At 35.6% G+C, this 44273-nt stretch carries 35 protein-coding genes (1 of these 35 only partly in view); 17 read left to right on the top strand and 18 right to left on the bottom strand.

Annotated elements, in window-relative coordinates; genetic code table 11:
* The 5 genes from FQU23_RS05085 to FQU23_RS05105 all read right to left on the bottom strand — a co-directional run.
* A protein-coding gene (locus FQU23_RS05085; RefSeq protein WP_147672870.1) for a galactose oxidase crosses the window boundary here: on the bottom strand, positions 1-756 show its 5' portion. It extends 420 nt beyond the left edge of the window; only the first 756 of its 1176 coding nucleotides appear in the window; it begins with the start codon at positions 754-756; its stop codon lies off the left edge, out of view.
* Between the two features lie 33 nt (positions 757-789).
* On the bottom strand, positions 790-1710 hold the full coding sequence (locus FQU23_RS05090) for a dihydrodipicolinate synthase family protein (RefSeq protein WP_147672871.1): 921 nt from the start codon (positions 1708-1710) through the stop codon (positions 790-792).
* A 394-nt stretch (positions 1711-2104) separates the two neighbouring features.
* The gene (locus FQU23_RS05095) at positions 2105-3337 is read right to left on the bottom strand and encodes an ROK family protein (RefSeq protein WP_147672872.1); all 1233 of its coding nucleotides are present in this window, start codon (positions 3335-3337) and stop codon (positions 2105-2107) included.
* A gap of 217 nt (positions 3338-3554) precedes the next feature.
* Entirely contained in the window at positions 3555-5129 is a 1575-nt protein-coding gene (locus FQU23_RS05100; protein ID WP_147672873.1) for a RagB/SusD family nutrient uptake outer membrane protein, read from the bottom strand.
* A gap of 4 nt (positions 5130-5133) precedes the next feature.
* Positions 5134-8568, bottom strand: a complete 3435-nt coding sequence (locus tag FQU23_RS05105) for a SusC/RagA family TonB-linked outer membrane protein (protein WP_147672875.1) — start codon at positions 8566-8568, stop codon at positions 5134-5136.
* Between the two features lie 777 nt (positions 8569-9345).
* Here FQU23_RS05105 and FQU23_RS05110 point away from each other — a divergent pair.
* Complete coding sequence (locus FQU23_RS05110) at positions 9346-10047, top strand: porin family protein (RefSeq protein ID WP_165425727.1); 702 nt, start codon at positions 9346-9348, stop codon at positions 10045-10047.
* On the opposite strand, the gene FQU23_RS05115 is transcribed toward FQU23_RS05110, so the two are convergent.
* Positions 10042-10647: a hypothetical protein gene (locus tag FQU23_RS05115; protein WP_147672879.1), complete on the bottom strand. Its 606-nt coding sequence runs from the start codon at positions 10645-10647 to the stop codon at positions 10042-10044. The two genes, FQU23_RS05110 and FQU23_RS05115, sit on opposite strands and share 6 nt — an antisense overlap.
* A 256-nt stretch (positions 10648-10903) precedes the next feature.
* On the opposite strand from FQU23_RS05115, the gene FQU23_RS05120 reads away from it, so the two are divergent.
* The 6 genes from FQU23_RS05120 (at position 10904) to FQU23_RS05145 (ending at position 20208) form a co-directional block, all read left to right on the top strand.
* Positions 10904-13348, top strand: coding sequence for a bifunctional UDP-N-acetylmuramoyl-tripeptide:D-alanyl-D-alanine ligase/alanine racemase (locus FQU23_RS05120; RefSeq protein WP_147672880.1), 2445 nt, complete (start codon positions 10904-10906; stop codon positions 13346-13348).
* A 96-nt stretch (positions 13349-13444) separates the two neighbouring features.
* Entirely contained in the window at positions 13445-13867 is a 423-nt protein-coding gene (gene mscL / locus FQU23_RS05125; protein WP_147672882.1) for a large conductance mechanosensitive channel protein MscL, read from the top strand.
* Between the two features lie 167 nt (positions 13868-14034).
* On the top strand, positions 14035-15024 hold the full coding sequence (locus tag FQU23_RS05130; RefSeq protein WP_147672883.1) for an aspartate-semialdehyde dehydrogenase: 990 nt from the start codon (positions 14035-14037) through the stop codon (positions 15022-15024).
* 159 nt (positions 15025-15183) lie between these two features.
* Positions 15184-15534, top strand: a complete 351-nt coding sequence (locus tag FQU23_RS05135; protein ID WP_147672885.1) for a hypothetical protein — start codon at positions 15184-15186, stop codon at positions 15532-15534.
* A 223-nt stretch (positions 15535-15757) separates the two neighbouring features.
* Positions 15758-17995 (top strand): TonB-dependent receptor, encoded by a 2238-nt coding sequence (locus FQU23_RS05140; protein WP_147672887.1) that lies wholly within the window; start codon positions 15758-15760, stop codon positions 17993-17995.
* A 122-nt stretch (positions 17996-18117) separates the two neighbouring features.
* The gene (locus FQU23_RS05145) at positions 18118-20208 is read left to right on the top strand and encodes a prolyl oligopeptidase family serine peptidase (RefSeq protein ID WP_245181071.1); all 2091 of its coding nucleotides are present in this window, start codon (positions 18118-18120) and stop codon (positions 20206-20208) included.
* Positions 20209-20490: 282 nt separating this feature from the next.
* On the opposite strand, the gene FQU23_RS05150 is transcribed toward FQU23_RS05145, so the two are convergent.
* Positions 20491-22059: a murein L,D-transpeptidase gene (locus tag FQU23_RS05150; RefSeq protein ID WP_147672889.1), complete on the bottom strand. Its 1569-nt coding sequence runs from the start codon at positions 22057-22059 to the stop codon at positions 20491-20493.
* A 129-nt stretch (positions 22060-22188) separates the two neighbouring features.
* On the bottom strand, positions 22189-23793 hold the full coding sequence (locus tag FQU23_RS16350; RefSeq protein WP_147672890.1) for a murein L,D-transpeptidase: 1605 nt from the start codon (positions 23791-23793) through the stop codon (positions 22189-22191).
* 162 nt (positions 23794-23955) lie between these two features.
* Between FQU23_RS16350 and FQU23_RS05160 the strand changes: the two genes are divergently transcribed.
* The 7 genes from FQU23_RS05160 (at position 23956) to FQU23_RS05190 (ending at position 28477) form a co-directional block, all read left to right on the top strand.
* Positions 23956-24465 carry a nuclear transport factor 2 family protein gene (locus tag FQU23_RS05160; protein WP_147672891.1) on the top strand — a complete coding sequence of 170 codons (510 nt, stop codon included), beginning with the start codon at positions 23956-23958 and terminating at the stop codon, positions 24463-24465.
* Positions 24466-24586: 121 nt separating this feature from the next.
* A complete protein-coding gene (gene trmB, locus FQU23_RS05165) occupies positions 24587-25264 on the top strand; it encodes a tRNA (guanosine(46)-N7)-methyltransferase TrmB (RefSeq protein WP_147672892.1) in 678 nt (225 codons plus the stop codon).
* Between the two features lie 53 nt (positions 25265-25317).
* Positions 25318-25953: a LysE family transporter gene (locus FQU23_RS05170; RefSeq protein ID WP_147672893.1), complete on the top strand. Its 636-nt coding sequence runs from the start codon at positions 25318-25320 to the stop codon at positions 25951-25953.
* Between the two features lie 47 nt (positions 25954-26000).
* The gene (locus FQU23_RS05175) at positions 26001-26327 is read left to right on the top strand and encodes an MGMT family protein (protein ID WP_147672894.1); all 327 of its coding nucleotides are present in this window, start codon (positions 26001-26003) and stop codon (positions 26325-26327) included.
* Positions 26328-26532: 205 nt separating this feature from the next.
* The gene (locus tag FQU23_RS05180; protein ID WP_165425728.1) at positions 26533-27669 is read left to right on the top strand and encodes an Mrp/NBP35 family ATP-binding protein; all 1137 of its coding nucleotides are present in this window, start codon (positions 26533-26535) and stop codon (positions 27667-27669) included.
* Positions 27670-27713: 44 nt separating this feature from the next.
* A complete protein-coding gene (locus FQU23_RS05185) occupies positions 27714-27953 on the top strand; it encodes a NifU family protein (protein ID WP_147672896.1) in 240 nt (79 codons plus the stop codon).
* Between the two features lie 206 nt (positions 27954-28159).
* Entirely contained in the window at positions 28160-28477 is a 318-nt protein-coding gene (locus FQU23_RS05190) for a 2Fe-2S iron-sulfur cluster-binding protein (protein ID WP_147672897.1), read from the top strand.
* A gap of 33 nt (positions 28478-28510) precedes the next feature.
* On the opposite strand, the gene FQU23_RS05195 is transcribed toward FQU23_RS05190, so the two are convergent.
* The 6 genes from FQU23_RS05195 to FQU23_RS05220 all read right to left on the bottom strand — a co-directional run bounded on the left by FQU23_RS05195 (position 28511) and on the right by FQU23_RS05220 (position 33560).
* Positions 28511-29278 (bottom strand): SGNH/GDSL hydrolase family protein, encoded by a 768-nt coding sequence (locus tag FQU23_RS05195; RefSeq protein ID WP_147672898.1) that lies wholly within the window; start codon positions 29276-29278, stop codon positions 28511-28513.
* A gap of 69 nt (positions 29279-29347) precedes the next feature.
* The gene (locus FQU23_RS05200) at positions 29348-30130 is read right to left on the bottom strand and encodes a DUF3050 domain-containing protein (protein ID WP_147672899.1); all 783 of its coding nucleotides are present in this window, start codon (positions 30128-30130) and stop codon (positions 29348-29350) included.
* A gap of 94 nt (positions 30131-30224) precedes the next feature.
* Positions 30225-31403 carry an acyl-CoA dehydrogenase family protein gene (locus FQU23_RS05205; RefSeq protein ID WP_147672900.1) on the bottom strand — a complete coding sequence of 393 codons (1179 nt, stop codon included), beginning with the start codon at positions 31401-31403 and terminating at the stop codon, positions 30225-30227.
* Between the two features lie 291 nt (positions 31404-31694).
* A complete protein-coding gene (locus tag FQU23_RS05210) occupies positions 31695-32402 on the bottom strand; it encodes a tRNA1(Val) (adenine(37)-N6)-methyltransferase (protein WP_147672901.1) in 708 nt (235 codons plus the stop codon).
* A gap of 58 nt (positions 32403-32460) precedes the next feature.
* Positions 32461-32985 (bottom strand): ribosome maturation factor RimM, encoded by a 525-nt coding sequence (rimM, locus tag FQU23_RS05215; protein WP_132109977.1) that lies wholly within the window; start codon positions 32983-32985, stop codon positions 32461-32463.
* Positions 32986-32999: 14 nt separating this feature from the next.
* Positions 33000-33560: a 30S ribosomal protein S16 gene (locus tag FQU23_RS05220; RefSeq protein WP_132109979.1), complete on the bottom strand. Its 561-nt coding sequence runs from the start codon at positions 33558-33560 to the stop codon at positions 33000-33002.
* Positions 33561-33760: 200 nt separating this feature from the next.
* On the opposite strand from FQU23_RS05220, the gene FQU23_RS05225 reads away from it, so the two are divergent.
* Both FQU23_RS05225 and FQU23_RS05230 read left to right on the top strand, forming a co-directional pair.
* Positions 33761-34240, top strand: a complete 480-nt coding sequence (locus tag FQU23_RS05225) for a DUF6252 family protein (RefSeq protein ID WP_147672902.1) — start codon at positions 33761-33763, stop codon at positions 34238-34240.
* Between the two features lie 197 nt (positions 34241-34437).
* Positions 34438-34800, top strand: a complete 363-nt coding sequence (locus tag FQU23_RS05230) for an RNA recognition motif domain-containing protein (RefSeq protein WP_035668600.1) — start codon at positions 34438-34440, stop codon at positions 34798-34800.
* A 364-nt stretch (positions 34801-35164) separates the two neighbouring features.
* Here FQU23_RS05230 and leuB read toward each other — a convergent pair whose 3' ends face one another.
* From leuB to leuC, 4 genes are all read right to left on the bottom strand, one after another.
* Complete coding sequence (gene leuB / locus FQU23_RS05235; protein ID WP_147672903.1) at positions 35165-36226, bottom strand: 3-isopropylmalate dehydrogenase; 1062 nt, start codon at positions 36224-36226, stop codon at positions 35165-35167.
* A gap of 89 nt (positions 36227-36315) precedes the next feature.
* A complete protein-coding gene (locus tag FQU23_RS05240) occupies positions 36316-37911 on the bottom strand; it encodes an alpha-isopropylmalate synthase regulatory domain-containing protein (protein WP_245181067.1) in 1596 nt (531 codons plus the stop codon).
* A gap of 128 nt (positions 37912-38039) precedes the next feature.
* Entirely contained in the window at positions 38040-38636 is a 597-nt protein-coding gene (gene leuD, locus FQU23_RS05245) for a 3-isopropylmalate dehydratase small subunit (RefSeq protein ID WP_147672904.1), read from the bottom strand.
* A gap of 174 nt (positions 38637-38810) precedes the next feature.
* Positions 38811-40205: a 3-isopropylmalate dehydratase large subunit gene (gene leuC / locus FQU23_RS05250; protein WP_147672905.1), complete on the bottom strand. Its 1395-nt coding sequence runs from the start codon at positions 40203-40205 to the stop codon at positions 38811-38813.
* Between the two features lie 928 nt (positions 40206-41133).
* Between leuC and FQU23_RS05255 the strand changes: the two genes are divergently transcribed.
* A partial coding sequence (locus tag FQU23_RS05255) for an Ig-like domain-containing protein (protein ID WP_245181068.1) occupies positions 41134-44273 on the top strand: 3140 nt, incomplete at its 3' end.

Here is a 44273-nt window from a genome sequence, read left to right on the forward strand (position 1 = left end):
TTTTAGATCGAAAACAAAAGTAGTATTGTGTAGATCACTTATTCCTGAAGCTGTTTTTGTTCGTCCACCTACAACATAGATGTTAGTTCCGTTTTTTCCTTTTTGAGTAATGGCAACTGCATTGGCTAAAGCCAAAGGTAGTTTTGGTAAGGTTTTCCAATGAGAATTTTCCTCATTCAAATCTAGACTTGCAAAGATATCAGATGATTGTGTTGCCTGATCTCCTCCAACTGCATAGACAACATTACCAATGTTAGTAAGCGCTATGTTTGTGATTGCCAAAGGGAAATCCGCTAGTGATTTTGTCTCCACTTCTTTTTTGTCTGCATTCCATTTTAGTAAAAACGATTTATTAGAAAGTCCATTTTCATTTTCTCCACCCACATATACCACGCCTAAGTCAGTAGAAGTGGTTCCACAGTAAGCGATTGGTTCTGCTAGCTCACTTTTTACTGCTGCAATCCAAGTAAATTTGTCTTTGCATTTTTCAAGTACATGAATCGTTTTCGAATAACTTTTCTTCCCTCCTTCCCAAGGCATTTTATCAGGAAAATTGGCACCACCAGTGACAATTAAAACATCATTGCTAACTCCGTTAATTGCACCTGCGAAGCCTATTGAAAGACTACCATCCGTATTGTGCAATTGGGCAGCTGTTGTCCAATCTACCTGTTTTACGGCTGTTTTTTGAGAAAATGCGTCAGTTGTTGACATAAGTAGGGAGATAAAAATTAGAGAAAAAATGGATTTATTCATCGTTATTATTTTAAAATAAAACGTGCGATTAGATTATTTTGATTTGAATTCGTCAAAATTTAAACTAGCTACATCTTTTTTGAACAATTCAAATTGTTCAGCGCTCATGTTTTTAACCGGCAATCTGAATTCGCCTAGATTGTGTCCAACCAATTTCATATAGGCTTTACCAACTGAGATTCCGCCATATTTTCCTAACAAGCGAATCATATCAATTGATTTTTGTTGTAAAACACGTGCTTTAACCAAATCATTAGCATTGAAAGCATCGATCAGATCGTAATACAATGGAGCGGCATAATTAAATGTGCTTCCTACAGCGCCTTTAGCACCTAATACTAAAGCTGAAAGCATATTTTCATCACGTCCCCATAACATATCGTATTTGCCATTTTCATAGCTCATACAACTTTGGAAATCCATGAAATCTTCATGCGTGTATTTTACTCCAGCAAAATTGGGAAGTTTCCCGTCTAATGTTCTCACTAAATCGAACATTGGTAAGTTTACTCCGGTAAGTACTGGAATATGGTAGTAATAAAAAGGCATGTTAGGAACTTCTTTTCCTACTTCAATACATACTTGTGCTAGCATGTCAACGTTTGCTGGTTTAAAATAAAACGGTCCAGTCAAAGAAACTGCGTATAAACCTATTTCGTATGCATGTTTGGCTAATTCGATACAATCAGCATGACAAGTACCTGCTAAAAAAGCCATTACTTTAAAGTCGGGATCCTGATTACTACAATCAGCCCAAGCTTGAGCAACTGCTTTCTTTTCGGCCATAGTTGTAGAAACTCCCTCTCCTGTTGAACCATTTATAAATGCGCCCGTTACTCCGTTTTGTTTTAGAAAAGAATAATAACCAGGAATTAAACTAACATCTAATTTTCCGTTGCTGTCAAATGGTGTAAATGGAGCTGAGATAAGACCTTGTAAGTGTTGAATTTTCATAATATGTTTTTTTATTTTCTTTAGTATTAAGTGCAGTCCAAAAAAGTAAAATTTTAGACTGTAGAATATGTAAATAGGCAGATAAAAGAATACCGAGATATTTTTATTATCGCAACAATATGTATTGGCTATAACTGATTTATAATCTAACCACTGTTAATTTTTAGTGTCGAATTATAAATCTATTTCTTAGACAGTGTTTTTTAGAAACCCAATTGCATTTAATCGAACTCTTTTCTGCCTAAACTAATGCAGATGTTTTTTTTGTAACGAAATAGGTGTTCTAAAGCTTTATAAATGATGTGTTTACTATCAAAAAGTAAACTTACAAAATATTTTAATAAAAGAAGTGTATTTATTAAAATAATTTAATAACAAAAAGAAGAAAATAAGTTTAATTGTTAATTAATGTGGAAAGCATTCTTTCTTTCACCACACAACAGGCACCAATTACGCCTGCTCGATGACCTAAATTTGATTTCTTTAGCTTGACATCTCTGTTTACTAATCCTAAAGAATATTTCTTCAAAGCAGATTGAATAGGTAGTAAGACGTATCCTCCTAACAGTGAGAAATCTCCACCGACAACTAATAATTCTGGATTGAAAATATTGAGAATCATGGACAAATAACGGCCCATTTTTTCACTTTGTTTAGAAATTAAATCGACACATAAGCTGTCTTCTAGGTTCAATGCGCCCATAATTATAGCATGATGTTGTAAATCATTTGAATTTTCATCAAGTACTATTTGAGAATGCCTTCCTGCTGCAATAGCCTCTTTAAATTGATTAACTAAAGCCCAACCTGATATTTCAGTTTCGAGACAGCCTATTTTTCCGCACTGGCACAAAAGACCATTGTCAAAAATGTTACTGTGACCAAATTCTCCTGAATATCCTGATTTTCCATAGTAGAGTTGGCCGTTAGTTATAATTCCTATTGCCACACCCCAACCGTAGTTTACATAAATTACGTCTTGTTCTTCATCAACAACGCCTTCGCGATATTCACCAAAAGCCATTGCTCTCGTATCATTTTCTAAGCGAACAGGTATTCCTAGCTGCTCTGAAATGATTTCGCTTAAAGGCTGGTTTTCACTGAAAAAGAAGTTGTAGCTGAATCCTTCCATCGAATTAATTCGACCCGATAAGTTGATACAAGCTCCAACAATCATTTTTTTATTTACTGAGCTGTCTTCTATAAAGGAGTTGATCAGGCTGCATAACTCTAAAAGGGATTCTTGTGTGTTTTCGAGAACAAAGGAAGTTCCTAATTCGATACTTACAAATTCATTTTTTATATTTTGCAATCCAATAGACATGTTGCTTCGGCCCACTTCTATTCCTAGAAAGTAAGCGCAAGTTGGATTGATGCTATATAGAGAGGGGCGTCTGCCGCCACTATTGGTAATTTTCCCCATATCTACGACATAGCCTTCAAGCAGTAACTCATTGACTGCCTTAGTAACCGTAGGGACACTTGATTGCAGTTCAGATCCTAACTCGGCAATGGTTGCATTTCCGTAAGATAGTAGACGCTTCACTATTGATTGTCTCAACATGTGCCACTTTTGTCCCGAAAGACTGTTGTCAGTACTCACGTCTAAAATATCCTTTAAGCTCATTTTTAATCGTTTTTAAAATAATTTGAGGTGCGTGATCACAAACTTACTATATTTTTTTTAAAACTTATATAGAGTTTGTACAACTATTCTTATTTGTCGATAATCCACTTTTCTTTATAATTAGATTCAGTTTCCGCAGAGAAGAAATATAGAAAAGCAAGCTAAAAAAAAAATCCGGCAAATTAATATTATTTGCCGGATTTGAAATTAATTAAATCTAAGTTCCACTGTAACCAGGATTTTGCTGTCCTTTTAAGGTTTCGTCACTGTTTAATGTGCTTAGGTCTATTGGCCATAGTATTTTATGGTTTTGACCAGTAATATTATCAAGTACACCCACTAGGTTAAGGTCTTTTCTAAATACTAAAGGAGTTCCAGAAGCATCTTGCATACGGCGTAAATCGTGCCATATTTTTGCTTCAGCAACAAACTCTTTTTGTCTTTCAGCAAAAATAGCCAATTCGTTTTGTTCGAATGTGCCATTCACATAAACTGGCGCAACACTTCCTGCATAAGCTCTAGTTCTTATGGTGTTGATCTCAGCAGATGGATCTTGGTTTTGTTTGTTTTTAATTTCGGCTAACATTAAATAAGCGTCAGCTACTCTATATATTGGGAAATCATCTGAGAAAGAACGTGCTCCGTCAACGATTGTCCCAATAAACTTGCGAAGGTTTGTAGCATGAATTGCTCCTTTATTAAAGTTTAAGAAAGTTACGTTTGCTCTTGTATCAGCAGACTCGTATTGTGTGTACAAGTCGTATTTGTACTCGTAACGAATAATAGTTCCACCGCCATTTACTTTTAATGGATCAGAAGCTGGAATTGCTACTCCTTTATCATCAACGTAGCCTGCTAGAGGATCTGTAATGGCATAAATAAATTGGCTAAAGCTGTTTGTAGCTTCTCCTTGACCATAACGCAATGCAAAAATAATTTCACTGTTTCCTTTTATAGATGCCGATGCAGCTGAGTTGAATACATTTGCAAAATTAGATTGCAAGCTGTATTTTGGTATAACTGCTTCGATTGCCGTTCTAGCCATAATTAAATCTGCTGTTGTCGTTGTTGGAGCTGTCCCATCAATTTTGACTTTCGCTGACCATAAATACACTTCGCCTTTTAACATTTGTGACGCTGCTAAGGACCACTGTGCTTTTTGCATTTTAGTAGTGTAGTTGTCTGCAAAACTAGCAACTGACTTATTGACGTCTTCTTTGATGAAATCTAAAGTTTCTTTCTCAGTTGCAGTACGTGGTAAATAAGCATCTTGAGCTGTAGTTGGCGTACTGATAACTACTTTAGGTTCTTTTGCTAATGGCACACGACCGTAAGTACGGTACAATTGGAAATAATAAAAAGCTCTTAAACCATAAGCTTGACCTAAGTAATAGCTTTTGTCTGTAGCAACTAAATAGTCTGCTTTTTCCACTTGGTAAATAAAATTATTCACTTGAAAAATTGCAGCATAGATGCCCGCCCAACTTGAAATTCCAGGAGAAGATTCTCTAATGTCTTGACGAACAATAGAACCTGCGTTTAATGAGGCTGTTCCTGTAAAACTGGTTCCATCTCTTAATGTTCCTCCTCTAAGTTCTCCTAAATTAAACATGGTGAACTGATAGTTTCTTAACTGATTGTGCAAGCCAACCATCGCTCCATCTACTTGTGAAGGAGTTTTCCAAAAGCTTCCACTGGCGTAATAATCCTCAGGAGCTAAATCTAAATTATCGCAAGCATTAAACGTCATTGATAACGTCAATAATGCAATTCCTAATAGTATCTTTTTCATAATTTTATAATATAAATTGAACACCAAATATTACTGTTCGTGGTAGTGGATAACCCCCAGCAACAGATGTTCCGTTGTTTGTTGTTTCTGGCGAGAATAATGTTGATTTACTTAAATAACCTAGATTTTGACCAGTTAAAGTAAATCTAATTCCTTCCATCTTTATTTTATTCAAAAGTTCAGAAGGTAGTGCATAAGACAAACTCACATCACGGAAAGCTAAATAATCGGCTTTGTTGTAAAACATGCTTGAAGTACGGAAGGTGTTGTTCTTGTACAATTGGTCAGCCCAGTAATAAGTTGGGTATTTTGCATTTGGATTCTCTGGAGTCCAAGTGTTTTTTACATCTTGTGTGGTATTGAAAGTTCCTTGTGCATTACTTAAGAACCACGTTTTAGGACCGTCGTATTGAACAAAACCTAAAGCATAGTCAAAACGGCTGCTCAATGTGAATGCTTTGTATTTTACATTAAAACCAAAACCACCAGTCACTCTTGGTACGGTGCGTCCCATGTACTCCCTGTCATAGCTATTGATAGTACCATCTCCGTTTACATCTTTCCATTTCACATCTCCTAATGCAATAGGAAAATGCAATGCTTTTTGAGCTGGAGTCATCCCATTAAAAACGCTTGGGTGAACCAAAACTCGCGCACCAATTAAATCTCTTAGTGTTAATGCATAATCATCTAATTCTGCTTGAGTTCTGATAATTCCTTCTGCAACATAAGCATAAGCTACGTTTGGATCTTGACCTTCTTGGAATCCACCAACCCACACAAGGTTTCCGTTTTTATCATAAACTTGACTTCCGCCAATTCTATTGTTTTCTAAACCATTGCTAGGTAATTTTAATATTTTGTTAGCATTGGTAGCGAAGTTAGCATTAATGTCTAATGTCCAATCGTCTGTTTTTACTGCACGATAGTTCAAGTCTAACTCAACTCCTTTATTTTGCAAACTACCTAAGTTTGTTGTAATGGTGGTAAAGCCAGAAGTAGCGGGAAGGTTAAAAGTTGATATTTTATCATTGGTCTCTCTGTTATAATACGCAACAGATAGATCTAATTTGCTAAATAAACGAGTTTCCATACCAAATTCATAAGTAGCAGAACGTTCCCATTTTAAGTCTGGAAATGGAAGTCCAGATGCTTGATATCCTACAATTCCATCGTATTTACCACCTCCATAAGATCCTTGTAATTGGTAAGCGCCTATACCGCTAACATTACCGTTTTGTCCGTAACTAGCTCTTAATTTTAAGGTGTTTACTACATCTGAAATTCCACTAAAGAATTCCTCCTTATGTAAATTCCATCCCACAGAGACTCCAGGGAAATTTCCCCAACGGTTGTCTAATAATCTAGAATAACCATCACGTCTTACCGTTAATGTCATCAAGTATTTATCGTCATAATCATAATTAACACGTGAGAAGAAGGATAAAATTCGTTGACGTTGGTGGTACGTATCGATATTTCTTTTGTCTTTATCAGAACTAGTATATTGCAAGTCCATAAAGTCATCAGATGGAGCGCCTGAACCAGAGGCAGATAGGCCGTTTTGGTAGATGTCATAATACTCCGTCCCTACCATAGCGCTTACATTGTGCTTGCTTAAGAAGGTAGTGTTGTAGTTTAAAGCTCCATTGTAGGTTTGGCTAAAGTCCCTAGAGTAGAACGCACTTGAAGATCTAGTCTTATTAATATTACCTGGACTTGATAAGAAATCTTTATTAAAGGATTCGTTATAAGCCATGTCATAAAACCAGTTTGCACTAGTTCTAAAACTTAAATTTTTTAAAATAGCAAAGTTAAAAGCTTGCGACAATGTGAATTTATCTGAATTGTTTTTACGAATAAATTTGTCATCATTCACTAATGGGTTTCCGTCGGTGTAATCTCTACCTACTAATAACTCTCCATTTGCATTTGTCCCCCTCATTGTTGGAGGGGCTCCTAGTGAACGAGTTAGATAATTCCCTTCACCATTTGTTTGGGTATCTCTCCATTTAGCATCAGCAAAGTTCAAGCTCGAGGTAGAGGTTAGCCAAGGTTTGATTTTGTACTCCCCGTTAAAAACAAAAGTAATTCTTTTGTAAAAAGTGTTTACTGGCAAACCTTCTTCGTCAAAGGAACCTATACTGGCATAGTAATTTCCTTTGTCGTTACCTCCCGTCATATTAATGCTATAATCTTTAGTTAAGCCTTGAGGTCTAAGAGCGTAGTCTTTATAATTGAAATCCTTGAAGATAATTTCTTTATTGGTTCCGTTAATATCATATGCTCCAGCAGCATTTGTTTTTAAAGGATCCGTCATGGACTGCCATCCTTGAGATAGTAGCTCCTCGTTGATAGAGTTTCTAAACATTGGGCTCCATACCGCAGATGAGGTTTTGTTTCCGTCTAGAATGTTTCCGGCTCCATCTTTATAAAGGTTTCCAGTTCCAAAAGGTCCAGTCGAGTTTAATTGGCTCAATCGACTCGCATCATACTGGCCTGAAGTTTCGATGGCTTTTCTAGAGTAATATAAATAGTCTCTGGCATCCAAAAAGTCAAAAGGAACGTTTAAAGTATTGATCCCTATTTTTGAATTAATTGTAATGTTAGAAGATCCGCTTTTTCCTTTTTTAGTAGTAATCAAAATTACCCCATTATTTGCTCTTGCACCATAAATAGCTGTGGCAGAAGCATCTTTTAGAACTTCTATAGAAGCGATGTCATCTTGACTGATGTCACTAAAGCCATCTCTTACAAATCCATCAACCATAACTAGTGGTGATCCTGAACCGTCATAATTTGTTCCTCCACGTAAAACAATGGCTGGCACCGCTCCTGGTCTACCGGAAGACTGCTGCACTCTTAAACCTGGAATCGTTCCTGCTAATGCCGAAGCTGGATTAGAACGTGTACCTGTTTCTAGAATTTTACTATCTAATTTAGATACAGAACCAGTTATTTTTGATTTCTTTTGAGTTCCATAACCTACAATAACTACTTCATCTAAGTTTTCTCCAGTTGCTTTTAATATAATGGTGAGTGGTGATTTTCCAATGCTTACTTCTTGTTGTTCCATTCCAAGGTAGGAAATGATAAGTTTAGTAACATTGTCCGGAACTTCAATGCTGAAATTACCGTCAAAATCAGTTTGTGTCGAAGCTGTAGTTCCTTTAGCGATAATATTTGCTCCAGGAATTGGCATTCCATCAGAATCTGTCACTTTTCCAGTAATTTTCTTCTGAATTACATTAAGGATAAGTACTTCTGTTCCTTTATTAACTGTGGTGTTACTTTCGAAAAAAACTACTTTATCTGAAGTAGCTGCCGTTGAAAGCTGTACCGTCAAGGCAGTCAGCAAAACTGTGGCTAGTTTTGTTGTCCCTCTGGCTGGGGAATCATGCCATAAATTTCTTGGCTTGTTTTTGGAAAAGATTTTCATGATTTTTTTTGGTTTGTTAATAATAATTTGTTTTTGCAGTGTCATTCATTTGGCTTCCAGTACTTATTCTTTTTTTATGGAATTAAGCTGCTTACAATTGGTATTTTTAAGGATGACAAATAAATATTTTATATTAATGAGATGACCTCTTTTTGTATTATCAATTTAGATCGTGAACGATTTAAGCTATAGTCGACGTTGTAAATATTTTCAGTTACTAGATCTTCGGTGTTCTGAGTCTAGTCTTTTACTTTGTATCTTTTTTGAATACTTGAAATAATTCGGGGCCGATTATTCTTTATTTAAGTTGCTTTTTTATGCTTTTATTAGCAATTAATTAATATAAAAATTATATAACTGTAACAAATATATAAAACATTTTAATATAGCGGTTATTATTATTAAAATATTTTACTAACTAAAAGTGAATTTTTTTAGAGGTAGGAGTTTTTTAGCTTTATGAGTGGGATAGCGCGAAGAAATAAATTCTGTAAGAACTAAATCGATTTTAGAATTATAAATAAAAACTTACATGAACAATTTAAGATATTTAGCAATCAAGATTCTGTAAACTAAATGTAGCAATTTAATTTTTCTTTGAGAGAGTGTTCTATCGTATTTATCTATCTAATTAGAAACATGCTTTCAAATTGTTTTTTAAAACGAAAGCGTATTAACAAACTATCAAAATCCTATATTTGTATAATAATAGAGAATTATCCAACCCAAGAATCCTTGTAGACTACTATGATACAATCATTAAATCAAAATAATACTATGCGAATCATTTTTAGTCTGTTTTTAGTACTGTCTGTTTCTACTATTTTTTCGCAAGAAATAGAGACGGTTCAGGATAGTGCGATAGTAAAAGTCGATTCCTTATATAGAGAAGATCAGTTTTATCTGGGCTTAACTTACAATACGTTACAGCAGAAACCACAAGGGGTTTCTCAAAATAAGTTTTCAGTAGGATTGTCTGCTGGTTTCTTGAGAGATATGCCAATAAATAAAGACAGAACACATGCAATTGCAACAGGCTTGGGTTTCACTTTTAATAATTATGTGCAAAACCTGGCGATAACTGGAACTGGGGAAATGCCCTTTTATACTGTTCTAGACGACAAAACAGTATTTAACAAAAATAAATTCACACAATTATTAGTCGATTTGCCTATTGAGTTTAGATGGCGAACATCGACTTATGAGAGTTACAAGTTTTGGCGAATATATGGCGGAGTGAAATTCAGTTATGTTTTATATAATAGATCGCTATATACTGACGATCAAAGTAAAGTAGTAATTACTAATAACATTGATTTTAATAAACTACTCTATGGTATTTATCTATCGGCAGGTTACAATACGGTAAATGTGTATGCTTATTATGGATTGAATCCTATTTTTAAATCCGCTGAAGTTGGTGGCGAGAACATAAAAATGAAGGCATTCAATGTTGGGATTATCTTTTATGTCCTATAACCACAAGTACAAGAATAGTATTTGCGGAACAATACCAATCAAAAGTCCGATATTTAATTCCCTAGCAGTATGTGCCTTCATCACTAAGCGAGAGGAGGCTACAAAACCATTCATAACAGTAAGAAATGCAATGGCAAAAAGATTTTGGGTTTGAAAATGCATGCTTAATCCTAAAACAAAGATCGTCAATGCGCTAATTCCCATCATATGTAAGCTTGCTTTTGTCTTAACAAACAATAATAACAGCGCCATTAAAGTGCTGAATAATGCTCCCAATAGAAAAAAGTGTAGCTCTGGGTAACGTTCTATCGTAATACTTTTTCGAACCAAAAGAATGATCAAAAAAGTTTGAATAACAAGCGGAATTTTACGTTCAGATAGCAAGGGCGCCATTATAGAGCCAATTTTCCCTGTTGCTCTTAATAGAAAGAAAAACAGCAGTGGAATAAGCAGGGTGAAAATGCTTACATGAAGTAGCACCAAATATTTTTCTGAATTTAAAAAATACGAATGATTCGAAAACAAGAAAAATAGCGTAGCATAAACCGGAATAAATATCGGATGGAAGATATAAGAAAATAAGGGAAGTAATTTTTTCAAGTGGACTGCGATTAATTATCCAAACAAATATAATAAATAAACTAAAAAATTTCCCCAAAAAGAATCCTGATTTGCACAAAACATAAAACTGCTTCTCCCTTTTTAATGCTATTATGTTGCCGTATTTTTGTTAAGAAGTATTATTTTTGAGAAAGTTCCAAATTGAAATCATGTTTCAGTGCAGTTATTTCAGTAAGAGTACGCTGGTTGTAACGTATAGGAACAATTAAATAGTCGTTAATCGCATTACATAAAAATGAGCATACTTATACAAAACATAATTCCTATTCTTAAGGCAAAGGCGATTGGTAATACAGCAACCGCGGTGATTGACACAGTTTCTATAGACAGTCGATCGTTGCAAAACAGTGCAAACACTTTGTTTTTTGCCCTAGTTGGTCCTAATAATGATGCGCATACCTATATTGAGGATTTGATCGCAACGGGAGTGCAAAACTTTGTGGTTTTACATATTCCAGAAGCTTGTGCTGATAAAGCAAATTTCCTAATTGTCGAAAACACATTAGACGCTTTACAGCAATTTGCCGCCTATTATCGCAGTCATTTCGATTTTCCTGTTATAGGTTTAACAGGAAGCAATGGCAAAACGATAGTAAAGGAATGGCTCAATTTTCTACTAAGTCCCGACTTTAATGTTATTCGCAGTCCGAAGAGTTATAATTCTCAGGTGGGCGTTCCGTTGTCCATTTTTGCCATTAATGAAAAGCACAATCTAGGAGTTTTTGAGGCTGGGATTTCTACCGTTGCCGAAATGGAGAAACTAGAAAAAGTCATAAAGCCAACTATTGGAATTCTTACTAATATAGGTTCTTCCCACGATGAAGGTTTTCTGGATTTAGAAGAAAAAGTAAAAGAAAAATTGGTCCTTTTTAAAGAGGTCGAAATTCTAATTTATCAAAAAAGTGATATTGTAGACAAATTTATACTTCCTCATATAAAAACATTTAGCTGGAGTTTTAGTAAAGAGGAAGCCGATGTTTTTATTTATAAAAAAGAGTTTGAGGATCAAAATACGCTAATACATTACAAATACAAAGGAGATTCCTTTAAGTTGAAGATCCCGTTTCACGATCAGGCATCAATAGAAAATGCAATTTCCTGTTTAATGCTTTTGTTGCATTTTGACTATGATATCGTAACGATTCAGTCTAGAATGGTATTACTATTCCCCGTAGAAATGCGATTAAAAGTAAAAACTGGAATCAATAATTGTAGTCTTATCGATGATAGCTACAGTTCTGATTTTCAGTCTTTAAAAATAGCCTTGGATTTTCTCGAAAGTCAAAATCAATTCCAAAAGAAGACAGTGATTCTTTCTGATATTTTTCAGAGCGGCTTGGCCAATGAAGAGTTGTATTCACGAGTTTCACAATTGATTGTTTCTAATAATATCAATCGGGTAATAGGCATCGGAGAAACCATCGCGGCCTTCAAAGACAAGTTTACTAACTGTATCACCTTCAAAAACACAGCCGAATTCATCGCTAATTTTGATGATTTGGATTTTGAAAATGAAACCATTTTGATAAAAGGTGCTCGTTCTTTTCAATTTGAAGAAATCGTCTATCTGCTCGAAGAAAAAACTCATGAAACCGTTCTGGAAATTAACCTTAACGCTATTAGCTACAACCTGAATTTCTTTAAATCTAAACTAAAGCCAAAGGTGAAAATCATGGTGATGGTAAAAGCATTCGGTTATGGAAATGGAGGTTTGGAGATTGCTAAATTATTAGAACACCACAAAGTAGATTATCTAGGGGTGGCTTTCGCCGATGAAGGAATTTCGCTGAAAAGCGGAGGCATTCAATTGCCGATTATGGTTCTTAATCCTGAGAATACGAGTTTTGCAGCTATTATTCAGAATCAATTAGAGCCCGAAATTTATTGTCTAAAAGGACTTTATGCTTTTTTGAAAATTGCAAAAGAAAAGAACCTATATCAATTTCCTATACATATAAAACTGGATACAGGAATGCACCGTCTTGGTTTTGAAAAAGATTCTATTGAGGAGTTGATTGCAACTTTAAAAGGGAATGAAACGGTCAAAGTACAAAGTATACTGTCGCACTTGGCTACAAGTGATGATTTAAAACACCGTGATTTTACACTTTCTCAAATTAATTTGTTTGATTCGATGTCAACTAAAATAATGGAGGAATTAGGTATAAACCCTATTCGACATATTTTGAACACTTCTGGAATAAGCAATTATCCAGACTCTCAATTTAACATGGTGCGCTTGGGAATTGGACTTTATGGCGTGTCGAATGATCCCGCGGAGCAAAAGTATTTGGAAAACGTGGGTACTTTGAAGTCTGTTATTTCGCAAATTAGAACGATTAAAGCGGGGGAAAGCGTGGGTTACGGACGGAAATTCATGGCTGAGAAGACTACAAAAATTGCAACAATCCCCATTGGTTACGCAGATGGAATATCTAGAGGTTGGGGAAATGGTGTTGGATTTGTAAATATAAAAGACAAAAAAGCGAAGATTTTAGGGAGCATCTGTATGGATATGTTAATGGTGGATGTCACCGAAATTAATTGTACCGAAGGAGATTCTGTAATTATTTTTGGCGAAAGCCCAACAGTTTCACATATCGCAAAAAAGCTAAATACGATTCCGTATGAAGTGTTAACAAGTATCTCTCAACGGGTGAAGCGTGTTTTTTATCGATAATTTCTTAATAAATGTCGGTAAAATGTTAAATCGTATTGATTTTTTGTTAATTTGGCTATTAATAAACATTTTTAATTTTAATAAAAAACAACAATTATGGGATTCTTTAGCGATTTTAAAGCCTCTTTGATGAAGGGCGATGTATTGAGTTTAGCAACTGCGGTTGTTATTGGTGCTGCATTTGGTAAAATTGTAAGCTCTGCTGTAGATGATGTCATTATGCCAATAGTTGGTTTAATTACTGGTGGAATAGATTTTACACAAAAATTTATTACGCTTGACGGAAACAGCTACGCTGATTTAGCAGCTGCTCAGACTGCAGGCGCTGCTGTAATTACTTATGGTAATTTAGTGCAAGCGACTATCAATTTTGTTATCATTGCTTTCTTTGTATTTGTAATATTAAGAGCAGCCGAAAAAGCAAGAAAGAAAGAAGAAGTAGCTATTGTAGCAGCAGCTCCAGCAGGACCTACACAAGAGGAATTGCTAATTCAAATTAGAGATTTATTGAAAAAATAAGAATACCCTTACACTATATGTTTAACTTAACCATCCGCGAATGCGGGTGGTTTTTCTTTATTGTTATAATTGTAACAATTTGTTATTTATTGTGAATCGCCTTGTTATGATTTGAATATTACTTACTTTTGCTGTTCAAATTAAGAATTCTATAATAAATATATACTATGAGAATAGCAGTTGTTGGTGCTACCGGAATGGTTGGCGAAGTAATGTTAAAAGTGTTAGCAGAGAGAAATTTCCCTGTAACTGAATTAATTCCTGTTGCTTCTGAAAGATCAGTGGGAAAAATAATTGAGTTTAAAGGAAAGAGTTATCCTGTTGTAGGAATGCAAACCGCAGTAGACATGAAGGCAGATATTGCTTTGTTTTCTGCAGGTGGCGAAACCTCTTTAGAATGGGCACCAAAATTTGCTGCTGCTGGAACAACTGTTATCGATAACTCATCAGCGTGGAGAATGGATCCTTCAAAAAAATTGATCGTTCCTGAAATCAATGCGACTTCTTTGACAAAAGAAGATAAAATTATAGCAAATCCTAACTGTTCGACAATCCAAATGGTTTTAGTTTTAGCACCATTACATAAAAAATACAATATCAAGCGTGTGATCGTTTCTACTTACCAGTCCATTACTGGAACAGGAGTAAAAGCAGTAGAGCAATTGGAAAATGAGTATGCAGGAGTGCAAGGTGAAATGGCGTATAAATACCCAATTCATAGAAATGCAATTCCACAATGTGACTCATTCGAAGAAAATGGATACACTAAGGAAGAGATGAAACTGGTTCGTGAGACTCAAAAAATATTAGACGATAAAACAATTGCTGTTACGGCCACTGCAGTTCGTGTGCCAATTGTAGGTGGACATAGTGAAGCGGTAAATGTTGAGTTTTCAAATGATTTTGTGGTCTCCGACATTCAAAATATATTGCATCATACAGACGGAGTTGTAGTGCAGGACAACAATGATACTTATACCTACCCGATGCCAATGTATGCGCAAGGAAAAGATGATGTTTTTGTAGGTAGAATTCGTCGTGACGAAAGTCAAGCAAACACGTTGAATATGTGGATTGTTGCCGACAATTTAAGAAAAGGAGCTGCCACAAATACAATTCAAATTGCCGAATACTTAGTAGCTTCAAAACTGGTCTAAGCATATTGTCACAAAGTCGAAAGTCTTAAAGTCGAAATACTAGCGGCTGTTCATTTTAGCATCGGCTAATTGAAAAATTTAAACCATCTGTTGCAACAATTCATTAGTTTTGTTAAAACAGCTGGTTTTCTTTTTTATGTTTTGTTACATTTGCATCGAATGAAAAAGAAGCAGCTTATAATTAGTCTCTCTTTGGCCGTGACGGTATTGTTTTCAATACTGTTTCAGTCGTTTCATAGCTACGAGCATTTTGAAAAGCAATTTTCTGAAAAAGAGTGTAACCATAAGTACAGTCAAGGTACGCCCGAAATAACACATCAACATCATAATTTAGATGATTGTAAAGTGTGTCATTTTACTTTTGGGAATTATGTAACTCCTGAAATCTTTGCTTGTAAACTCATTTCAAATTACAAACACGCCCCTTATTTTTATAAAACTGCAAAAGCAATTGTGTCTTTTTCAGGTAGTTTGTATTCGCATAGAGGTCCTCCTATTTTAACGGCTTAAAATCACTCTTTGTTTTTAAGAAGAATAAAATCAAATTCACTGTTTTGATTTTAAACAATTACAAATTAAACATTCTCCTATAGTTTAATACTATACTTTGTGCCCAAAAAAATAATTCAAGCTACAACTACAATAGAGGCTTTGATGTTTTTTTTGGATAACATTGTTCGTATAACATTGTTTTTGAGAGGATGAATCTCTAAATATCCATACAATCATTTTAATGAAAAAATATATAATCGCCCTAATTTTAGGGTTTTCAGCAATGCTGCAAGCGCAAAATACAGTCTCGGGAATAATAACAGACAGGACAAATCAGCCCGTAAGGGGAGCGTCTGTCTATGCCCCTGAATTGCATAAGGGTACTACAACGGATGCCAACGGAAAATACAGTTTGACGAACCTTCCTAATGGAAAAGTAAAGTTGATCTTCAGTTATATAGGTTTCATAACTGAAAATCGAAAAATTGAAGGAATCCAAAAAGAAAACACCTTAGACGTACAACTGGAGGAAACTGTTTTTCAAATGGATGAAGTAATTGTTTCTACTGCTTTCAATAAAATACAATCACAAAATGTAATGAAGGTAGAGCATGAAACCATTAAGGAATTACAGCAAAAGGGAACAGCGACTTTAATAGAAGGGCTTGCAACTATCGCGGGTGTTTCTCAAGTTTCGACAGGAACATCCATAGGGAAACCAGTCATTCGTGGTTTAAGTGGCAACCGCGTTTTAGTCTATTCACAAGGAGTTCGTATAGAAAATCAGCAGTTTGGTGATGAGCATGGTTTAGGTTTGAATGACTCAGGAATTGAAAGTGTTGAGGTTATTAAAGGACCAGCTTCATTGCTTTATGGTTCAGATGCCTTAGGCGGTGTTTTGTATTTTAATCCGGAGAAATTTGCTGATGCGCATACTTTTCAAGCTAATTTCAGTCAAAAATTGTTTTCTAATACTCTAGGTAGTAATTCGTCATTGGGCTTAAAAACCTCTACTGAGCACTGGAAATTCCTTACTCGTGGTAGTTATAATACCCATTCTGATTATCGAATTTCTGGTGGTGATCGCGTAACGAATACGCGTTACAATGAGACAGATTTTAAAACCGGAGTTGGCTACAGCAATTCGAAGTTTTCAACTGTTTTGAGATATAATTATAACAATTTAGATCTGGGAATTCCAGAAGAAGGAATAACCGAACAAACAACAACTAAAAGTACTGAGTTCCCAAGACAAGGCGTTTTTAATCATTTGTTAAGTCTTAACTCTATTTTTTATTTAAAGAGTTCGAAAATAGATGTTGATTTAGGGTATATTTCTAATAATCGAAAGGAGTTTGAAGAAAGTAATAATCCTTCTTTAGATATGGATTTAAACACGTTCAACTATAATGCAAAATACTATTTACCACAATTTGGAAGGTTTGAAACTATTTTGGGAGTGCAAGGAATGCATCAAACCAATACCAATTCAGGGGATGAATATTTAATTCCTGATGCTACTACAAATGATTTTGGTGTTTTTGGAATGGTTAATTACGAATGGAAATCTAATGTAATTCAGGCTGGTTTACGTTTTGATAGTCGTAATATCAATTCGTTAGCTCACGAGGCAGATGATCATGATGGACACGAGCATCACGGTGGAGAATTTGACGCACTAAACAGATCATTCAATAGTTTTAATGCTTCATTAGGTTATAAAACAAATCTAGCTGAACCGCTGACTATGCGTGTCAACGTTGCTACTGGTTTTAGAGCTCCAAATTTAGCAGAGTTAACTTCTAATGGGGTACATCATGGAACCAATCGATATGAGATAGGTACAGCTAATTTAAAAACAGAACAGAACATTCAAACCGATTTAAATTTGGAATACAGCAACAGTCATTTTGAGTTTTTTGTTAATGGTTTTTACAACCACATCAACGATTATATTTATACTTCTCCTACGGGGGAACAAATCGATGCTAACGACGTTTTTGAATACATTCAAGATGATGCCAGATTATATGGTGGTGAGATAGGATTGCATTTTCACCCACATCCATTAGACTGGTTGCATTACGAAACTAGTTTTGAATCGGTTACTGGTAAGAAGCAGTCTCGAACTGGCGGGAGTGACTATTTGCCTTTAATTCCGGCAAACAACTGGAATAACACCATTAGAACTGAGTTTGATATTAAAAACTGGCTCGCAGACGGTTTTGCTTCAATAAGCGTAAACACTACTCTGAATCAAAATAAAGTGAGTGGTTTTGAAACAAGCTCAAATGGGTATACTTTGGTTAATCTTGGTTTTGGCGGAACAGTAAAACTGGGAGAAATAGTTTTTGATGTGAACCTGAACGGAAATAACTTGTTTGACAAAAGCTATATCGCACACCTTTCGAGACTAAAAACAGACGGAATTCCTAACATAGGCCGAAATATTGTCCTTGGACTTAATTTTAATTTATAAATTTTATCAGTCTTTGTGTCTCGGCAAGAGCTCTTCTTTAAGAAGAGCTTGGAGATGCAGACTATTTCCCTATTTTTGTATTAACCTTAAAATTATTTTTAATGAAAAAACTAATTCTTGCTATGGCAATTACTTCAACAGTAAGTTCATTTGGGCAAAACCCCATTTCCTATCCTCAAACTAAAAAAGGAGAAACAGTGGATGTGTACTTTGATACAAAAGTGAATGATCCATACCGTTGGCTAGAAGACGATAGATCTGCTGAAACAGCGACTTGGGTAAAAGCGGAAAACGAAGTGACTTACGGCTATTTAAACCAAATTCCTTATAGAGATGCGATAAAAAACCGCATGGAGAAATTATGGAATTATGAAAAAATAGGCGCTCCATCTAAGGAGGGAAAATATACCTATTATTCTAAAAACAATGGTTTACAAAACCAATCAGTAGTGTATCGAAAAGACGCTGCTGGTAAGGAAGAAGTTTTCTTAGATCCAAATACTTTTTCTAAAGACGGAACAACTTCTTTAGGTGGATTGGATTTTTCTAAAGACGGTTCAAAAGTGGCTTATGCTATTTCAGAGGGTGGAAGTGATTGGAGAAAAGTAATCATTATGGATGCTTTATCTAAAAAAATAATCGAAGACACTTTAATTGATGTAAAATTCAGCGGATTATCTTGGAGAGGAAATGAAGGTTTCTATTATTCAAGTTATGAAAAACCAAAAGGAAGTGAATTATCTGCAAAAACGGACCAGCATAAGCTATATTTCCACAAACTGGGAACTTCTCAAAAAGAAGATAAAGTAATCTTTGGTGCAGACCAAAAAAGAAGATATGTGGGTGGTTACGTAACTGAGGATGATAACTATTTAGTGATTACTGCGGCTACTTCAACTTACGGGAACGAGTTGTATATTAAAGATCTAAAGAAACCTAATAGTGCAATTGTTACAATCGTAGATAATTTCAATAGCGATAATAATATTATTGATAGTGAAGGAACGAAGTTGTTTATACAAACGGACTTAAATGCGCCTAACAAACGTATCGTTACGGTAGATTTGAATAATCCAAAGCCAGCGAACTGGAAAGATTTTATCGCTGAAACAGAAAATGTATTGTCTCCATCAACGGGTGGTGGCTATATTTTTGCAAATTACATGAAAGATGCGGTTTCAGTAGTGAAACAGTACGATTATAATGGAAAAATGCTTCGTGAAATTAAATTACCTGGACTGGGAACAGCTGGTGGTTTTGGAGGAAAGAAAAAAGATAAGACCTTGTATTATTCTTTTACCAATTATATTACGCCAGGGACTATTTATTCATTCGAACCAAAAGCAGGAAAGTCTACGGTTTACCAACAACCAAAAGTAGATTTCAAAAGTGCTGAATATGAATCAAAACAAGTGTTTTATACGTCGAAAGACGGAACTAAAGTGCCGATGATGATTACTCACAAAAAAGGAGTGAAGTTAGACGGGAAAAACCCAACAATTCTTTACGCTTACGGAGGTTTTAATGTGAGTTTAACACCGAGTTTTAGTATTGCTAATGCAGTTTGGATGGAAAACGGAGGTGTATATGCCGTTCCTAACTTGCGTGGTGGTGGTGAATACGGTAAAAAATGGCATGATGCAGGAACTAAAATGCAAAAGCAAAATGTATTTGATGATTTCATCGCCGCTGCAGAGTATTTGATTGCTCAAAAGTATACTTCTTCTGATTTTCTTGCCATTCGCGGTGGTTCAAATGGAGGTTTGTTAGTAGGTGCTACCATGACTCAACGTCCAGAGCTGATGAAAGTGGCTTTGCCGGCAGTGGGTGTAATGGATATGTTGCGTTATCACACTTTTACTGCAGGAGCAGGATGGGCTTATGATTATGGAACGGCTCAGGACAACAAAGAAATGTTCGAATATTTAAAAGGATACTCGCCAGTGCACAATGTTAAAAAAGGAACGAAATATCCAGCAACAATGGTAACTACTGGTGATCATGACGATAGAGTAGTACCAGCGCACAGTTTTAAATTTGCAGCTGAATTGCAGGAAAAACAAGCGGGTACTAATCCTGTTTTAATTCGTATCGACGTAAAAGCAGGTCACGGTGCAGGAAAATCTGTAGCGGCGACTATTCAGGAAAACGTGGATATTCAAGCTTTTACTTTGTATAATATGGGTGTAAAAAGTTTGCCAGAAGTGAAGTAATTTAGATTTAATAAAAAACGACTTCTTTATTTTAACCAAAACGCCAATCGGGAGATTGGCGTTTTGTATTTGCAATAGTGGAGAGTACAACTTTAGACATGTTTTTATCAATTATTATTTTAAGATAAATCTTCTTTATAGGTTTCATAATCGAAGTGACGATAGTCGAAAAAACTTTGAACGCTTCGTAATTAATGGTATAAAACTTTATTTTTTTTCGAAAAACTATTTATTGCTAACGATTAATAATTAGAAAGTTTGCTGGTTATGAAGAGTTAAAAATTATTTTACAAATAATAAAGAAGCTAATTGATCGTCTCTTTTATAAACATCCTCATAAAAATGTATTTCTCCTTGATCATCGACCCAAGCGGTAAAGTAACCAATGTAAACCGGGATTTTATTTTTAAGTGTGTACCATTTTTCTTCTCCTTTGTTCATAGCTTCTCTAACCCTTTGTTCGTCCCAATTTCTGTCATTCTTCATTATTAGAGTTGCCAATTCTACTGGTTTTTCTACTCGAATGCAACCGTGACTAAAGGCTCTGTCTTCTCTATTGAATAGACTTTTTGCTGGAGTGTCGTGTAAATAAATCGCATTTGAATTTGGGAATAAAAACTTGATCAAACCCAATGAATTTGTGGGTCCTGGTCTTTGTCGCACATAATCATCGTGCCATTCCATGTCGTGTTCTTCTAAATAATTTGGATTTTTTGCTATACTGGGAAGGATTTCGTTTTCTAAGATACTCTTTGGGATATTCCAGTAGGGGCTAAACACAATGTATTTCATTGGTGCGCTGAAAATCACGGTTTTATTCATGACTTTTCCCACTACCACATTCGACCTAAGTTCTGGTTTTCCGTCTCTGAAAAACGTTAATTGATAAGCGGGAATGTTAATAGCAATTAGTTCTTTTGCTTTGGTAATATCATTGGAAACCCATCGGCAGCGTTCCATATTGACAATAAGAGTTTTTATGCGTTCCCCAACAGTGACGTTCATGTCTGAGATATGTTTTGGTAGAATGTCGGTACTAGGATTTGTGCCACTTCTTTTTTGGTATTTTAAAACGCCTTTCGCCAGATCCTTATCATAGATTGCACTTTTAGAATCCTTAGACAAATCGCCCGAGATGAATAAGCGTTCTCTAATTTGGACAATTGTAGCCGAGCTGTCACCAAGTTTGTAGGACTTAACTTTAGGATCAATATTGATCGTTTTCCAGCCTCCTTTTTTTTCTATTTGACGGTATTCTTTTAGTACTTTTTTTAGTAAAAAATATTGGCTAAGTACCCCTGTTTCTCGTTTATTTATTAAGGATGGGTTGACTAAAAGCGAATCGAGATAATTAACATACGATTGCTTATTTCGCGGAAGATACCATTCCATTTCGGTCGATTTTTTTGGGTCTAAACCGTGATAAACCTTGTCTGCATAAAAAAAATAAAGTGCTGAATGTAGCAATTCGGTTTGAATTTTTGGTCTCTGATTTAGGTCAAGATATTCATAAAGGCGATCTAGTTTTTCTTTGTAAGGAACAGTATCTTGAATGCCTTCTTCGGCAAGGTTGTTCAGTTTGTTGTGCAGTACATTACCAAACTCGTTTACTCTGTGATTTTCATACCATATGTAGTGAAATTTACGTTGGCGGTACAGTTGTTCCACTTCCGATTGGTATTTTGCTAGCTTTGGATGTTCAGCGAAAAAAGTTTGTACTAGCGTACTATCAAAAGTCGTATTGATTATATCTGGAATGACTTCTGGCGAAATGTCTTTCTTCTTGCACGATACATTTGTAAGCAAAAACAGAAAACAAAAAAATGTAATCGATTTGGACAACTTTTTCATAGTAGTAGGATTGTGCTTTTAATTGATTACTAATGCTAAAATACATTAAATATTAATACTATAAAATTCCTTAGGCTTCTTAATTGATTATTAATGGAAAGGAATAAATTTGTGATCTTTTCTGTAATTTTATTTCGAATCATCAGAAAATAATAGCTCCGCTAAGCGGTCATCTCTTTGGTAGATATCATTATAAAAATTAATGTCGCCATCATCATCAACCCAGGCAGTGAAATAGCCAATATATACAGGAATCTTGTTTTTCAGCATGTGGATGGTTTGTTTCTCTCCTTTCATGGCGGCATTGATATTGGCGACAGGCCAATTTGGATCATCCTCTAGTATTAATATTGCGAGTTCTTTCGCCTTTTCCATATTGATACAACCATGGCTAAAAGCACGATAATCAAATTCAAACAAGCTTTTAAAAGGGGTGTCGTGTAAATAAATATCATTCGAATTTGGGAACATGAATTTAACCAGCCCCATTGGGTTTTTTAGGCCAGGCCTTTGTATAACATTTCCATTGTTCCATTCCATGTCATGAGATTCAAGATAATTTGGATCTTGAAAAATAGCCTGCTTAATTTCATCATCGATGATGCTACGGGGAACGTTCCAGTAGGGGCTAAAAACAATGGAACTGATTTCACCACTAAAAACCACAGTTTCGGTCATGTTTTTCCCCACTAAAAGATTCGACTCAAGTTCGGTTTTGCCGTTCCTATTATAGTAGAGTTTAAAGGCGGGTATGTTTATAAATATATATTCAGGGACTGCAGGGAGCTTCGGGTCAATCCATCGACAGCGTTCCATATTTACCTTAATGGTATTTATGTGTTTTTCTATTGGCGTGTTCATTCTTTCCAGCTGCCATTTAGAAAGTATTGTATTGGCTTTGTAACCATTTCTTTTTTTGAATTTCATGATGCCCGCCATTAATTCCTGGTCATAAATATTGCTTTTAGAATCCTGTTTTAGATCTCCCATTACTGCAAGGCGATGCCTGATTTGGCCAATGGTTTTTGAGCTATCGTTGTGGTTGTAGTATTCTCTTGTAGGATCGATTTCGATAATTCCCCAATCACCACTTTGCGCTATGGCTCTATATTTTTTTAAGACTTCGCGAAGTTTGTAATATTGACCAAATAGTTGTTTTTCGTTCTTTTGTACTAATTGCGGTTCTGTTAAAAGAGAATCTAAAAGTCTTTCATAAGAAATATTTTTTCTAAGCAAAAACCATCCTATTTCATTGGTTTTAGCAACGTCTATTCCGTAGAAGACTTTCTTGGCATAAAAAACATATAGCGTGCTCAGTAGGATGTCTGTGTCAGTTTTAGAAAATGTATTCTTTCTTTCGAATATTCCATCGATTAAGGGGGAATACGAAATACTGTACTTCAAGCCTTCTTCCTCTAAGGCATTTGCTTTAGAATACAAAAGTTCTGCAAATCCAATAAGTCCTTTTTCATTATACCAAATTGAATTGTAGTCTTTGTATTTATATAATGCCTTAACCTCAGATTGGTAGTTTTTTAAATCGGGATATTTCGAGAAAAAAACATTAATAGCTGCTATGTCAATGGGAATTATTGATTTTCGGATAGGAGTTTTTTGAAAAATTTGGGCAGTAGAAAATGCTTTTGCAGTAATAGTATCATTTCCGTAATTATTGTAAGCGAAAATGGAACAACTACATAAAACAGCGGCAAGGGATAAAAAAGAGTTTTTCACGGCACAATCATTTCTATAAAGATAAAAAATTCCGTTCTTTTTAGAAAATTATTGGAGATGTAGTAGTATATATTGGTTTGTTTTTGAGTTGTTTAATTCGGTTGTTCAGTTTTTTCTTCGAAAGAGTAAAAGATTTTATATTTTTATCGAAAAAGGAATCTTATGAAAAAATTACTCCTTGTCCTCATTCTAGCTGTCGTTTCCTGTAAATCGATTAAAGAAACGATTGCTTCAGATGAAACGCCAATTAATACACTAATGGATTCTTGGCATAAAGCCGCAGCGGAAGCGCAGTTTGATTCTTATTTTAACATGATGACGGACGATGCCATTTTTATTGGTACTGATGCAACTGAAAATTGGAAAAAAACCGCTTTTCAGGCTTATGCTAAACCTCATTTTGATAAAGGGAAAGCATGGAGTTTTACAGCTTTAGAACGTCATGTATATTTCGATAAAACTAAAAAAACCGCATGGTTTGATGAACTTCTTAATACACAAATGAAGGTTTGTAGAGGTTCTGGAGTGTTAGTAAAGATAGATGGCGAATGGAAAATTAAGCACTATGTTTTATCAATGACGATTCCTAATGATAATGTGAAAGCAGTAATCGAAATCAAGGCTCCCATAGAGGACCGGTTAATTTTAGGTTATAAGAAGTCAATTAAATAGCCAAATTTTTAGGTAAAAGAACGGTTTTATCGAAGGTACACTTGGTTTGGAATTAATTTTTCTTTGGTTGCGTCTTCGGTCTTATATATTTCCTTAATTTTGCAAAAATATTTGAAAAATCGTGGGAAGCAAAAATAAATTAAAGAGGTTCAGGGAAAACGAAACATTTACCAATGTTTTTCAACCAACAAGAGAAGAAGTAGTGGGTGATTTATTTCCTTTAAAAGGGAAGTGGAACAGCGATTTCTTTAAGAATGACAATCCAGTAGTCTTGGAGTTAGGTTGTGGTAAAGGGGAATATTCTGTTGGACTTGCTGAAAGATATCCTAATAAAAATTTCATCGGAATAGATATTAAAGGGGCTCGTTTTTGGCGAGGTGCTAAGACTGCCGTGGAATCAGGATTGCACAATGTTGCTTTTATTCGAACTCAAATCGAATTAATCAATCATATTTTTGCCGAAAATGAAGTGGATGAAATCTGGATTACTTTTCCAGATCCTCAAATAAAATACAAGCGTACAAAGCACAGAATGACGAATTCGGAGTTTTTACAATTGTATAAAAAAATCCTTAAAAAAGACGGTGTTGTCAATTTGAAAACCGACAGTGAATTCATGCATGGGTACACACTAGGTTTACTTCACGGTGAAGGCCATGAAGTTTTATATGCAAACCACAATGTATATGTTAACGAAGGAAGCCCAGAGGAAGTGACTGCTTTTCAGACGTTCTACGAGAAGCAATATTTGGAAGTTAACAAAGCAATTACGTATATTAGATTCAAAATTAAAGAATAATTGTTTTTTTAAGTTTGAATTGATTGTCTTTTGTGAATGCTGACGCACTGATTATGAATCTAATTATTTCTTTACTTTCCGGTTTTATAACTGCTTTAATAGGGATTACTCCGCCAGGATTACTCAACATGACAGCAGCCAAAGTGAACTTAAAAGAAGGGAGGAGAAATGCTTTTTGGTTTGTTTTTGGTGCGATAATAATTATTTTTTGCCAAGTCTATTTGGCGATACTTTTTGCTCGAGTAATCGATATCAGGCCAGATATTGTCGTTTTATTGCGGGAAATAGGCTTCGCTTTATTTGGGGCTTTGACGGTTTATTTTTTGTGGATTGCTAAAGATCCAAAAATTAAGAAAACCAAAGTTAAAAAAATCAGCAAAAAGAAACGTTTTTTCCTGGGAATGCTGCTCTCGTCCCTTAATTTCTTCCCAATTCCTTACTACGTTTTTGTAAGTATAACATTATCTTCTTATCAAATTTTTTCTTTTAATTCGAGCTCGATTCTTAGTTTTGTTATTGGATCGGTTTTAGGATCCACGCTTGTGTTTTACTTTTATATTGCCTTTTTTCAAAAAATAGAAAACAAAGCCGATTATCTTTTGAAGAATATGAACCGCATCATTGGTAGTATTACAGGGTTAATTTCGATTGTTACGCTATTTAATATTATTAAGTATTATTTGCGATAGTTTGTCGGGTAGTTGTTGGATTGCTTTTCCATTTTTAAATTAAAATGATGTCAAATGAGAATTTTTTCGAAAGGGTTTATGCGGTCGCAAGACAAATTCCTTACGGGAGAGTAACTTCTTATGGCGCTATTGCAAAAGCTTTAGGCGCAGCACGCTCAGCGAGAATGGTCGGTTGGGCAATGAATGCATCTCACAGTATGGATGACGTTCCTGCACATCGTGTAGTAAACAGAAAAGGATTGCTAACTGGAAAATTCCATTTTGACGGTACTAATCTCATGCAGCAATTATTAGAAAGTGAAGGTATAGTTGTAGTGGATAATCAGATTATTGATTTCGATAAAATTTTTTGGGAGCCAGAAGTGGAGAGTTAATTTTCTATTAGCTAGATGCTTTCAAAATTGATGCTCTTTTAAATAGAATAACAATGATTAATTTCGATATCAATAAATCCAATCCAATTCCTTTAGAATAAGAACTTTTCATAGTATCTTTACTCCCGAAACTTCTGGCCTGAAATCAGTCTAAATAAAAATAAGGTTTCAACTGTAAATATCAATCGAAAACAGGATAATTATAATGAAATTAGATAGAAAAGAAATTCTTAAAGCTTTAGAAACAATTACTATTGCTGGAGAAGGAAAGAATATGGTGGAAAGCGGAGCGGTTGCAAATGTAGTCACTTTTGGAGATGAGGTTGTAGTTGATTTAGTATTGCATACACCAGCGATGCACATCAAGAAACGAGCAGAAGACGATATCAAGAAAACGATTCACGATTTAGTTTCTCCAGAAGCTAAAGTTAAAGTAAATACTAAAGTGGAAGCTGCTGCAGCTGAAAATCCAAATCAAATTAAAGGAAAAGCTATTCCTGGAATAAAAAATATAATCGCTGTTGCCTCTGGTAAAGGGGGAGTAGGGAAATCTACAGTTACTGCAAATCTAGCGGTAACATTGGCTAAGATGGGATTCAGTGTTGGTATTTTAGACGCAGATATCTACGGTCCTTCAATGCCAATTATGTTTGATGTCGAAAATGAAAAACCTATTTCTGTAGTTATTGACGGTAAATCTAAAATGAAACCGGTGGAGAGCTATGAAGTGAAAATACTATCGATTGGTTTCTTTACTGCGCCAAGTCAGGCTGTAATCTGGAGAGGACCAATGGCTTCAAAAGCATTGAACCAAATGATTTTTGATGCTGATTGGGGTGAACTAGATTTTATGTTAATCGATTTGCCTCCAGGAACTGGAGATATTCACCTTTCTATCGTTCAATCATTGCCAATAACGGGAGTTGTAGTAGTAAGTACGCCGCAAGCCGTAGCGTTAGCTGATGCCAAGAAAGGAGTTTCTATGTTCATGTCAGAGGCTATAAATGTTCCTGTTTTAGGAATAATCGAAAACATGGCTTACTTTACACCTGAAGAATTACCTGAGAACAAGTATTACCTTTTCGGAAAAGAAGGAGCTAAAAACTTAGCGGCAGACTTAGATGTGCCATTCTTAGGTGAAATTCCAATTGTGCAATCAATTCGTGAAGCAGGAGATTACGGACGTCCAGCAGCTATGCAAACCGCATCTGCAGTGGAGAACGTTTTTGATGAAGTTACCCGCAATGTTGTACAGGAAACGGTAAAACGAAATGAAAATTTACCTGCTTCAGAGGTTGTTAAGATCACTACAATGGCAGGCTGTTCAGCAGTTAAAAAATAACATTAGATTAAATATACTGCTTTTTATATTTTAAATAAAGTAAAATGACAATAGAAGAATTAACAACAGAAGTTCAAAAAGCACTTGAGGAAATCAGACCTTTTTTGAAATCAGACGGTGGAGATATTACTTTAATTTCAATTGAAGATGGGAAGCATGTCAAAGTGAGGCTGGAGGGCGCTTGCACCAGTTGTAGTGTGAACCAAATGACATTGAGAGCTGGAGTGGAAACGACTATTAAAAAGTTTGCTCCACAAATAGAAACTGTTGTGAACATCTTGTAAATACTTTTGGTGTGCCTTTTATAAGATAAATTGAGGATTGTTTTTTTAAACATTTAGCCAATGGCTGTGCTCTTTTTAATTTTAAAACGCAGTCAATTAAAAATCAATATCAAAAGGCAATTTCAAAAAAACATTAATTGTAAATAAAGTATCTCAAAGATTACAACGGTAGGTTGTACTATGTGTACTGAAAACTGAAAACTGAAATGGACGTATTAATAAAAATTAAGGACAGAGGAGGAGTAGTACATGAACTGCAAGCTCCCACAGATATGGCCATGAACATCATGGAGCTGTGTAAAGCGTATGAACTTCCTGTGGAAGGAACATGCGGAGGAATGGCAATGTGTGCTTCTTGTCAATGTTATGTTCTTAATGATGTTTCGTTACCTGAAATGGGAGACGATGAAGAGGCGATGCTCTCAGAGGCATTTTATGTTAAACCAAATAGTCGTTTGGGATGCCAAATTCCAATTACTGAAAGTTTAGAAGGATTAGAGTTAGAACTGGCTCCAGAAAATTAAATACAAAGCGTCACAATTAAATGTGGCGCTTTTTTATTTATTAAGCGATGCAGCAGCTTTGGGAGCGATTCTCTCCACAAATAAGCGATAGGCCTCTTCAGAAGGATGCAAGCCATCATTTGCTACTAAACTCTTATTTGTAAGTCCTTTTCGTGTGATATCGGTGATATTTATAAATCGAATATTTCGTGCTTCGCAGTAGTTTTTGGCGAAAGTATTATAGTTATCGATTTCTGCTGAAATAGTAGCGGGAGAACTGGAACCTTGGCTAAACGGAGTATAGGCATAATCCGGAATCGAAACTACGATGAGGTTTGTTTTATTTCCTTCTGCAAGTGCAATACTTTTATTGACTAATTCAGGGAATTCTTTTTCGAATAAAGAAAAAGGTTTATGTTGGTATTGATTGTTAACCCCAATTAATAGGGTAACTAAATCATAGTCTGGCATTAAATTCTGACTGATAATCGCCGAAATTAAATCACTAGTCGTCCATCCTGTTTGTGCAATAATTTTTAGAGAGAAACTATTTTTTGTATTTGTGTTTTCTAATCTTTGTTGTAACTGCACTGGAAACCGACAGCTTTCGCAAACACTTTGTCCAATAGTATAGCTGTCGCCAAGCGCTAAATAACGTATTGGGTTGTCTCTGGTTTGTACCATCGGAATTGATTCGGGAGCAGAATCGGTAGTACTTTGCTGGCTAGTTGGTGGAACTCCAGTTGCAGTAACTGGACTTTCGGTACTACAACTAACAATAAACACTACTAAAATAGCAACTATTGTGATTTGGTTTTTCATATCGGTACAATATTGGTAATCAATTGTAATAGTACGTACGAAAATCCAGTAGCAGTGGATTGAAAAGTATTACGCCATCTCGATTTTCATCGTAATGGTTTCTTCGATAGCATCCCAAAGACCAATTCTTTTGTCTAAAGCCATCACTGAAATTTCTTCGACCTCTGTCCATTTTTGAGCATCCTCGCCACATAGCTCAGTAATCATCTTCATGGCCATTGGTCCGTGCTCATCAGCATCTAATTCGATATGTCTTTCGAAGTAATAAATTAATTTACTTAAATCAGTATCTGGAAAATTAGCTTCGAAATTTTTTAGAATTGCTGTAAACATACTCGGAATTAGGTCTTCTCTTCCAAAGGTGAATGCAGCTGCAATTTCATGTGGTTTCCCTTGTTCGATAACTCTAAAAGTAAAATCTAGAAATGCTTTAATGTTGGGATGTAAATTGCTGGTCTTGATAGCAACAAAGATATTTTGTAACGAATTTATTTCGGCGATGAAATTTTCAATCTCTAGGGTGCTTGCGCCACAGTCTTTCATGGCTTCGATGTACATTTCGTAGTGACTTTGTCTGCGTCCATCAAGTGTTAAATCAGATTCTTCTGCTAATACAATTTCGTTGATTAAGTACCTTGTTTCTGGATTTGCAGTGGCAAACCAAGGAGTGGTAGTGCAGGTTAGCTTAGATTGTAATGCTTTTAGTAAAGACATAAAATCCCAAACCGCAAATACATGGTTTTCTAAGAAAGATTGTAAATCTTCGATAGTTTTTACTTTTGCATATAAGGGATGTTGCAACAAGATCTTTTTTTGTGGGTTGATCGCGTTGTTTATGTTTTGAATGTTCATCAGATTTGTTTTTTTGTTGTAAATATAAAAAAGCTTCTTGTTTCCAAGAAGCTTTTGCGATCAATTTTATAGATACTTTAATAGTCGTTTAATTCTATTTAAAAGCAGGGATTCCTGTAATATCCATTCCTGTAATTAATAAATGGATGTCGTGGGTTCCTTCATAAGTGATTACGGACTCTAAATTCATCATATGACGCATGATAGAGTAATCACCGATTATTCCCATTGCTCCTAATATTTGTCTCGCCTCACGAGCGATGTTAATAGCCATGTCTACATTGTTTCTTTTGGCCATAGAAATCTGAGCAGTTGTTGCTCTTCCTTCGTTTCTCAATACACCTAGTCTCCAAGTTAGTAATTGTGCTTTAGTGATCTCTGTGATCATTTCGGCTAATTTCTTTTGTTGTAATTGTGTTCCAGCAATTGGTTTGTCAAACTGAATTCGTTCTTTGGCATAGCGAAGTGCAGTGTCATAACAGTCCATTGCAGCTCCTATTGCTCCCCATGCAATTCCATAACGTGCCGAATCTAAGCATCCAAGTGGGGCTCCAAGACCAGATTTGTTAGGTAATAAATTTTCTTTTGGGACTTTCACATTGTCAAAGATTAATTCTCCTGTTGATGAAGCACGCAGTGACCATTTGTTATGTGTTTCTGGAGTGGTGAAACCTTCCATTCCGCGTTCTACTATAAGTCCGTGAATTCTTCCGTCTTCATTTTTTGCCCACACCACCGCGATATCTGCAAAAGGAGCATTTGAGATCCACATTTTGGCACCATTCAGTAGATAATGGTCACCCATATCTTTAAAGTTGGTAATCATGCTTCCAGGGTCAGAGCCATAGTTAGGTTCTGTCAGTCCAAAGCATCCAATGAATTCGCCCGTTGCAAGTTTTGGTAAATATTTCATGCGTTGTTCTTCATTTCCATATTTCCAAATAGGGTACATAACCAAAGAAGATTGAACAGAAGAAGTAGAACGTACGCCAGAATCTCCGCGCTCAATTTCTTGCATGATTAAGCCGTATGAGATTTGGTCTAATCCGGCTCCACCATATTCTTCTGGAATATATGGGCCAAAACCACCAATTTCAGCCAAACCTTTAATGATTTGTTTCGGGAATTCGGCTCTTTGAGCATATTCTTCTATGATAGGAGAGACTTCACGTTTTACCCACGCACGAGCAGAATCGCGAACTAATTTATGTTCGTCTGTTAGTAAATCATCTAGGTTGTAGTAGTCTGGTGATTGAAATAAATCTGGTTTCATATTGAGTCTTTTTATAATAGTATCGCAGTAGGAAATAATTTTTATTCTTCTAGAAGAATAAAATTAAGGTTAATTGCTTGATTGGTTGTTTTTACATCACAAATTTAAACAAAGAAATATAACAAAACCAACAGTAAATGTTATAATTTAAAATATTTGTAGAAATAGTGAGTGCGATTCGTATTTGGTGCGATAAGTAATTTGAGCTTCAATTTGATTTTGAAGAAAGAAATTCTGCGAAGAGGATAAGTATTCCAATGTGCAGTCTTCTTATCGAAAAGGTATTTCAGTTTACATTTTCAAATAAAAATCCTTTGTCAATTCGATATATTCTGTAGTATAGACGTGTCTTGCGATTTCGATGATTAACTCATCAGTAGGGACTGTTTCAATTGCATTTTGGCTAAAAGCCAATAGACTGCGCTTGATTTCTGAAGTTGGTGTTCCTTTTACTCGTGTGATTTTTATGGGATATAATTCGTATTGAAAAGCTAGAGCTAAAAATTTTTCTTCCTCTTTGAATGGAATAATTACAGAGAAAATACCGTTTTCAGAAAGTAATAAAGCTGCCGCTTCAATCAAATCTTCAAATGGCATAGCGTCTTGAAAGCGAGCTAAATCTCTTTGGTCACATTCTGTTTTATAATCTTCAGAATAAAATGGGGGATTAGAAATAATTAGATCGTATTCGTCTTCTGGTTCTTCGACAAATTCATCTAAGCCAGCATGAAAGCAAAATAATCGATCACTCCAAGCGGAGTTTTCAAAATTATCGACCGCTTGTTCGTAAGCGTTTTCGTTAATTTCTAAGGCATCAATTTGTTCGGCATTACTACGTTGTGCTAGCATTAATGCAATTATTCCCGTTCCAGCGCCAATGTCAAGTATGTTAAAGGGATTGTTCTCAATAGGAGTCCAAGCACCTAATAATACACCATCTGTTCCAACTTTCATGGCACAACGATCTTGGTTTATGAGGAAATTTTTAAATTGAAACAAAATGATTGTAGTTTAACAAATTGTGTATGTAGAGAAACTGATCAATGATTACTTCCTTTTAAAGGTACATCTCGATTAAGCCTTCCGGTAAATCCATGATCACTTTTTTGTTTTCACGGTCAATTTTGACAAGGAAATGGTCAATCATTGGAATAAGGATTTCTACTTCACCGTTTAATACTTCGAAAAGAGGTTGCGCGGTGGTGTCATTTATAGATTCGATTTTACCAACAACACCTAGGCGTTTGTCTTCAACTTCAAAACCAATAACTTCGTGATAGTAGAATTTGTTACCTGTAAGTTTTGGTAACATCTTTAATGGAAGATAGATGTCGTTGCCCATAATGGCATCTGCTTCTTCTTCGGTATTCATGTCTTCAAAACGAATTCGTAGGAAATCGTTTTTATGCAAGGAGCTATTTTCAATAAAAAAAGGAATCAAGTGTTTGTTGCATTCAACAAACACTGATTCCAAGTTTTCGTATAGCTCTGGTTCGTCCGTGTCTAAATAGGCAAGTACTTCCCCTTTAAAACTAAATTTTTTGGCGATTTTACCTAAATAGAAACAATCTTCTTTACGCATCTTCGCTTATAAATTTATGCTTGAGTTTCTTCGTTGTTTTCTTCTGCAGCAGGAGTTTCTTCAGTTGAAGCTTCAACTTCAGCAACTTCTTCAGCAGGAGCAGCAGCAGCAATAGCATCCGCTTCAGCTTTAGCTGCAGCAGCTAAACGTTTTGCGTTTACATCTTGTTCTGCTTTGAAAGCTTTAGCTTTAACATCAGCTTGCGCTTTAGTTAAACCGTCTTTCTTAGCGTCAACTGTTCCAGTTTTAGCTTCTAACCAAGTAGCTAATTTTGCATCAGCTTGCTCTTGAGTTAAGGCACCTTTACGAATACCACCATCAAGGTGATGTTTCAATAAAGCTCCTTTGTAAGAAAGAATTGCTTTAGCAGTTTCAGTTGGTTGAGCACCATTGTGCAACCATTTAACTGCACTATCAAGGTTTAAATCGATAGTTGCTGGGTTAGTGTTAGGATTGTAAGTACCGATTTTCTCTAAGTATTTACCGTCTCTTTTTGAGCGAGCATCAGCTGCTACAACCCAGTAAAAAGGTTTTCCTTTTTTACCGTGTCTTTGTAATCTAATTTTTACTGACATAATCGTGTGATTAAATTTTGAGGTACTCGACCTCTGTTAATTAAGGGTGCAAAGATACATTTTTTATTGATAAGTACTAATTTGAATTGTATTTTAATGAAGGGTAACGTTGTAAGCATGATTTTTGAGTCCATTTTTTGTGTGAAGTGCTGTGTATTAATCATTAATAGCTTATTTTTGTTTGTATAAAAGAAGGTTTTATGAAAAATTTTGTCCTATATATAGTCGTGCTTTTTTCTATTGTTTCCTGCGAGGAAGATGTTAGGTTTAATAATCCTTCCATTCAAGGAATGAAAAACAATGTGTTTTGGAGGGCTTTAGATTTCAAAGCGACATTGGGACCTAATGGATCTGTAGTAATTGAGGCTTATACTGGCTATGATATATTGACTTTAAAAACAACTTCTACGAAAGAGCAAAATTATCCTTTAGGAACTAGTAATTCGAAAACTGCTGTTTTTGTTATGACGCAAGATGCTGATAAAATTACTTATAGTACTGGTATCAATATAGGAGATGGTGAAATTATAATTAGTAAGTATGATGATGTGAACAATACCATATCAGGAACTTTTAAATTTAATGCGAAAAATACAGATAGTAACTCGGCGGCGGATCCTGTTTTGAATTTTCAGAATGGGGTTTTTTATAAGGTTCCAGTGGAACTAACTGTTCCGTAAGTAGGGTTTGTTTTAGGTTGGCACCAATAAAGTGATTCTTGTTTAAATCGAAAGTATCTTGGTGTTAACCACTTGCGTGGAATGTTTTAGGAGATTTTTTTTGTTCTTTAAGTCATAATAAAAACAGAAATAAGCTAATTTATAGTGTGTTATAAATTAATATAACTATATTTGTTGCATATTATAAATAAGTACATATGAATATTTTTGTTGGAAGCCTTCCATTCAGTATTGAGGAAGCAGATTTAAGAGAGTCTTTCGAGGCTTACGGTGCAGTTGATTCTGTAAAAATTATTACTGATAAATTTACTGGAAGAAGTAAAGGATTCGGTTTTGTTGAAATGACAAATGATGATGAAGCTCAAAAAGCGATTGATGAATTGAACGGTGCAACTGTTCAAGGACGTGCAATTGTAGTTAACAAATCTGAGCCAAAACCAGAAGGAGAAAGAAGAAGTTTTAACAATAACAGTCGTGGTGGAGATTCACGCGGTGGTTACGGTGGTGGAAACAGCCGTGGTGGAGATAACCGTGGTGGTGGAAACAGAGGAGGATATTAATATTTTTTTCTACAACTATATAAAAAGGTGTCAATGTAAATTGGCACCTTTTTTATTTGGTATAATCCGTTTAGAGCGAAAGCTATTATAAAAATATCAAGAAGGATCTATTTGAATAATTGTTTCGCAAAGAATGCGCTAAGGGATCACAGAGATTCGCAGAGTTTTATTTACAGGAATTATAGTACAGCTTGGACGTGCTAATTAATCGTAGAGAATATCAAAATTAATTTACTGTTTAATATTTGGCATGACTTCGTGATTTCCTTTGCGTGTCTTTGCGAAATAACTTTCTTCAATTGTACTAAAACAAAAAAGCTGCCCCGAATCTCGAGACAGCCTTTCCTAGATTATATTTTTAATATTACAAATTAGCTACTAACCAATCTCCAACATCACTTGTTTTATAAGCTGTTGCTCCTTTGGCAGCTAAATCTTCGGTTACAATTCCTTGTTCCAATGATTTATTAACGACTGCTCTAATCGCTGCCGCTTCTTCTTTTAATCCAAAAGCGTCTTCAAACATCATCGCTGCCGATAATACTGTCGCCAATGGGTTAGCAATATTTAATCCTGTTGCTTGTGGGTAAGAACCGTGAATTGGTTCGTATAAAGAAGTGTGTTCTCCTACAGATGCAGATGGCATTAATCCCATAGATCCTGAAATTACAGAAGCTTCATCGGTTAAAATATCTCCAAATAAGTTTTCCGTAATCAATACATCATATGAGTTTGGCCATTGCACTAATCGCATGGCAACTGCATCAACAAATTCATAACTTACCGTTACCTCTGGATAGTCTTTTTCCATTGCCTGTACTGTCTCTCTCCACAAACGAGAGGTTTCTAACACGTTTGCTTTGTCCACACAACATAATTTTTTAGAACGGGTCATTGCTAGTTCAAAACCTTTTTTTGCTAGGCGCTGTACTTCAGTTCTTGTATATACGCAGTTGTCGAAAGCAGTTTCTCCACCGTCTCTTCTTCCTTTTTCTCCAAAATAGATTCCTCCAGTTAGTTCTCTTAGGAAAACCAAGTCGGTTCCTTCAATGCGCTCTCTTTTTAAAGGAGAATTATCAATCAAAGAAGGGAAAGTAAAAGTAGGACGTACATTAGCAAACAAACCTAATTTTTTACGCATTAGTAACAAACCTTGCTCTGGTCTTACTGGTGCTGATGGATCGTTATCGTATTTCGGGTGTCCGATTGCACCAAAAAGTACTGCGTCGGCAGCCATACATATTTCGTGCGTTTCATCAGGATAAGGAACTCCAACTGCATCAATAGCACAAGCACCTGTTAGTGCTGGTGTCCAGGTAATTTCGTGATTGAATTTTTTTGCAATAGCATCAGAAACTTTTACAGCTTCATTTATAACTTCAGGTCCAATTCCGTCTCCGGCTAAAAGTGCGATAGTATATTTCATGTTTTATAGTTTTTCCTCCTTTTCCCCTTCGTTCCGATAACAATCGGAAGTGGACACTAGGCGGATATGTATTATAGTTATTATTTGGATTATAATTCTTTAATTAGATGTCCCGACGTAATTAAGTCTCCCTCGTTTTCGGGTAGTTCTGATGCGTCGGAAGGGGTGGGGATCACATTCAGCATTTTTTGTGTTGCAATAATTGCTGCGACAGTCTGATCAGAGTCTAATCCTCGAGTTTTAAATTCTTTTCCGTTGTTTGTCCAAGTGATTATGGTTTCGCATAATGCGTCAGAGCTACTTCCTGGTGGGATTCTTACGGCATAATCAATCAATTTTGGTAATTGCAGATCTTTACTTTTATATATTTTTGCTAATGCGTTCATAAAAGCATCAAACTGCCCATCTCCTTGTGCGTGCTCCTCGATGACTTCGCCGTCTATTTTTAAACAAAGAGTTGTCGAAGGACGTAAACCTTTGGCGTGTGAAAGCACATAAGACTCCACAATTATTTTTTCTTGATAGGTTTGGCTGTCCAAGACATCAGAAATAATATAAGGTAAATCTTCTTTGGTAACCGTTTCTTTTTTGTCTCCCAATTCAATAATTCTTTGGGTAACTAATTTTAAATCTTCTGCATTCAGTTTTAATCCTAACTCTTGAAGGTTTTTTTCGATATTAGCCTTACCAGAAGTTTTTCCTAAGGCATATTGGCGCTTTCTGCCAAAACGTTCTGGAAGTAAGTCGTTGAAATACAGATTGTTTTTATTGTCACCGTCAGCATGAATACCGGCAGTTTGTGTAAAAACATTATCTCCTACGATAGGTTTGTTAGCAGGAATTCGATATCCTGTAAAAGTTTCTACCAGTTTACTTACAGAATATAAAGAAGACTCTTTAATATTGATTTCTATTTCGGGCATGAAATCATTGATTACGGCTACCGTACTTTCAAGAGGTGCGTTTCCAGCGCGTTCTCCCATTCCGTTTACAGTCACGTGCAGGCCTTTGATCCCTGCTTTTACTGCCTCCATAACGTTTGCGATACTTAAATCATAATCGTTGTGGGCGTGAAAATCAAAATGGATGTTTGGATGTTTTGCTGTTATTTTCGAAATAAACTCAAATGTTTGAGAGGGAACAAGCACGCCTAATGTATCTGGAAGTAATATTCTCTTGACAGGCTGAGTTGCTAAAAACTCCAAATATTGAAATACATATTCGGGAGAATTTCGCATACCATTACTCCAGTCTTCTAAATATACATTTGTCGCTATATTGTTAGCTGCAGCTAAAGCTATTGCTTGTTCAATTTCGGCAAAATGTTGTTCTGGAGTTTTCTTTAATTGATGTGTTAAATGATTTAGTGAGCCTTTTGTCAATAAATTTTGGACTTTAGCCCCCGCTTTTTTCATCCATTCGATAGAAAGACCACCATCTACAAAGGTTAAAACTTCAATACGATTCTCATATCCTTTGTCCGCTGCCCAAGCCATAATTCCTTTTACTCCCTGGAATTCGCCTTCGCTCACACGTGCCGACGCGATTTCGATGCGATCAACATTTAATTCCTCTAGCAACAATTGTGCAATGGTTAACTTTTCTGCAGCAGAAAAGGATACTCCCGAGGTTTGTTCACCATCACGGAGCGTCGTATCCATTATTTCAATTTTTCTTTTTTCCATTTTTAAATTTGATGCTAGTACGATTTAAGGATTACCCATCGTACAATTATTTTTTTAAAAGAATAAAAGCAGTTCGCTAATGCAGCAATAATGTTGAGACCAGCGTAACTGCGTTTTATTGGTTGTTTTTAGTAGGGAAGTTTGTCAGCAAATTCTACGATGTCTTTCTTGATATTTTGTAAATAATCAATGTCATCAAAACCATTCAGCATATTATTCTTTTTGTATCCATTGATGTCAAAAGATTCTTTTGCTCCAGTTGCTAACAAGGTGATTGTTTGTGCTTCTAGGTTGATTTCTAATTCTGTATTTGGATCAGCTTCAATGGCGCTGAAAATTGCTGCTGCAAATTCTGGAGAAACCTGAACTGGTAAAACACCAATATTCAAACAGTTCCCTTTGAAGATATCAGCAAAGAAAGACGAAACTACCGCACGAAATCCATAATCGTAAACTGCCCAAGCAGCGTGCTCACGAGAAGAACCTGAACCAAAGTTTTTTCCTCCTACTAATATTTTCCCTGAGTAAGTTGGGTTGTTTAAAACAAAATCAGCCTTAGGAGTGTCATCGCCATTATATCTCCAGTCACGGAAAAGGTTGTCTCCAAAACCAACACGTTCTGTTGCTTTCAGGAAACGAGCTGGAATGATTTGATCTGTATCGACGTTTTCTATTGGTAACGGCACTGCGCTACTAGTAAGGATATTAAATTTATCGTATGCCATTTGATTTTTGATTTTCGATTAACGATTGCTGATTTTTGATTTTCTGAGTAGAAAACTGAAAAAGGTATCATTAATGTGTTTTTTTTAAAATTAGAAATTGAAATTTTTAAAAATTCTTTTGATTGGATTAACGAAATCTTAATTTAAAAATCGTTAATCTTCAATCAGAAATCTTTAAAAAAGATCTCTCGGATCTGTCAGTACTCCAGTTACTGCAGCTGCAGCAGCCATGATTGGACTAGCTAATAACGTTCTTGAACCTGGTCCTTGTCGACCTTCAAAGTTTCTGTTTGAAGTACTTACTGCATATTTTCCAGCAGGTACTTTATCGTCATTCATGGCTAAACAAGCAGAACATCCCGGTTGACGTAATACAAAACCTGCTTCGGTAAGAATGTCTAACAATCCTTCTTCTTTAATTTGTGCTTCAACAACATGGGAGCCTGGAACTAGCCAAGCAGTTACATTAGTTGCTTTTTTACGTCCTTTTACAATATCAGTAAAGGCTCTAAAATCTTCGATTCGACCATTAGTACAGCTTCCTAAGAATACAAAATCAATCGGCTTCCCAATCATTACATCGTCTTCTTCGAAGCCCATATAGGCTAAAGATTTTTTGTACGTCTCAGCTCCACCTTCAACTTGGTTGGCAGTTGGAATATTTTTTGAGATACCGATTCCCATTCCAGGATTAGTACCGTATGTAATCATTGGCTCAATATCTTCTGCATTGATGTTTAACTCAGCGTCAAAAATTGCATCAGCATCTGTTTTTAAAGTTTTCCAATATTCTACTGCTTTAGTCCAAGCTTCTCCTTTTGGAGCGAATAATCTTCCTTCTAAAAAGTCAAAAGTTTTTTGGTCAGGAGCAATCATACCACCACGAGCACCCATTTCGATACTTAAGTTGCAAACGGTCATACGACCTTCCATAGACATTTCTTCGAAAACATTTCCGGCATATTCGGCAAAATAACCAGTTCCTCCAGAAGTTGTTAATTTTGAAATGATATAAAGAGCAACATCTTTTGGTCCAACACCTTTGCTCAATTTACCATTTACGTTGATGCGCATTTTCTTTGGTTTTGGCTGCATGATACATTGTGTAGCTAGTACCATTTCTACCTCAGATGTTCCAATCCCAAAAGCAATGGCTCCAAAAGCACCATGGGTAGAAGTATGTGAATCTCCACAAACGATTGTTGCTCCAGGCAAAGTAATTCCGTTTTCAGGTCCCACTACGTGAACAATTCCGTTTTTTTGATGTCCTAATCCCCAGTGCGAAATACCATATTCTGCAGCATTATCTTCTAATGCTTTGAGCTGATTAGCCGATAAAGCATCTTCAACAGGTAAGTGTTGATTTATAGTTGGTGTATTATGATCGGCAGTTGCAAAAGTACGTTCTGGGTATATAACAGTTACGCCTCTTGATTTTAAACCTAAAAAAGCAACAGGACTAGTGACTTCATGAATGAAATGACGATCAATAAAAAACACATCCGGTCCATCTTCTATTTTACGCACAACATGCGAATCCCATACTTTGTCAAATAATGTAGTACTCATTTTTTAATATTTTTTAAGTGTATTTCTTCTTTGTACAGCCCAATTCTTTAAATAAAGCTTTAGCAATGGGAGCAAATTTATAAAAAGAGTCAAAAAGGCAAATTTCGATTATTCATTATATACGATACCCAACTCCGTTTTTACAACGGCTTAGTGCTTAATTTTGTTTGGGAATATTTTTATAAGGCAGTTTGGTTTTGGTTTCGGTTTTAATTTTCTTTTGTTTTTTGTGCAAAGTTGAAGTAATGCTTTTTTTGTAAATTATTCATCTGCTTTGAAATGGCTTGAAATTAGGGTAGATTTTGAAAATAGTTTAATAAAAATAAGGGTTTGGTTGATAATTGACAATTCGTGGCGCTTATTTATTTTTTTTAGTCGAATGTCTTAAATTGCTTTTTAGTCAGCGAAAAGGGAGTGTTTTGTTTTATAAGTCGGTTCTTTTTTTTTACGCAATACTACGACATCCAAAAAAAGGACACCTAGTTAATTTGCTTATTTTCGTGTCCAAACTATGAGAATTTTTTAAGGAATAATGAGGGGATTTTAGGGCGTTCCTTTGTTGATAACTTCTCTTTACATATCTCTAAGAAAAACTAAATTATATTTTTGTAGTTTATTTTGTTAATATGTTTATTTTTGCCTCTTCATTTTTTATAAATAATGCTTTTAAACGTAAAATTTATAATATTTAGTAATTTAAAAAGAAATGCTTATGATTAAATAATTACTCTTCTTAAAATATTTACAAATTTATTAATATTGTAAATATAGCCTTCCCAGGTCTACGTAAATTTTATAAAATCTTTTTATTAGATAGATCCTCTTGTTTCAAAATGAGTATGTGTTGTACTTGTTTTGAATAGATGATTGTATTTAATACTGATTGATTTATAATTAAATCTATTGAATTACTACTAAATTATTAATTATGGTTAAAAAAATAATAATAAGTCTATTAATATGTCTGTTCTTATTTGTGACGAATGTTCACTCACAGTCTACATATGACTTTTCAACAAGTGCGTCATTGTCATATGGTACTGGCGGTTTTGGTATTTGGAATACACAGGCCAATATTACTATTGATGGGGTTGAGTATATTTTAACTTCTGGAGGAAATGGTTCCTTTGTAAATAGTGCTACTGGCGGGGTTTCTAATGGAAAGTGTCTTAAAAAAGATGGTTCTGGAGGAGATAGTTTTACATTGAAACGTGCTGATGGGCAGCCTTTTCAGTTTTATAGTATTTGGGTTTCACATCAAAGTATGAATTCGTATAGTACATCTTATACTTTGCCTCCTTGGTATACTTTAAGTGCTACGGGGAATAGTTTTACTGATAAGGACATGACGGCTATGACTCCGGGTACTAATTGGAATAATTATACCTCAAGTTCAAGGTCTATTTCAGCTGGTACTGATGGTGTTGCCGTTACTGCTGTTCAAATAAATTTCCAAGCGATTTTATATTATAGTATAGATGATATAAAAGTTGGCCCGCCAGTAGTAGGAAGCACTTCTCCAACGGCAACAATAGTTTTGGCGGACAATGCATTAACAATTGGAGAAACAAGTTTAGTAACGATTACTTTCTCAGAAGCAGTTACTGGTTTTACTATTGCTGATTTAACAATTGCAAATGGAACATTAAGCGCAGTAAGCTCATCTGATGGTGGGATTACCTGGACAGCAACTTTCACGCCCACAGCAGGTATTACAGATGCTACCAATGTTATCACTTTGGCTAACACGGGAGTGACAAATGCGGCAGGGAATGCAGGGACAGGTACTACAGACTCTAATAATTATACAATAGATACGCAAAGGCCAACGGCAACTATTGTTGTTGCAGATAATGCATTAACAATTGGAGAAACAAGTTTAGTAACGATTACTTTCTCAGAAGCAGTTACTGGTTTTACTATTGCTGATTTAACAATTGCAAATGGAACATTAAGCGCAGTAAGCTCATCAGATGGTGGTATTACTTGGACAGCGACTTTCACGCCCACAGCAGGTATTACAGATGCTACCAATTTTATAACCTTGGCTAACGCGGGAGTGGCAGATGCGGCAGGGAATGCAGGAAGTGGAACTACAGATTCTAATAATTATAGTATAGATACGTCTAGACCAACGGCCACTATTGTCGTTGCAGATAATGCTTTAAGAATTGGAGAAACAAGTTTAGTAACGATTACTTTCTCAGAAGTAGTTACTGGTTTTACTAATGGTGATTTAACAATTGTAAATGGGACATTAAGCGCAGTAAGCTCATCTGATGGTGGGATTACCTGGACAGCAACTTTAACACCAACTGCAAATATTACTGATGCTAGTAATCTGATAACTTTGGCTAACACTGGAGTCTCAGATTCGGCAGGGAATGCAGGAAGTGGAACTACAGATTCTAATAATTATGGTATAGATACTCTTATCCCAATTGTGGCTAGTGTTTCAGTACCAGCAAATGGGAAATATGTTGGTGGGGAGAATTTAGAATTTACGATTATTTTTAATAAAGAAGTGAAGGTTATTACTGCAGGAGGAATACCTCAAATTCAAATTACTATCGGTGGAATGATTCGTCAAGCTAATTATGTAAGTGGTTCAGAAACGAGTTCATTGCTGTTTAGGTATACTATTCAACCGGGTGATTTAGATAGTGATGGTATTACTATTGGTCCTTTGCAAGCTAATAATGGTATTTTAAGTGATATTGCTGGAAACAATGCGATTTTAACTTTAAATAATGTAGCACCGACAACTAATGTTTTAATAGATGCGACGATTACACCGACGATTACTTTTGAAAATAGTATTAAAACGTATGGGGATGCTAATTTTGATTTAGTGGCTACTTCAAATTCACAGGGAACAATTAGTTATGCTGTTATTTCTGGAGGAACTGGAGCAGTAACGCTGTCAGGTGCAAACAATAAAACAGTTGCATTAGAAAGTGCAGGTACTGTAACCATAAGAGCGACTCAGATTGCTGACGGAATTTATGCATCTGGTTCAAAAGATATTACTATTACAATTGCTCCGAAATCAATAACAGTAACAGCAGTAGCAGAAAGCAAAACCTATGGTGATGCTGATCCTGCATTGACTTATACTTTCGCTCCAGCATTAGTAACAGGAGATAGCTTTAATGGAAGCTTAACTAGGTCACCTGGTGAAAACATAGGTAGGTACGCAATCAACCAAGGAACACTTGCTTTAAGCAGTAATTATACTTTGACTTATGTGGATGCTGATTTAACTATTGGCAAGAAAACAATAACAGTAACTGCGGCAGCGAAAAGCAAAACCTATGGTGAGGCTGATCCTACACTGACGTATACTTTTACTCCAGCATTAGTAACAGGAGATAGCTTTAATGGAAGCTTAACCAGATCATCTGGTGAAAACATAGGTGCGTATGCAATTAATCAAAATACACTGGCTTTAAACGGTAACTATACTTTGACTTATGTAGATGCTGATTTCACTATTGGAACAAAAACCATCACAGTAACAGCAGCAGCGAAAAGCAAAACCTATGGAGATGCAGATCCTGCATTGACTTATACTTTCGTTCCAGCATTAGTAACAGGAGATAGCTTCAATGGAAGCTTAACCAGATCATCTGGCGAAAACATAGGTACGTATGCAATTAATCAAAATACACTGGCTTTAAACGGTAACTATACTTTGACTTATGTAGATGCTGATTTCACTATTGGAACAAAAACCATCACAGTAACAGCAGCAGCGAAAAGCAAAACTTATGGTGATGCAGATCCTGCATTGACTTATACTTTCGCTCCAGCATTAGTAACAGGAGATAGCTTCAATGGAAGCTTAACCAGATCATCTGGCGAAAATGTGGGCACGTATGCGATCAACCATGGAACATTGGGTTTGAGTAGCAACTATACCTTAACTTATGTTGGTGCTGATTTAACAATTGGTGCAAAAACAATAGCAGTAACAGCAGCAGCGAAAAGCAAAACCTATGGCGATGCAGATCCTGCATTGACTTATACTTTCGCTCCAGCATTAGTAACAGGAGATAGCTTTAATGG

The organism is Flavobacterium sp. XN-5, from assembly GCF_008033395.2.
GTDB lineage: Bacteria > Bacteroidota > Bacteroidia > Flavobacteriales > Flavobacteriaceae > Flavobacterium > Flavobacterium hiemivividum.

Coding starts and splice junctions, on each gene's coding strand:
- mscL (WP_147672882.1), top strand. CDS start 13,445: ATGGGATTCTTTAGCGATTTTAAAGCCTCTTTGATGAAGGGCGATGTA.
- FQU23_RS05095 (WP_147672872.1), bottom strand. CDS start 3,337: ATGAGCTTAAAGGATATTTTAGACGTGAGTACTGACAACAGTCTTTCG.
- FQU23_RS05120 (WP_147672880.1), top strand. CDS start 10,904: ATGAGCATACTTATACAAAACATAATTCCTATTCTTAAGGCAAAGGCG.
- FQU23_RS05100 (WP_147672873.1), bottom strand. CDS start 5,129: ATGAAAAAGATACTATTAGGAATTGCATTATTGACGTTATCAATGACG.
- FQU23_RS05140 (WP_147672887.1), top strand. CDS start 15,758: ATGAAAAAATATATAATCGCCCTAATTTTAGGGTTTTCAGCAATGCTG.
- FQU23_RS05135 (WP_147672885.1), top strand. CDS start 15,184: ATGAAAAAGAAGCAGCTTATAATTAGTCTCTCTTTGGCCGTGACGGTA.
- FQU23_RS05205 (WP_147672900.1), bottom strand. CDS start 31,403: ATGAAACCAGATTTATTTCAATCACCAGACTACTACAACCTAGATGAT.
- FQU23_RS05170 (WP_147672893.1), top strand. CDS start 25,318: ATGAATCTAATTATTTCTTTACTTTCCGGTTTTATAACTGCTTTAATA.
- FQU23_RS05190 (WP_147672897.1), top strand. CDS start 28,160: ATGGACGTATTAATAAAAATTAAGGACAGAGGAGGAGTAGTACATGAA.
- FQU23_RS05240 (WP_245181067.1), bottom strand. CDS start 37,911: ATGGAAAAAAGAAAAATTGAAATAATGGATACGACGCTCCGTGATGGT.
- FQU23_RS05150 (WP_147672889.1), bottom strand. CDS start 22,059: ATGAAAAAGTTGTCCAAATCGATTACATTTTTTTGTTTTCTGTTTTTG.
- leuD (WP_147672904.1), bottom strand. CDS start 38,636: ATGGCATACGATAAATTTAATATCCTTACTAGTAGCGCAGTGCCGTTA.
- FQU23_RS05145 (WP_245181071.1), top strand. CDS start 18,118: ATGGCAATTACTTCAACAGTAAGTTCATTTGGGCAAAACCCCATTTCC.
- FQU23_RS05230 (WP_035668600.1), top strand. CDS start 34,438: ATGAATATTTTTGTTGGAAGCCTTCCATTCAGTATTGAGGAAGCAGAT.
- FQU23_RS05110 (WP_165425727.1), top strand. CDS start 9,346: ATGCGAATCATTTTTAGTCTGTTTTTAGTACTGTCTGTTTCTACTATT.
- FQU23_RS05180 (WP_165425728.1), top strand. CDS start 26,533: ATGAAATTAGATAGAAAAGAAATTCTTAAAGCTTTAGAAACAATTACT.
- FQU23_RS05185 (WP_147672896.1), top strand. CDS start 27,714: ATGACAATAGAAGAATTAACAACAGAAGTTCAAAAAGCACTTGAGGAA.
- FQU23_RS05225 (WP_147672902.1), top strand. CDS start 33,761: ATGAAAAATTTTGTCCTATATATAGTCGTGCTTTTTTCTATTGTTTCC.
- FQU23_RS05175 (WP_147672894.1), top strand. CDS start 26,001: ATGTCAAATGAGAATTTTTTCGAAAGGGTTTATGCGGTCGCAAGACAA.
- FQU23_RS05200 (WP_147672899.1), bottom strand. CDS start 30,130: ATGAACATTCAAAACATAAACAACGCGATCAACCCACAAAAAAAGATC.
- leuC (WP_147672905.1), bottom strand. CDS start 40,205: ATGAGTACTACATTATTTGACAAAGTATGGGATTCGCATGTTGTGCGT.
- FQU23_RS05220 (WP_132109979.1), bottom strand. CDS start 33,560: ATGTCAGTAAAAATTAGATTACAAAGACACGGTAAAAAAGGAAAACCT.
- rimM (WP_132109977.1), bottom strand. CDS start 32,985: ATGCGTAAAGAAGATTGTTTCTATTTAGGTAAAATCGCCAAAAAATTT.
- leuB (WP_147672903.1), bottom strand. CDS start 36,226: ATGAAATATACTATCGCACTTTTAGCCGGAGACGGAATTGGACCTGAA.
- FQU23_RS05195 (WP_147672898.1), bottom strand. CDS start 29,278: ATGAAAAACCAAATCACAATAGTTGCTATTTTAGTAGTGTTTATTGTT.
- FQU23_RS05090 (WP_147672871.1), bottom strand. CDS start 1,710: ATGAAAATTCAACACTTACAAGGTCTTATCTCAGCTCCATTTACACCA.
- FQU23_RS05105 (WP_147672875.1), bottom strand. CDS start 8,568: ATGAAAATCTTTTCCAAAAACAAGCCAAGAAATTTATGGCATGATTCC.
- FQU23_RS05130 (WP_147672883.1), top strand. CDS start 14,035: ATGAGAATAGCAGTTGTTGGTGCTACCGGAATGGTTGGCGAAGTAATG.
- FQU23_RS05160 (WP_147672891.1), top strand. CDS start 23,956: ATGAAAAAATTACTCCTTGTCCTCATTCTAGCTGTCGTTTCCTGTAAA.